At 65.6% G+C, this 55,671-nt stretch carries 54 protein-coding genes and 3 pseudogenes (2 of these 57 running past the window's edge); 17 read left to right on the plus strand and 40 right to left on the minus strand.

Annotated features, from left to right (window positions below; translation table 11 throughout):
- Window positions 1-674: the 5' portion of an FAD-binding domain-containing protein gene (locus ACK8CO_RS03285; RefSeq protein ID WP_414898157.1), read on the minus strand. Its footprint begins 556 nt before the window's first position; only the first 674 of its 1,230 coding nucleotides appear in the window; the start codon lies at window positions 672-674; the stop codon falls past the left edge of the window.
- Window positions 675-771: 97 nt separating this feature from the next.
- Here ACK8CO_RS03285 and pepN point away from each other — a divergent pair, with 97 nt between their 5' ends.
- Both pepN and ACK8CO_RS03295 read left to right on the plus strand, forming a co-directional pair.
- Window positions 772-3,339, plus strand: a complete 2,568-nt coding sequence (gene pepN / locus ACK8CO_RS03290) for an aminopeptidase N (protein ID WP_414898158.1) — start codon at window positions 772-774, stop codon at window positions 3,337-3,339.
- Window positions 3,340-3,432: 93 nt separating this feature from the next.
- Window positions 3,433-4,308 (plus strand): lysophospholipid acyltransferase family protein, encoded by an 876-nt coding sequence (locus ACK8CO_RS03295; RefSeq protein ID WP_080615803.1) that lies wholly within the window; start codon window positions 3,433-3,435, stop codon window positions 4,306-4,308.
- 500 nt (window positions 4,309-4,808) lie between these two features.
- On the opposite strand, the gene ACK8CO_RS03300 is transcribed toward ACK8CO_RS03295, so the two are convergent.
- Window positions 4,809-5,588 (minus strand): SDR family oxidoreductase, encoded by a 780-nt coding sequence (locus ACK8CO_RS03300; protein ID WP_414898159.1) that lies wholly within the window; start codon window positions 5,586-5,588, stop codon window positions 4,809-4,811.
- Window positions 5,589-5,667: 79 nt separating this feature from the next.
- Window positions 5,668-6,303 (minus strand): AAA family ATPase, encoded by a 636-nt coding sequence (locus ACK8CO_RS03305; RefSeq protein ID WP_414898160.1) that lies wholly within the window; start codon window positions 6,301-6,303, stop codon window positions 5,668-5,670.
- Between the two features lie 137 nt (window positions 6,304-6,440).
- On the opposite strand from ACK8CO_RS03305, the gene ACK8CO_RS03310 reads away from it, so the two are divergent.
- The gene (locus ACK8CO_RS03310; RefSeq protein WP_414898161.1) at window positions 6,441-7,271 is read left to right on the plus strand and encodes a universal stress protein; all 831 of its coding nucleotides are present in this window, start codon (window positions 6,441-6,443) and stop codon (window positions 7,269-7,271) included.
- On the opposite strand, the gene ACK8CO_RS03315 is transcribed toward ACK8CO_RS03310, so the two are convergent.
- On the minus strand, window positions 7,268-7,792 hold the full coding sequence (locus ACK8CO_RS03315) for a hypothetical protein (protein WP_414898162.1): 525 nt from the start codon (window positions 7,790-7,792) through the stop codon (window positions 7,268-7,270). The genes ACK8CO_RS03310 and ACK8CO_RS03315 overlap by 4 nt on opposite strands.
- A 415-nt stretch (window positions 7,793-8,207) precedes the next feature.
- Between ACK8CO_RS03315 and ACK8CO_RS03320 the strand changes: the two are divergent.
- The 3 genes and pseudogenes from ACK8CO_RS03320 to ACK8CO_RS03330 form a co-directional block, all read left to right on the plus strand.
- Window positions 8,208-8,663, plus strand: a pseudogene (locus tag ACK8CO_RS03320) (pentapeptide repeat-containing protein); the annotation flags it as partial.
- A gap of 259 nt (window positions 8,664-8,922) precedes the next feature.
- On the plus strand, window positions 8,923-9,885 hold the full coding sequence (locus ACK8CO_RS03325) for a hypothetical protein (RefSeq protein WP_414898163.1): 963 nt from the start codon (window positions 8,923-8,925) through the stop codon (window positions 9,883-9,885).
- A 50-nt stretch (window positions 9,886-9,935) separates the two neighbouring features.
- Window positions 9,936-11,546 (plus strand): peptide chain release factor 3, encoded by a 1,611-nt coding sequence (locus ACK8CO_RS03330; RefSeq protein ID WP_414898164.1) that lies wholly within the window; start codon window positions 9,936-9,938, stop codon window positions 11,544-11,546.
- A gap of 42 nt (window positions 11,547-11,588) precedes the next feature.
- On the opposite strand, the gene ACK8CO_RS03335 is transcribed toward ACK8CO_RS03330, so the two are convergent.
- Both ACK8CO_RS03335 and ACK8CO_RS03340 read right to left on the minus strand, forming a co-directional pair.
- Window positions 11,589-12,581: a lactate/malate family dehydrogenase gene (locus tag ACK8CO_RS03335; protein ID WP_414898165.1), complete on the minus strand. Its 993-nt coding sequence runs from the start codon at window positions 12,579-12,581 to the stop codon at window positions 11,589-11,591.
- Between the two features lie 322 nt (window positions 12,582-12,903).
- Window positions 12,904-14,259, minus strand: coding sequence for an esterase-like activity of phytase family protein (locus ACK8CO_RS03340; RefSeq protein WP_414898166.1), 1,356 nt, complete (start codon window positions 14,257-14,259; stop codon window positions 12,904-12,906).
- 233 nt (window positions 14,260-14,492) lie between these two features.
- On the opposite strand from ACK8CO_RS03340, the gene ACK8CO_RS03345 reads away from it, so the two are divergent.
- A complete protein-coding gene (locus ACK8CO_RS03345) occupies window positions 14,493-15,083 on the plus strand; it encodes an exopolysaccharide biosynthesis protein (RefSeq protein ID WP_414898167.1) in 591 nt (196 codons plus the stop codon).
- A gap of 157 nt (window positions 15,084-15,240) precedes the next feature.
- Entirely contained in the window at window positions 15,241-16,761 is a 1,521-nt protein-coding gene (locus ACK8CO_RS03350) for a DEAD/DEAH box helicase (protein WP_414898168.1), read from the plus strand.
- 126 nt (window positions 16,762-16,887) lie between these two features.
- Here ACK8CO_RS03350 and ACK8CO_RS03355 read toward each other — a convergent pair whose 3' ends face one another.
- The 22 genes and pseudogenes from ACK8CO_RS03355 to ACK8CO_RS03460 all read right to left on the minus strand — a co-directional run bounded on the left by ACK8CO_RS03355 (window position 16,888) and on the right by ACK8CO_RS03460 (window position 37,972).
- On the minus strand, window positions 16,888-18,558 hold the full coding sequence (locus ACK8CO_RS03355; protein ID WP_414898169.1) for a ribonuclease J: 1,671 nt from the start codon (window positions 18,556-18,558) through the stop codon (window positions 16,888-16,890).
- Window positions 18,555-19,334 (minus strand): type III pantothenate kinase, encoded by a 780-nt coding sequence (locus ACK8CO_RS03360; protein WP_414898170.1) that lies wholly within the window; start codon window positions 19,332-19,334, stop codon window positions 18,555-18,557. Before ACK8CO_RS03360 ends, ACK8CO_RS03355 begins: the two co-directional genes overlap by 4 nt.
- Window positions 19,335-19,348: 14 nt before the next feature.
- A complete protein-coding gene (locus ACK8CO_RS03365; RefSeq protein WP_414898171.1) occupies window positions 19,349-20,113 on the minus strand; it encodes a biotin--[acetyl-CoA-carboxylase] ligase in 765 nt (254 codons plus the stop codon).
- A complete protein-coding gene (gene nuoN, locus ACK8CO_RS03370) occupies window positions 20,103-21,545 on the minus strand; it encodes an NADH-quinone oxidoreductase subunit NuoN (RefSeq protein ID WP_414898172.1) in 1,443 nt (480 codons plus the stop codon). The genes ACK8CO_RS03365 and nuoN overlap by 11 nt, the downstream gene beginning before the upstream one ends.
- A gap of 10 nt (window positions 21,546-21,555) precedes the next feature.
- Window positions 21,556-23,097, minus strand: a complete 1,542-nt coding sequence (locus tag ACK8CO_RS03375; protein WP_414898173.1) for an NADH-quinone oxidoreductase subunit M — start codon at window positions 23,095-23,097, stop codon at window positions 21,556-21,558.
- Entirely contained in the window at window positions 23,097-25,142 is a 2,046-nt protein-coding gene (gene nuoL / locus ACK8CO_RS03380; RefSeq protein ID WP_414898174.1) for an NADH-quinone oxidoreductase subunit L, read from the minus strand. Before nuoL ends, ACK8CO_RS03375 begins: the two co-directional genes overlap by 1 nt.
- A 6-nt stretch (window positions 25,143-25,148) precedes the next feature.
- Window positions 25,149-25,454: an NADH-quinone oxidoreductase subunit NuoK gene (gene nuoK / locus ACK8CO_RS03385; protein ID WP_080615787.1), complete on the minus strand. Its 306-nt coding sequence runs from the start codon at window positions 25,452-25,454 to the stop codon at window positions 25,149-25,151.
- Window positions 25,455-25,512: 58 nt separating this feature from the next.
- Window positions 25,513-26,127, minus strand: coding sequence for an NADH-quinone oxidoreductase subunit J (locus tag ACK8CO_RS03390; protein WP_080615786.1), 615 nt, complete (start codon window positions 26,125-26,127; stop codon window positions 25,513-25,515).
- Window positions 26,124-26,534: a carboxymuconolactone decarboxylase family protein gene (locus ACK8CO_RS03395; protein WP_080615785.1), complete on the minus strand. Its 411-nt coding sequence runs from the start codon at window positions 26,532-26,534 to the stop codon at window positions 26,124-26,126. Before ACK8CO_RS03395 ends, ACK8CO_RS03390 begins: the two co-directional genes overlap by 4 nt.
- The gene (nuoI, locus tag ACK8CO_RS03400) at window positions 26,531-27,025 is read right to left on the minus strand and encodes an NADH-quinone oxidoreductase subunit NuoI (protein ID WP_075786502.1); all 495 of its coding nucleotides are present in this window, start codon (window positions 27,023-27,025) and stop codon (window positions 26,531-26,533) included. Before nuoI ends, ACK8CO_RS03395 begins: the two co-directional genes overlap by 4 nt.
- Before the next feature lies 1 nt (window position 27,026).
- The gene (nuoH, locus tag ACK8CO_RS03405; RefSeq protein ID WP_080615784.1) at window positions 27,027-28,064 is read right to left on the minus strand and encodes an NADH-quinone oxidoreductase subunit NuoH; all 1,038 of its coding nucleotides are present in this window, start codon (window positions 28,062-28,064) and stop codon (window positions 27,027-27,029) included.
- Window positions 28,065-28,080: 16 nt separating this feature from the next.
- Window positions 28,081-28,473 (minus strand): hypothetical protein, encoded by a 393-nt coding sequence (locus ACK8CO_RS03410; protein ID WP_231119254.1) that lies wholly within the window; start codon window positions 28,471-28,473, stop codon window positions 28,081-28,083.
- A 23-nt stretch (window positions 28,474-28,496) separates the two neighbouring features.
- Window positions 28,497-30,506 (minus strand): NADH-quinone oxidoreductase subunit NuoG, encoded by a 2,010-nt coding sequence (gene nuoG / locus ACK8CO_RS03415; RefSeq protein ID WP_414898175.1) that lies wholly within the window; start codon window positions 30,504-30,506, stop codon window positions 28,497-28,499.
- Between the two features lie 153 nt (window positions 30,507-30,659).
- A complete protein-coding gene (locus ACK8CO_RS03420) occupies window positions 30,660-31,109 on the minus strand; it encodes a DUF5333 domain-containing protein (RefSeq protein ID WP_414898176.1) in 450 nt (149 codons plus the stop codon).
- The gene (nuoF, locus tag ACK8CO_RS03425; protein ID WP_414898177.1) at window positions 31,106-32,401 is read right to left on the minus strand and encodes an NADH-quinone oxidoreductase subunit NuoF; all 1,296 of its coding nucleotides are present in this window, start codon (window positions 32,399-32,401) and stop codon (window positions 31,106-31,108) included. The genes ACK8CO_RS03420 and nuoF overlap by 4 nt, the downstream gene beginning before the upstream one ends.
- 158 nt (window positions 32,402-32,559) lie before the next feature.
- On the minus strand, window positions 32,560-33,252 hold the full coding sequence (locus ACK8CO_RS03430; protein WP_414898178.1) for a hypothetical protein: 693 nt from the start codon (window positions 33,250-33,252) through the stop codon (window positions 32,560-32,562).
- 66 nt (window positions 33,253-33,318) lie between these two features.
- Window positions 33,319-34,044 (minus strand): annotated as a pseudogene (nuoE, locus tag ACK8CO_RS03435) (NADH-quinone oxidoreductase subunit NuoE); the annotation flags it as partial.
- A 43-nt stretch (window positions 34,045-34,087) separates the two neighbouring features.
- On the minus strand, window positions 34,088-35,299 hold the full coding sequence (locus ACK8CO_RS03440; RefSeq protein WP_414898179.1) for an NADH-quinone oxidoreductase subunit D: 1,212 nt from the start codon (window positions 35,297-35,299) through the stop codon (window positions 34,088-34,090).
- Between the two features lie 126 nt (window positions 35,300-35,425).
- The gene (locus ACK8CO_RS03445; RefSeq protein ID WP_414898180.1) at window positions 35,426-36,028 is read right to left on the minus strand and encodes an NADH-quinone oxidoreductase subunit C; all 603 of its coding nucleotides are present in this window, start codon (window positions 36,026-36,028) and stop codon (window positions 35,426-35,428) included.
- A 3-nt stretch (window positions 36,029-36,031) separates the two neighbouring features.
- The gene (locus ACK8CO_RS03450) at window positions 36,032-36,565 is read right to left on the minus strand and encodes a NuoB/complex I 20 kDa subunit family protein (RefSeq protein ID WP_178390569.1); all 534 of its coding nucleotides are present in this window, start codon (window positions 36,563-36,565) and stop codon (window positions 36,032-36,034) included.
- Window positions 36,556-36,873 carry an NADH-quinone oxidoreductase subunit A gene (locus tag ACK8CO_RS03455; protein ID WP_202923896.1) on the minus strand — a complete coding sequence of 106 codons (318 nt, stop codon included), beginning with the start codon at window positions 36,871-36,873 and terminating at the stop codon, window positions 36,556-36,558. Before ACK8CO_RS03455 ends, ACK8CO_RS03450 begins: the two co-directional genes overlap by 10 nt.
- 304 nt (window positions 36,874-37,177) lie before the next feature.
- Window positions 37,178-37,972 carry a crotonase/enoyl-CoA hydratase family protein gene (locus ACK8CO_RS03460; protein ID WP_414898181.1) on the minus strand — a complete coding sequence of 265 codons (795 nt, stop codon included), beginning with the start codon at window positions 37,970-37,972 and terminating at the stop codon, window positions 37,178-37,180.
- 115 nt (window positions 37,973-38,087) lie between these two features.
- Between ACK8CO_RS03460 and radA the strand changes: the two genes are divergently transcribed.
- The 7 genes from radA to ACK8CO_RS03495 all read left to right on the plus strand — a co-directional run bounded on the left by radA (window position 38,088) and on the right by ACK8CO_RS03495 (window position 45,312).
- A complete protein-coding gene (radA, locus tag ACK8CO_RS03465) occupies window positions 38,088-39,455 on the plus strand; it encodes a DNA repair protein RadA (protein WP_080615776.1) in 1,368 nt (455 codons plus the stop codon).
- Window positions 39,456-39,474: 19 nt separating this feature from the next.
- The gene (locus ACK8CO_RS03470; RefSeq protein WP_080615775.1) at window positions 39,475-40,035 is read left to right on the plus strand and encodes a CvpA family protein; all 561 of its coding nucleotides are present in this window, start codon (window positions 39,475-39,477) and stop codon (window positions 40,033-40,035) included.
- Between the two features lie 179 nt (window positions 40,036-40,214).
- Window positions 40,215-41,672, plus strand: a complete 1,458-nt coding sequence (purF, locus tag ACK8CO_RS03475) for an amidophosphoribosyltransferase (RefSeq protein WP_080617971.1) — start codon at window positions 40,215-40,217, stop codon at window positions 41,670-41,672.
- Window positions 41,673-41,756: 84 nt separating this feature from the next.
- A complete protein-coding gene (locus ACK8CO_RS03480) occupies window positions 41,757-42,419 on the plus strand; it encodes an SDR family NAD(P)-dependent oxidoreductase (RefSeq protein WP_080615774.1) in 663 nt (220 codons plus the stop codon).
- Between the two features lie 197 nt (window positions 42,420-42,616).
- Window positions 42,617-43,402 (plus strand): 5'/3'-nucleotidase SurE, encoded by a 786-nt coding sequence (surE, locus tag ACK8CO_RS03485; protein ID WP_414898182.1) that lies wholly within the window; start codon window positions 42,617-42,619, stop codon window positions 43,400-43,402.
- Window positions 43,399-44,046: a protein-L-isoaspartate(D-aspartate) O-methyltransferase gene (locus tag ACK8CO_RS03490; protein WP_080615772.1), complete on the plus strand. Its 648-nt coding sequence runs from the start codon at window positions 43,399-43,401 to the stop codon at window positions 44,044-44,046. The genes surE and ACK8CO_RS03490 overlap by 4 nt, the downstream gene beginning before the upstream one ends.
- 69 nt (window positions 44,047-44,115) lie before the next feature.
- A complete protein-coding gene (locus ACK8CO_RS03495) occupies window positions 44,116-45,312 on the plus strand; it encodes a peptidoglycan DD-metalloendopeptidase family protein (protein WP_080615771.1) in 1,197 nt (398 codons plus the stop codon).
- Window positions 45,313-45,429: 117 nt separating this feature from the next.
- Here the strand turns inward: ACK8CO_RS03495 and ACK8CO_RS03500 are convergent, their stop codons facing one another.
- Genes ACK8CO_RS03500 through tatA form a run of 4 tightly spaced genes read right to left on the minus strand, consistent with a single transcriptional unit; the run spans window position 45,430 to window position 47,905 of the window.
- A complete protein-coding gene (locus tag ACK8CO_RS03500) occupies window positions 45,430-46,305 on the minus strand; it encodes an ATP-binding protein (protein ID WP_414898183.1) in 876 nt (291 codons plus the stop codon).
- Window positions 46,302-47,195 carry a twin-arginine translocase subunit TatC gene (gene tatC / locus ACK8CO_RS03505; RefSeq protein ID WP_414898184.1) on the minus strand — a complete coding sequence of 298 codons (894 nt, stop codon included), beginning with the start codon at window positions 47,193-47,195 and terminating at the stop codon, window positions 46,302-46,304. The genes ACK8CO_RS03500 and tatC overlap by 4 nt, the downstream gene beginning before the upstream one ends.
- The gene (gene tatB / locus ACK8CO_RS03510; RefSeq protein WP_080615768.1) at window positions 47,192-47,668 is read right to left on the minus strand and encodes a Sec-independent protein translocase protein TatB; all 477 of its coding nucleotides are present in this window, start codon (window positions 47,666-47,668) and stop codon (window positions 47,192-47,194) included. Before tatB ends, tatC begins: the two co-directional genes overlap by 4 nt.
- 24 nt (window positions 47,669-47,692) lie before the next feature.
- A complete protein-coding gene (gene tatA, locus ACK8CO_RS03515; protein WP_080615767.1) occupies window positions 47,693-47,905 on the minus strand; it encodes a twin-arginine translocase TatA/TatE family subunit in 213 nt (70 codons plus the stop codon).
- 229 nt (window positions 47,906-48,134) lie between these two features.
- Between tatA and ACK8CO_RS03520 the strand changes: the two genes are divergently transcribed.
- Together ACK8CO_RS03520 and ACK8CO_RS03525 are read left to right on the plus strand one after the other, a co-directional pair.
- Complete coding sequence (locus ACK8CO_RS03520; RefSeq protein ID WP_080615766.1) at window positions 48,135-48,521, plus strand: rhodanese-like domain-containing protein; 387 nt, start codon at window positions 48,135-48,137, stop codon at window positions 48,519-48,521.
- Window positions 48,522-48,855: 334 nt separating this feature from the next.
- Window positions 48,856-49,650: a transposase gene (locus ACK8CO_RS03525; RefSeq protein WP_414898185.1), complete on the plus strand. Its 795-nt coding sequence runs from the start codon at window positions 48,856-48,858 to the stop codon at window positions 49,648-49,650.
- On the opposite strand, the pseudogene ACK8CO_RS03530 reads toward ACK8CO_RS03525, so the two are convergent.
- The 8 genes and pseudogenes from ACK8CO_RS03530 to ACK8CO_RS03565 all read right to left on the minus strand — a co-directional run.
- Window positions 49,634-50,794 (minus strand): annotated as a pseudogene (locus ACK8CO_RS03530) (integrase core domain-containing protein). The gene ACK8CO_RS03525 and the pseudogene ACK8CO_RS03530 overlap by 17 nt on opposite strands.
- Before the next feature lie 167 nt (window positions 50,795-50,961).
- A complete protein-coding gene (locus tag ACK8CO_RS03535; protein WP_080615764.1) occupies window positions 50,962-51,525 on the minus strand; it encodes a chemotaxis protein CheD in 564 nt (187 codons plus the stop codon).
- Window positions 51,522-52,514, minus strand: coding sequence for a CheB methylesterase domain-containing protein (locus tag ACK8CO_RS03540; RefSeq protein WP_080615763.1), 993 nt, complete (start codon window positions 52,512-52,514; stop codon window positions 51,522-51,524). Before ACK8CO_RS03540 ends, ACK8CO_RS03535 begins: the two co-directional genes overlap by 4 nt.
- A 448-nt stretch (window positions 52,515-52,962) precedes the next feature.
- Window positions 52,963-53,289 carry a hypothetical protein gene (locus ACK8CO_RS03545; RefSeq protein WP_414898186.1) on the minus strand — a complete coding sequence of 109 codons (327 nt, stop codon included), beginning with the start codon at window positions 53,287-53,289 and terminating at the stop codon, window positions 52,963-52,965.
- Between the two features lie 38 nt (window positions 53,290-53,327).
- On the minus strand, window positions 53,328-53,714 hold the full coding sequence (locus ACK8CO_RS03550) for a response regulator (RefSeq protein ID WP_075787112.1): 387 nt from the start codon (window positions 53,712-53,714) through the stop codon (window positions 53,328-53,330).
- A 32-nt stretch (window positions 53,715-53,746) separates the two neighbouring features.
- Window positions 53,747-54,616, minus strand: coding sequence for a CheR family methyltransferase (locus ACK8CO_RS03555; RefSeq protein ID WP_414898187.1), 870 nt, complete (start codon window positions 54,614-54,616; stop codon window positions 53,747-53,749).
- A complete protein-coding gene (locus ACK8CO_RS03560) occupies window positions 54,613-55,080 on the minus strand; it encodes a chemotaxis protein CheW (protein WP_080615760.1) in 468 nt (155 codons plus the stop codon). Before ACK8CO_RS03560 ends, ACK8CO_RS03555 begins: the two co-directional genes overlap by 4 nt.
- Window positions 55,055-55,671, minus strand: partial view of a chemotaxis protein CheA gene (locus tag ACK8CO_RS03565; protein ID WP_414898188.1) — the 3' portion only. 1,558 nt of this gene lie beyond the right edge of the window; 617 of the gene's 2,175 nt are visible here — the last part of the coding sequence; its start codon lies beyond the right edge, outside the window; its stop codon occupies window positions 55,055-55,057. The genes ACK8CO_RS03560 and ACK8CO_RS03565 overlap by 26 nt, the downstream gene beginning before the upstream one ends.

Consider the following 55,671-nt stretch of genomic DNA (forward strand, 5'->3'; position numbering starts at 1 on the left):
GCGCGCCGGGCCAGCCAGGAAGCGAGGCGGCGCGCGCCCGGCTCTTCGGGCGCAAGGCGGGCTGCCCGCGCCGCCTCGCCCGCCGACAGCGCGCTCCAGGCCAGATGCGCCGACAACGCGGCATCGGGATCACTGCCAGCCAAAGCCGCGGCCAGGGCCCGCTCGGCCTCGGACCGGCCACCGCGCGGCCGCCCCGGACAGGGATCGAAGCCGAGCCCCAGATCGCGCGCCTCGGGGATCGGCCCCGGCACCAGCCCGGGCGGCGCGGTCAGCTCGCCGAGCGGCGGAGCCGGGCGCCGGGGCGCGGCCACGGGCCTCCAGGGCAGGCCGCGCCGCCGCGCCCAGACCTCGGCTGGCGGCTGGGCGCCCAGCGCCAGCCCACGCACGACCGGCCAGCGCGCGGCGAGCCGGTCCAGCACCTCGGCCGGTGGCCCGATCTCGACCTGCAGCGCCGCGCCCCGCGCCGCGAGCGCGGCCGAAAGCGAGGCCAGCCCCTCGGCCACCACCCGCCATTGCCGCGCAGAGGCCTCGGGCGCCGACCAGACCGCCGGATCGACGATGAAAACCGGCAGGACCGCACCGCCTTCCGCGCCCGCCTCCTGGCCCGCGCGGGCCAGCGCCGGATGGTCTTGCACCCGCAGATCGCGCCCGAAGCTGAGAATCGTCACGCCCATGGCAGGAACATAAATCGAACATCGCTACTCCCGCCAAGGGCATCTTGCGCTTGGGCCTCAGGGGTATAGGTCAGGGAGGTGCCCAGTGGAGAGACAGATGACAGACGCCACGCCGCAACCCGTTTTCCTGAAAGACTACACCCCCTTCGGTTTCCTGGTGGACCGGGTCGAACTGACCTTCCGCCTGGCCCCGACAGAGACCCGGGTGCGCGCGAGGATCGCCTTCCGCCCCAATCCGGCCGCGACCGACCGCCGGTTCTTCCTGCATGGCGAGGAGCTGACGCTGATCTCGGCGGCGATCGACGGCCGCCCCGTCACCCCCGAGATCACCGCCGCCGGGCTGAGCTGCGAGGTGCCCGACGCGCCGTTCCTCTGGGACTGCGAAGTCGAGATCGCACCGAAAGAAAATACTGCGCTTGAAGGGCTTTACATGTCGAACGGCATGTATTGCACGCAATGCGAGGCGGAAGGTTTCAGGAAGATCACGTTCTACCCGGACCGCCCCGATGTGATGGCGCCGTTCCGGGTCCGCATCGAAAGCGACCTGCCGGTCCTCTTGTCGAACGGCAATCCGGTGGCCCGGGGCACGGGCTTTGCCGAATGGGACGATCCCTGGCCGAAACCGAGCTATCTTTTCGCGCTGGTCGCGGGCGAGCTGGTCGCGACCTCGGAACGCTACACCACCTCGGAAGGTCGCGAGGTCGATCTCAACATCTGGGTCCGCCCCGCCGATCAGGGCAAGGCCGATTACGCCCTCGACAGCCTGATCCGCTCGATGCGCTGGGACGAAGAGGTCTATGGACGGGCCTATGACCTCGACGTGTTCAACATCGTCGCGGTCGACGATTTCAACATGGGCGCGATGGAGAACAAGGGGCTGAACATCTTCAACTCGCGCTATGTTCTGGCCAGCCCCGAGACCGCGACCGACCGCGATTACGAGAATATCGAGCGGATCATCGCGCATGAATATTTCCACAACTGGACCGGCGACCGGATCACCTGCCGCGACTGGTTCCAGCTGTCGCTGAAAGAGGGGCTGACGGTCTTCCGCGACTCGCAATTCTCGGCCGACATGCGGTCCGCCGCGGTCAAGCGGATCGAGGATGTGATGACGCTGCGCGCGCGCCAGTTCCGCGAGGATAACGGCCCGCTGGCGCATCCGGTGCGCCCCGAAAGCTATACCGAGATCAACAATTTCTACACCGCGACCGTCTATGAGAAGGGCGCCGAGCTGATCGGCATGCTGCGCCGGCTGGTCGGTCCCGAGGGGTACAGGACGGCGCTCGATCTCTATTTCAGCCGCCATGACGGGCAGGCCTGCACCATCGAGGACTGGCTGCAGGTCTTCGAGGATGCCACGGGCCGCGACCTGACCGGTTTCAAACGCTGGTATTCGCAGGCCGGCACGCCCCGGGTGAAGGTCACGGAAGACTTCAAGAACGGCACCTACACCCTTCATCTGGAACAGGAAACGCCCGCCACACCGGGGCAGGACGAGAAGGCGCCGCAGGTCATTCCGCTGGCGCTGGGGCTGTTGTCGCCCAATGGCGACGAGGTGCTGCCGACGACGGTGATCGAGTTGACCGAGGCGCGGCAGGAGGCCGTGTTCGAGGGGCTCGGGGCGAAACCCGTGCCCTCGCTCTTGCGCGGCTTCTCGGCGCCGGTGATCCTCGAGCGCGACAGCTCGTCCGAGGAACGGGCCTTCCTGCTGGCCCATGACACCGATCCGTTCAACAAATGGGAAGCCGGGCGGTCGCTGGCCCGCGAGATCCTGATCGAGATGGTGACAGAGGGCGCGGCCCCCGCGCCGGCCTGGCTCGAGGCGCTGGCGTCGGTCGCGCGCGACGAGGCGCTGGACCCGGCCTTCCGGGCGCTGGCGCTCAGGCTGCCGGGCGAGGACGAACTGGCCGAGGCGCTGGCCGGGCGCGGCACCGTGCCCGACCCGCTGGCGATCCATGCCGCGCGCGAAGCCGCCAGAACCGCCATTGCCCGCCATCTCGACCCGCTCTGGACCGGGCTTTACGACGCCATGACCTGCCCCGGCCCCTACAGCCCGCAAGCAGCCGATGCCGGGCGGCGGGCGATCCGGCTGGCCGCGCTTGGCTACATGGCGCGACTCGATGGCGGCGCGCAGGCCCGGGCGCATGTCGCGGCGGCCGACAACATGACCGACGAGATCGGCGCGCTGAGCGTGCTTGTGGAAACCGGCGACGCGGAAGAGGCGCTCGACCGATTCGCCCGGCGCTGGGGTCATGACCGGCTGGTGATGGACAAGTGGTTCGGGCTGCAGGCGAGCCTTGCCGCGCCCGAGCGTGCGGTCGCCGTCACCCGCGCCCTGACCGAGCATCCCGATTTCACCTGGAAGAACCCCAACCGCTTCCGGGCGGTGATCGGCGGGCTGACCGCCAATGCGGCGGGCTTCCACGATCCTTCGGGCGCGGGCTACGATCTGGTGGCCGACTGGCTGATCCGGCTCGATGCCGTGAACCCGCAGACCGCGGCGCGGATGTCGACCGCCTTCGAGACCTGGACGCGCTATGACGAGGGCCGCCGGGCAAAATCGACAGCGGCGATGGAACGGATTGCCGCCCGCGAGGGTTTGAGCCGGGACATGGGCGAAATGCTCGGGCGTCTGCTGGCGGCCGGGCGCGGCGCCGCCTGAGCCGGTGCGCGGGATCGCGATAGGCTTTGACCGGGGCCGGTCGAATCGGCTCTGGTGTCACGGAAATGTTGTTGGGGTGTGGTGACAAGGCGCATGAAAGAACGAATCGATCCGCTCATCGAGGAACGGGCGCCCTGGCTTTTCGAGGACCATCCCTGGAGCGCACCGTCCCGGCGCCTGCTCAACGGCCTGCTGGGATATGACCGGACCGTGGCGCTGGGGGCGCTGCTGAAGGACCACCCCTCCCCCGTGATCATGGACGAGCTGGCGCGGCTTCTGGCCCGCGACGTGCGCGGGACCGGGATCGAGAACATCCCGGCCTCGGGCCCCGCGATGATCGTCGCCAACCACCCGACCGGCATCGCCGACGGCGTGATGCTCTGGAGCCTGCTGCGCCAGCGCCGCCCCGATCTCTTCTTCTATGCCAATCGCGACATCCTGAAGGTGCTGCCGCAGATGGAAGAGATCATCGCGCCCGTCGAATGGCGCGAGGAGAAGCGCAGCCATGCCAAGACCCGCGAGACCATGGCCTATACCCGCGCCGCCATCGAGAAGGGGCGGCTGGCGGTCATCTTCCCCTCGGGGCGGCTGGCCAAGCGGCGCGGACTGTCGCTGCATGAACGGCCCTGGATGGCCTCGGCGGCGATGATCGCGCGCAAGTTCGAGCTGCCGGTGATCCCGGTCAACATCCGGGCGCGGAATTCGGCGCTGTTCTACCTGTTCGACCTGATCCACCCGACGCTGCGCGACATCACCTTGTTCCACGAGACCCTCAACAAGGAGCGTCAGCCCTACCGGATGACGGTCGGCGATCCGATCGCGCCGGGCGCGCTGCCGGTGCGCTCGGAGGAGGGCATCGAGATGCTGCGTGCCGCGACCCTGGCCCTCGGCGGGCGCTATGCGCCGCGGGTCAGCCTGCTGCAGAATTCGCGCCGGCCGAGCTGGATCAAGTCGACGGCGCTGGGCTGAGGCTGAAGCGCTTTCTCCGGGTCCTGCGCAGCGGGATCCGGGCGAAAGCGGCCGCACCAGAGCAGGCGACCCTGACGGCCGACGCACGGCAAGCCCCCCCCTTTAGGCGAGGATCCCGGCCGCCCGCTGGTCGCGTTCCCGAAAACTGCCTGCTCCGTCCAGGGCGCAACCGCAATTCTGCGGGCGCATCGCGATACGATACCGGTCACGGGCTGTTTCTCGCCCCCGCGGCGGGCACGTGACGGGGCGGTTCTGCCTCTACTGCTCCTTCGACGGCTGGCCCCGCGCGCCGGAACAGCTGTCCTTCGCGGATGGCGCCGGGGCCCTGCGCCGGCTGGCCGCCCGGAACGATGCCAGCCTTTCGGGACCGGTGCCGTCCGAGATCCCGGGATGCGCGCGGGATCCCGGCGCTCCGCACATCAGCGGCCACCTCATCGCGGACGATCCGGGGCGGCACGGAAGCAGCGCGGACCGGTTCGCAACGCGCCCCGGGCGCCGCCTCAGAGCGTGGCGTTGGTCGCCCCGCCATCCAGCAGGATGTTCTGGCCGACGATGAAGCCCGCATGCTGCGAGCAGAGAAAGGCGCAGGCCGCGCCGAATTCCCGGGGCGTGCCGTAACGGCGCGCGGGGATCGTGGCCTCGCGCCGGGACCGGGCCTCTTCGACCGAGATGCCCCCGGCCTCGGCCACGCCGCGGTCGAGCGACATCGCGCGGTCGGTGGCATGGATGCCGGGCAGCAGGTTGTTGATGGTCACGCCATGCGGCGCCAACTGCCGCGCCGTCCCCGCGACATAGCCGGTCAGCCCGGCGCGGGCCGAGTTCGACAGCCCCAGGACCGGGATCGGCGCCTTGACCGACTGGCTGGTGATGTTGACGACCCGGCCCCAGCCGCGCTCGATCATCCCCGGCAACAGCACCTTCATCAGCGCGATGGGCGTCAGCATGTTGGCATCGAGCGCCGCGATGAAGTCATCGCGCTCCCAGTCCGACCAGAGCCCGGGCGGCGGGCCGCCCGCATTGGTGACCAGGATATCGACCTGCCCTGCGGCCTCCAGCACCGTCGCACGCCCCTCTTCCGAGACGATATCGGCCGCGACCGGCGTCACCGAGACGCCATGAACACGGCGGAGCTCTTTGGCGGTGGCCAGAAGCGCCTCGGTGCCGCGGGCATTGATGACGAGATCGACACCGGCTTCGGCCAGCGCCTCGGCGCAGCCCCGCCCCAACCCTTTCGACGCGGCGCAGACCAGCGCCCGTTTGCCCGCAAGACCCAGATCCATGAAAGCCTCCCTGTCGCGTTTCCCCTCCGGCTTACCAGCCCGCCGGAAAGGACGGAAGTCATGGCATCGGGGCCGCGCCTCATCCCCGGGCGGTCAGCGCCGCAAGCAGCGGGGTCCATTGCGCCCGGAGCGGCGCATAGGCGCGCTGCGGACGGTCGAATACCGTCAGCCCCTGCTCGGCCAGATCGCCATAGGCCACCCGATCCGAGATTTCGGCAACCGGCCCCTGCCCGACCCGCTCGGCCAGTCCCCGGATCCAGGCCGCATCGCGCCCGCGCGGCCGGACCCGGTTCGCCACCAGATCGACCCCGACCTTGCCTTTCCTGATGCGCTTGAACTCGGCGATCTCCTCCAGAAAGCGCCGGGTCGCCTCGGCATCGAGGACCGAGGGCAGCACAGGCACCACCACCGCGCGCGCGCCGTCCACCAGACCGGCCGCGACAGCCTCCGGCAGCGCCCCCGGCGCATCGACGATCAGCCAGCCGATCCCCTTGCCAGGTTTGCTGCTCCCCCGACCGGCCGACCAGTCGAGGCCACGGATCGCCGAGGCATCCGCGGGCCGCCGCCGGAGCCAGCGCAGCGCCGATCCCTGCGGATCGGCATCGGCCAGGGCCACCTTCCAGCCGCCATCGGCCAGGGCCGCGGCCAGCGTGACCGCAATCGTCGTCTTGCCGCAGCCACCCTTGCGATTGGCGATCAGGACCGTCTTCATCATTCCCCCACCCTCTGCCCGGGACCGGTTCCCCCCATGGCTTACTGCTATGCAATGTATATACATACAACCAAGATGTCGCCCTTGAAAGGCCCCCTCCGCGCCCCGACCTTGACCAAAGACATCCGAGGGAGACCGACATGACCGCCACATTCCTGGTAGCAACCGATCTCAGCCCGCGTGCCGACCGTGCCGTGAACCGGGCCTTTCGCCTGGCAAGCTGGACGGGAGCCGACATCCTCTTGGTCACGGTGATCGACAGCGACCTGCCCGAGGAGGTGGCCCATGCGCTGGCCGAGGCCGCCGAGACCCGGCTTGCCCGCTTCGCGGCCTCGATCCCGCATTCGGCAGAGGTCCGGCACGACACCCGCATCCTGACCGGCGACCCGAGCACCGCGATCCCGCTTCTGGCCGAGGAAATCGACGCCGCGCTGATCGTGCTGGGCCTGCATCGCGAGCGGCCCTTCCTCGACCTGATCCGCGAAACCACGATGGAGCGGATCGTCCGTCATGCCGCGCGCCCGGTCCTGCTGGTGCGCGATCCGGTCGATCACGACTATGCCATGCTGCTCGCGGCGCTCGACTTCGCCCCGGCCTCGACCTCTGCCGTCAAGATCGCGGCCGGGCTTGCGCCCGAGGCCGCGATGCATGGCGTGCATGCCCTGCATATCCCCTATCGCGGCTTCGTCGCGCCGCATGGCAGCTCGATCGCCATCGCCCCGTTCCGGCGCAGCGCCGAGATGCGCCTGGCCGAATGGCGCCGTGATGCCGGGCTGCCCGGGCGGCTGGCCGAGATCGACATCGTCGAGGGCGCGGCCCATGTCGTGCTGAACCGCGAGATCGAGGAGCATTCGCCCGATCTTCTGGTCCTCGGCGCCCATGGCCGCGCGGGCGATGCGCCCTCGATCCTGGGCTCGCTGGCCAACGACCTGATCCGCAACCCGCCCTGCGATCTGCTGATCGCGCGCTAGTCCGCAGAACCGGCGGCCGGCCTCTCGACCGCAGCGGCCTGGCGCGCCGGACCGGTCGAGACCCGCTCTATCTCTTCAACCATGCGCAATGCGGTCTCGCGCTGCGCGTCCCCGGCGTGAAGGTAATACCCGTGCCCGACGCCCCGGAGCACCGTGCAGCGCTCGGGCACTGTCGTCAGCCAGTCGGATGGCGGCATGTTCGGATCGTCTTCTCCGAAAAAGACATGGGTCGGCACCATGATCGCGCGCTCGTTTCTCAGCCGCGTCGAGGACAGACAGCAGAGCCCCGCCAGAGGCAGCCCCCCGGCCGCCGCACGCCACAAAGCCGTGCCCCCGGCGCTGTAGCCGAGGCCATAGCAGGCGCCCTTGCCCCCGGCCTGAACTTGCTCAGCAAGCGCCGCGACCGCCCGCTCCAGCCCACCGGCCCCGAAAAGATGGGCGTGCAGCGCCTCGCCCGTCAGATCCGGCCGGCCGCAAAGCGCGTTCAACGCGAAGCGGCGGATTTCCGAAACAAGGGGCAAATGCCTCGAGATGCAATCCCCGGGCAAAGGCTGCCCGAATATGTCGGTGACCACACAGAGTTCCATTCCACGCCCGCCAGATCAAGGCCTCCGCCGGACCAAAGCCTGCCTTGCCATCGAGGGCAATGCCCGCGGCCACGTTTTCTCTGTCTTCCGGATGTCGGACGGGCGGGAGCCGTCCACCTGCCTTCCGGCATCACGCCCCTCAAGCACGGGCGAGATCCCTCCCCGCCCTGCGACCTGCCGGTCGCGCGCCAGCCACCCGCTTTACGCTTGGGCGGGGCCGATCTAGGCTTCGCCCGGGCGGAGGAGACGGGCGATGGGCAATCCCGAGCATCTGGAATGGCTTCTGGAAGGCGTCGCGGCGTGGAACGCGCGGCGGGAGCGGGACGATTTCGTGCCGGATCTGTCCGGGATGGATATCCGGGGGGCATTTGAGAAGGCGGGGAAGCTTGAAAACGGCCGTATTCCATTGGATGGAGTGAACCTCGGGGGAGGGAACCTCAGAGAAGCGAACCTCAGCGAAGCTGACCTTCGGAAGGCGAACCTCGGGGGGGCATTACTTAGGGGGGCGAATCTCCAGTTGTCGGACCTACAGGAAGCGGACCTCAGGGGCGCGCAACTTAGAGATGCGGTCCTCATTAAGGCGGACCTGGTGGACGCAGACTGTGGGGCAGCAGACTTCGTAGAGGCACGCCTTTGGGACGCGAATCTCAAGAGGGTGAACTTCGAGGAGGCGGACCTCAGCCGGGTGGATCTCATGGAGGCAGACCTCAGCGGAGTGAACTTCAAGGGGGCAAACCTCTGGGCGGCGAATCTCAGAGAGGGGAACCTCCAGTTGGCGGATCTAGACAAAGCGGACCTCCGGTGGGCGAACCTCGGGGGGGGCGGACCTCAGGCGGACGAAACTCGGGGGGGCGAAACTCGGGGGGGCGAAACTCAGGGAGGCGAAACTCAGGGAGGCGGACCTCAGGGGGGCGGACCTCAGGGGGGCGAACCTCAAGGGGGCAGACCTCGGGAGGGCTGATGTTCGAACCGTATCCTCGGGCGTGGGTATAAACGATGTCGGCACGCCCGAGCAGACGAATCTGTCACAGCCCCGGGGGCTGACGCAGTCCCAGCTCGACACCATGCGCGGCGATACCGGCACGATCCTGCCCGAGGGGCTGCACCATCCGGCGCATTGGCCCGCCCCGGATCCGCCAGAGCGGCCTCAGGAACAAAACTCCAAAGAGTTCTTTAAACCGAACGGTTCGACCAAAGGCGGCGCGGACCCGACCGCCTTTCCGGCGACCCGCTACACACCGCCCGCCGAGTTCACGACTGTCGGCGGGAAGCTTGATGTCAGATTCACGCCGACCCGCCCCGAACCGCGGCAAGCCTCTTCAACCCCGATCGACGCGCGCAACCGGGAAAGGGCCCGGGCCGGGTTGCTGGAACTTGTGAAGTCCCTCTGCCGTTGCCTGCGCCCCTATAAACGCGAAGACCGCGAAACTTCGAACCGGGTCAGACCCGCAGAGCAGCTTCTGGCGACCGCCCAGGCGTTGGCCGATGCGTTGAAGGCGGAGGAAGAGACCTTCCTGCCGACCCTGCTGGAGGACTATATCGAAACCCTCGCACTTGGCGGCTGCGACGATATCGAGGCGCTGGAAGCCAACGACGCCGCGCTTTATCGGCGTGTCATCAAGCGCGGCCGACAGCTTTACGGTTTCTATCCCGAGCTGGCCGAGTTGAGCGACCCGGCCAACACCCGCTTCATTCCCGACGATTTTCCTTACACGGTTGCAGAACTGTCGGCCGAGTTGCACGGGCTCGCATTCTCCTACGATGGCCGGATCGTATTCACCGAGCAAACCCGGACGCTGATCGAGGCCGAGGAAAAAGCCCTCGTGCCCAAAGGTGCAAACGAGGAAAAGACGAAGCTTGCGCGGCTGGGTGCCATCGCGGGAGAGATGCGGCGGGAGATGTCGAAATATGCCGACAAGGCCCAGAAGGCCATCGACCGGACGGCGTCCTTTCTGAAGTCCTACGAGAAGCTGCAGAAGATCTGGGAGAAGATCGAGCCCTTCATCGGCTTCGGCGACGGATCCTGACCCGCTTTGACCGATTGCGCGGGCGCCGCGCCTGACCTATATCCGCGGCCATGCTGGATGCCCCGTCGAACCGCCCCGCCCTGCCGCCGGAAATCGCCCGGAGGCGCACCTTTGCCATCATCTCGCACCCCGATGCGGGCAAGACCACGCTGACCGAGAAGTTCCTGCTGTATGGTGGCGCGATCCAGATGGCGGGACAGGTGCGCGCCAAGGGCGAGGCGCGGCGGACGCGGTCGGACTTCATGAAGATGGAGCAGGACCGCGGCATCTCCGTCTCGGCCTCGGCGATGTCCTTCGATTATGACCGCTTCCGCTTCAATCTGGTCGACACCCCCGGCCACAGCGACTTTTCCGAGGATACCTATCGCACCCTGACTGCGGTCGATGCGGCGGTGATGGTGATCGACGGCGCCAAGGGGGTGGAAAGCCAGACCCGGAAGCTGTTCGAGGTCTGCCGGTTGCGCGACCTGCCGATCCTGACCTTCTGCAACAAGATGGACCGCGAAAGCCGCGACACCTTCGAGATCATCGACGAGATCCAGGAGATGCTGGCGATCCATGTCACGCCCGCCTCCTGGCCGATCGGGGTCGGGCGCGATTTCCTCGGCTGCTACGACATGCTGAGAAACCGGCTCGAGCTGATGGACCGGGCCGACCGCAACAAGGTGGCCGAGTCGATCAGGATCGAGGGGCTCGACGATCCCAAGCTGGCCGAGCATGTGCCCCAGGATCTACGCGAGAAGCTGATCGAGGAGGTCGAGATGGCCAAGGAGCTTCTGCCCGCGCTCGACCCGCAGGCAGTCCTGGAAGGCCAGATGACGCCGATCTGGTTCGGCTCGGCGATCAACTCGTTCGGCGTGAAGGAGCTGATGGACGGCATCGCCAATTATGGCCCCGAGCCGCAGATCCAGGCGGCCGAGCCGCGCGAGATCGCGCCCGAGGAACCGAAGGTCGCGGGCTTCGTCTTCAAGGTGCAGGCCAACATGGACCCCAAGCACCGCGACCGGGTGGCCTTCCTGCGCCTCGCCTCGGGGCATTTCCAGCGCGGCATGAAGCTGACCCATGTGCGGTCCAAGAAACCGATCACGGTGTCGAGCCCGGTGCTGTTCCTCGCGGCCGACCGGGAACTGGCCGAAGAGGCCTGGGCGGGCGACATCATCGGCATCCCGAACCACGGCCAGTTGCGCATCGGCGACACGCTGACCGAGGGCGAGGCGCTGAAGGTCACGGGCATCCCCTCCTTCGCGCCCGAGCTTCTGAAGAACTGCCGCGCGGGTGACCCGATGAAGGCCAAGCATCTCGACAAGGCGCTGATGCAGTTCGCCGAGGAGGGGGCCGCCAAGGTCTTCAAGCCGATGGTGGGCTCGGGCTTCATCGTCGGCGTCGTCGGCGCGCTGCAATTCGAGGTCCTGGCCAGCCGGATCGAGCTGGAATACGGCCTGCCGGTGCGCTTCGAGCCCTCGCAATTCACCTCGGCCCGCTGGGTCCATGGCGAGAAGACGGCGGTCGAGAGCTTCGTTCAGAAGAACAAGCAGCACATGGCCACCGACAACGACGGCGACGTGGTCTACATGACGCGGCTGCAATGGGACATCGACCGCGTGGTCCGCGACCATCCCGAGCTGACCCTGTCGGCGACCAAGGAAATGCAGACCGACTGATCGCGAGGCGGCGGGCCCGGAAGGCCCGCCGTTTTCGGTTCGTCAGGCGACGGCGGCGTCGGGCCCGGTGCCGGCATCGCGCATCGTGGCCTGGATGAAGGCGATGCTCTCGGCAAGCTTCGCCCCTTCCCACGCGTTCAGGCTGACCGGAAGCTGTTTCACGATACCCTCGCGGCCGAGCACACAGGGCATGCTCAGCGCCACGTCGCCGTCATGGCCATACTGGCCGCGCAGGGTGGTGCAGGCGGGAAAGACGCTGCGTTCATCGAGCAGCACGGCGCGAGCCATCGTCACGGCGGATTGCGCGACGCCCGCATTGGTCCAGCCCTTTCCGTTGAACACGTCATAGGCGGCGCTGATCACCCGGGCCTTCACCGTCCCGGGGTCGCGGATGTCGTCCAGGGCCTCGAAATGGCGGCCGAGATCCGCGAAGGGGATGCCCGCGACATTGACATGGCTCAGGACCGGGAAGGCGGTGCTGCCATGTTCGCCCATCATGAAGCCCGTGACCGATTTCGGGTCGATCCCGCAGGCATCGGCCACCACCTTCCGGAGCCGCGCCGAGTCGAGCATCGTCCCCGTCCCGAAGACCCGCCCGCGCGGATAGCCGAATTCGTTCTCGGCGATGTAGACCATGGTATCGAGCGGGTTGGTGATCAGGATGACGATGGCCTCGGTCGTGTGCCTGACGATCCCCGCCATCACCTCGCGGATCACCTTGCAATTGGTGGTGGTCAACAGGGTACGGTCGGGCTCGGCCTTGGGATCGTCCGGGTCGGGAATGACGCTCGGCCCCGCCGCCACGACGATCACGTCGGCGTCGGCGCATTGCTCGTAGCCGCCCGAGGTGACCCTGATATTGCTCATATAGGGCAAGGCCGTCGCCTGGGCCTGATCGAGCGCCTCGCCGAAGGCGACATTGCCCAGAATGTCGATGACCCCGATCTCGGCAAAGAGGCCGATCTTCATGGCATCGGCCAGGACATAGGACCCGACATGCCCCGCCCCGACGACAACGAGCTTGTTGGTGTGCATTCTCTTCTCCTTGCATCTTCCAGACGGCCGCCGGGCGGACCCGCTGGCACCACAGAGGCGGCGGTGCCGTCCGAGGGCCGCTCCCGCGCCGGGCTGGGGCGGACGGTCGGTGCGCTGGCATCGGTCAGGCCGCGGGCCGCAAGGGGCCGCGGCGCCGGGCGCCAGAGCCCCGCGCGAAAGCTGTCCGGAGCTAAATCAGGTTTGGGCACCGGCCGAAACGGAAAAGACCGCGGGCGGATGGCCGCCCGGTCCCCTGCCGGGCATGAAAACGGCGCGAGGTGCCCCCCCCCGCGCCGCAAGTCCGTCTTCGTGAGGCGGGCCGTCACTTCGCCGAGAGAAGCTCCGGCACCTCAAGCAGGATCACCTCGTTATCGGCCGCGGCATCGAGCTTGCGGCCCGAGGAAAACGGCAGGTTGTTGTCATTGGCGACCAGGATATGGGTGTCATCCACCCGCATCACGTCCTCGATGGTGAAGAACGGGAAGGTGAACCGGCCCGACAGATCGCGCGCCGCGTCGGTCTCGAGCCGCGCCACCCCGTCGGGATCGGCGATATCCATCAGGTCGATATGACCGATGCGGCGGACATAGCCCTGGGCATCGACATCCGAGGTGTCGATCAGCACGATCCACTTGTGCAGCGCCGGTTCCGGAAAGCAGTCCGGCGCCGCCGCGCCGTCGCATTTCAGGCTGGGATCGCCCTCGCCATTGTCGCGCTCGATCACCAGCGCGTGGGTGTCATCGATGAAGTTGAAATCGCCGATCGCGGTCGCGCCCTCGTCCAGCGCGAACTTGAACATCTCGCCGGTCCATTCCTTCGCGGCGGTGTCGAAGGCCATCACCCGCAGGAAGTCGCCCTCGGTCTTGCCATCCTCCCCGAGGATCGGCTTTTCCAGCATCGCCCAGAGCATGCCCGTGCCGGGTTGCAGCGCCATGCCCTCATAGCCGCCCGAGCGCTGCGACTTCCAGTCGCGGCCGGGCACGGAGGTCGCCGAGACCCCCGGGTTGTCGGGGCCGCGCAGCTCCTTGCCATCGGCCATCGTCGGGTAGACGCCCAGCACCACGCCGTCGAGCGAGACGTTCAGCAGATAGGGTCCGAATTCCTCGCCGATCCACAGCGAGCCGTCGACGAGCTGGAGGCTCTCGAGATCGAAATCGGACCCCGTCAGATAGCGGCCCTCGCTGCCCTCATAGGCGATGCGGAAGGGCACCTTGAAACCGGGGTCGCGCAGAAAGACGGTTTCCTTCACGTCGACCTTGCCGGTCCCGAAATCGGGCGCGATGCGGTGGAAGAACAGCATCGCGTCGGGACTGTTGGCCTTCGAGCCGAACCCGTTATCGGTCAGCACATAGACCGAACCGTCCTCGGCACGCTCCATCGCGAAGCCGGAAAAGCCCTGCAGCGGCTGGCCGAGAAAGGGCAGCGCGATGCCGGTCTCGCGATGTCCGTGCAGCCCGCCGGTATCGCCCATCGCCGACATCGGGGCCATGTTCCGCGCAGCTCCGGTGAACTTGCCCGAAATCCAGGCGTCGCGCGGCGCATCGGCGGGCGGCGCAACCATGGTCATCGCGGGCAGGACGGCATGCCCCGCAAGCGTCGCCGGAAAGACGTCTTCGGCAAAGGCCGGTGCCGCCAGGGCGCACGCGGCTGCGGAAAGCAGGAACAGGCTGTTTTTCATGGGAGAGTCCAGATTGGATGTTGCAGTCGCCGCTGCCCTACCCGCGCCTTGTGACAGTCATGAAACCAAGCTGTGTAACTTGCATGAAACCACGTCCGAATGTCGCGGCCCCTTGATTTCCGGCGCCACGCCGCGACATCCTGAGAACATCGCGACCCTTCCGGCAACCAACAGGGACGGCCAGGACAGACCGGAATGACACGCGCGCCCTGCCTCCTCCTGCCGACCTGCCGATGACTTCCCAAGACGACTGGATCATTTCGAGCCTGCTGGAGGATCTGGCGGCACTGGCTTTGGCCAATGACCGGATCAGCATCGCCGATCTGGTCGAGACCCTGGGCGCGCGCGGCTTCGGCCCGCTTCTGGTGATGCTGTCGGCCTTCCTGATCCTGCCGGTCGGAATGCTGCCCGGCCTGCCCGGGGTGGTGGCGATCTTCATGATCCTGATCGGCGGGCGGATGATAACCGGCCAGACCACGCTCTGGCTGCCCGCAAGGCTGCGGCGCGTGCATATCTCGGGCCATGTGCTGGCGGTCTCGGTCGCCCGTGCCCAGCCCGCCGCGCTCTGGCTGCGACCGCTTCTGACGCCGCGGCTGGTCGCACTGATCGAGGGCCGCATCGCGACCCGGCTGATCGCGCTGATCCTGATGGTCACCGGCGTGCTGATCTTCCTTCTGGGGTTCATCCCGGGCCTGCCCTTCGTGCTGTCTCTGCATGTGCTGATGCTGGGACTTGCGCTTTCGACCCGGGACGGGCTGGTCGCAGGTCTGGCCTATGTGCTTATGGGCCCCGAGATCGTCTTCATATGGCGCGTCTTCACCTGAGCCGCCGCGCCCTTGCCGGGACGACCGGCCCTTCACCTTGACGAAAGGGCCGGTTTGCTCTATCGAGCCGCGGAATAGGATCTGACCGGCAATACGGCCGGTCTAGGCCGCGTGCGACAGGTGCGGCCATGATGCCGCAACTGAGCCAAGGACTTACATGACAACTTTTGCCGATCTGGGGCTTGACCCCAAGGTACTCTCCGCCGTTTCCGACGCGGGCTACACCGCGCCCACGCCGATCCAGGCCGGCGCCATTCCGCCCGCGCTCGAGGGCCGCGACGTTCTGGGCATCGCCCAGACCGGCACCGGCAAGACCGCGAGCTTCGTGCTGCCGATGATCACCCTGCTCGGCCGCGGCCGTGCCCGGGCCCGGATGCCGCGCAGCCTGGTGCTGGCGCCGACCCGCGAGCTTGCCGCGCAATGCGCCGAGAATTTCGACATCTACGCCAAGAAGACCAAGCTGACCAAGGCGCTCCTGATCGGCGGCGTCAGCTTCAAGGAACAGGATGCGCTGATCGACAAGGGCGTCGACGTGCTGATCGCGACCCCCGGCCGCCTGCTTGACCATTTCGAGCGCGGCAAGCTGCTTCTGACCGGCGTGCAGATCATGGTGGTGGACGAGGCCGACCGGATGCTCGACATGGGGTTCATCCCCGATATCGAGCGGATCTTCCAGCTGACCCCCTTCACCCGGCAGACGCTGTTCTTCTCGGCCACCATGGCGCCCGAGATCGAGCGGGTGACCAACACCTTCCTCTCGGCCCCGGCCAAGATCGAGGTCGCCCGCCGCGCCAGCGCCGCCGAAAGCATCGAGCAGGGCGTGATCTGCTACACCGCCTCGCGCAAGGACCGTCAGGCCAAGGAAAAGCGCGAGCTGCTGCGGGCCCTGATCGACCGCGAGGGCGAGGCCTGCACCAACGCCATCATCTTCTGCAACCGCAAGACCGAGGTCGACATCGTCGCCAAGTCGCTCAAGGCACATGGCTATGACGCGGCGCCGATCCATGGCGATCTCGACCAGTCGCAACGCACACGGACGCTGGATTCCTTCCGCGAAGGCAAGCTGCGCTTCCTGATCGCCTCGGATGTGGCGGCGCGCGGCCTCGACGTGCCGGCCGTCAGCCATGTCTTCAACTATGACGTTCCCTCTCATGCCGAGGATTACGTCCACCGGATCGGCCGGACGGGCCGCGCGGGCCGCGAGGGCAAGGCGCTGACGATCTGCGTGCCCTATGACGAGAAATGGCTGACCGCGATCGAGGATCTGGTCGAGAAGAAGATCCCGCGCGTCGAAAGCCCGCTGAAAAGCGGGGACGAGGACCGGGGCAACCGCACGCGTCGCAACAAGCCTCATGACAGCGATACCGAGGCCGCAGCGGCTCCGGCGACTCCGGCAAGTCCGGAACGCAGCGAGGAACCGCGCGAAAGCAGCCGGCCCGCCCGGAACGAGCGCCGCCCCGAGCGGGCCGAGCGCAGCCATGACAACCAGGACCATGGCAGGCAACAGGGCCGTCACCAGAGCCAGAACCAGCGCCGCAGCGGCGGTCGCGGCCATCGCGACGAGCCGGTGGTGGGGATGGGCGATCACATGCCGGCCTTCCTGCTGCGCTCGTTCAAGCCCCGGACCGAGACCGAGCCGGAAGCGGTGGACGAGCCGGTGGAACAGAACGCCGAATGACGCTCTGACAGAGATCGCCGCGCCCCGACGGGGCGCGTGCAGAGACATGAAAAAGGCGCCCCGCGGGGCGCCTTTTTCATGTGGGAAAAGCGGAAGGGCCCCTGATGGCGCCCTTCCCTGCCCGGCTCAGGCGCTGAGCCGGCTGATCACCACGATCACCTCGGGCTTCTTGCCGATCTCGGCCTGGGCGGTCTGGCGCACGATACGGCGCATCGCCTCCTCGAGCTTGTCGTCATCGGCCAGGGTCTTGTCATCGGCGCGGCGCAGGAACTGGTCGAGATCCTCTTCGAGCACCTCCGACAGCGCCGCGCGCGACCGCCCGGTCTCGGGCAGGCCGTTCAGCTCGACCCAGGGCTCGCCCAGCGGCTCGTCCTCCTCGTCGAGGATCGCGGTCACCACCACGAGCCCCCTCAGCGCCATCCGGATCCGGTCGCGCACGATGCCGTCGAGCGCCCCGATCTGCACCGAGCCGTCCAGATAGGTCCGCCCGGTCTCGACGAACTCGGCCGGCTGCGGCCGCGTGCCGGTGAGATCCAGCATCGTGCCGTTGACCGCCACCACCGCCGGCAGGCCGTTTTCGGCGGCAAGCTTGACATGCTCGCGCAGGTGACGGTGTTCGCCATGCATCGGCACCACCATATCGGGCTTCATCAGCGTATGGATACGCGACAGGTCCGGCCGGTTGGCATGGCCCGAGACGTGATAAAGATCGGCATCGTCCGACACCACATCCACCCCCATCTCGGAGAGCGCGTTGATGATGCGGATCACCTCGCGCTCGTTTCCGGGAATGGTCTTCGACGAGAACAGGAACATGTCGCCCTCGGCGAGGCTGAGCCCCATATACTTGCCACGGGAGAGCTGGGCCGAGGCCGCGCGCCGTTCGCCCTGGCTGCCCGTCACGATCAGCATCACCTTGTCACGGGGCAGATCGGCCGCCTCTTCGGGGCTGACGACCTTGGGAAAATCGGTCAGCACGCCGCTTTCGATCCCGGCCTCGACCATCCGGCGCATCGCCCGGCCCAGCAGGCAGATCGAACGTCCGGCATCGCGCCCGGCCTCGGCCAGGGTCTTCAGCCGCGCGATATTCGAGGCGAAGGTGGTGGCCACGACCATGCCCTCGGCGCGCTCGACCAGCTGGCGGATCGCCGGCCCCAGCGTGGTTTCCGACCGGCCCGGATTGGGCGAGAAGACATTGGTCGAGTCGCAGGTCAGCACCTTGACCCCCTCGGCCGCGACCTGGCCCCAGAGATCCGGGTCGAACGGGTCGCCGACGATGGGCGTGCGGTCGAGCTTGAAATCGCCGGTATGAACGATCCGCCCCACGGGCGTGTCGATCACCAGCCCCGAGCTTTCGGGGATCGAATGCGACACCGGCAGGTAAGAGACCTGGAACGGCCCCGCATCGATCCGGGCTGGCCAGGGCTCGACCACGGTGATCTTCCCGGGATCCTGGCCCTGATCCTCCATCTTGTGGCAGGCGATATTGGCGGTGAAGGGCCGGGCATAGACCCGCGCGCCGAGGCGCGGCCAGAGATGGCCGAGCGCGCCGACATGGTCCTCATGGGCATGGGTGATGAAGATCGCCTCGAGCCGGTCGCGGCGTTCCTCGAGCCAGCTCATGTCGGCGAAGATCAGATCGACGCCGGGGCTCGTCTCCATGTTGGGGAAGGTGACGCCCAGGTCGACGAGGATCAGACGCTCCTTCCCCGGAGCGCCATAGCCGTAGACATAGGCGTTCATGCCGATTTCCCCGGCGCCGCCGAGGGGAAGGTAGATCAGTCTGTTCTTGCTCATGTCGCCCCGTTTTCCTTGTTATAGGCGTGGATCACGGTCAGGCCGTGCATGGTCAGATCGTCTTCGATGCAGTCGAACAGGACATCGCCCTGTGCGAAGAGCGGCGCAAGCCCCCCGGTGCCGATAATCCGCATCGGCCGGTCGTATTCCGCCCGGATCCGGTCGCAGATCTCGCGCACGAGCCCGACATAGCCCCAGAAGACCCCCGATTGCATGCAGGCGACGGTGTTGGTGCCGATCACCTGCGGCGGCTGGGTCACGTCCACATGCGGCAGCGCAGCCGCCGCCATGTGCAGCGCCTCGAGGCTGAGATTGACCCCGGGCGCGATCACGCCGCCGACATAGGCGCCGTCATGGGCGACCACGTCGAAGGTGGTGGCGGTGCCGAAATCGACCACGATCAGATCGCCGCCATGCCGGTCGAAGGCCCCGGCCGAGTTGACCAGCCGGTCGGGCCCGACATTGGTGCCCTGATCGACCCGCGCCATATGCGGCAGCAGGCATTCGGGCTTGCCAACGACCAGCGGTCGCAGCCCGAAGAAGCGGTCGGTGAAGACACGCAGGTTGAACACCACCCGCGGCACCGTCGACGAGATGATCACATCCGCGATATCGGGTTCGATCCCGTAGCGCTCGAGCAGGGTCGAGAACCAGACGTAATACTGATCGGCCGTGCGGGTATGTTCGGTCGCGGTGCGCAGCGTGCAGAGAAACCGCGTGCCGTCCCAGAGCGAGAAGACCGTATTGGTATTGCCGCAATCGATGCAGAGAAGCATGGGGATCCCCCCGGTCAGAAGAACACGTCCGCAGCGGCAATCGCACGTCGGCCGCCGGGCGTCTCTATGACAAGCTGCCCGTCTTCGTCCACCGTCAGGAACCGGCCCGAGATTTCCTCGGCGCCCATGCGCGCGGTGATGGTATCGCCGAGCCGTGCCGCGCGTTCGAGCCAGGCCGAGCGCAGCGGTCCGAAGCCGTTCTGCCGGAAGAACCGGTCCTGATGGTCGAAATGCTCGGCAAAGAAGGCCAGGAATTCGAGCGGATCGACGGGCTCTCCGATCTCTTCGGCCAGGGTGGCGGGCATCAGCGCGCGGGGCTCGACGGTGGCGGCGTCGGGAAGGGCGTTCAGATTGACCCCCAGCCCGATCGACAGCCGCCCGACCCCGGACACCGTGCCTTCGGATTCAAGCAGGATGCCCGCCATCTTGCCGCCATTCAGCAGCACGTCATTGGGCCATTTCAGCGTGATGGCGTCGCGATTTTCGAGATAGGCCAGACAGGTGGCGTAAAGCGCAAAGGAGGTGACGAAGGAATAGAGCGCTGCCGTCGCCGGAGGACATCCGGGCGAAAAGACGAGGGTCGCTGCCAGATTGCCCGACGGCGCCCCCCAGGCCCTGCCCCGGCGGCCGACGCCCGCCGTCTGGCGGCGGGCGACGATCCAGGTGGGGCGGACGAGGTCGCGCCGCCGGCGCGCCTCTGCCATGGTGCTGTCGACCTCATCGAGCAGGATCAGGTCATGTCCGGCCGGCCAGTGCCAGCCCTCGACCTCAGTTGACAAGGGTCTGGGCCGCAGCGAGTGCAAGCCCCTCGACGCCGAACAGGTTCACGACGCCGAGGATCATGGCGAAGGAGGCGGCCATCATGATGCCCCACATCACCGGCGGCATCGAGCCGTCCAGCCTGCGGTCGCCCTCGTCCCCGAAATACATGTAGAAGACGATGCGCAGGTAGTAGAAGGCCGAGATCACCGAGGCGATCACGCCCGCCACCGCCAGCCAGACATAGCCTGCATCGACGGCCGCCCGGATGACGTAGAACTTGCCGAAGAAGCCGACGAAGGGCGGCACGCCCGCCAGGCTGAACATCAGCATCATCAGCGCCAGCGCCTTCAGCGGCTCGACCGAGGCATACATGTGCAGGCTGCGGATGTCGGTGACCGGCTGGCCGTCCTTCTCCATGCCCATGATGAAGGCGAAGGTGCCGATGCTCATGGTGACATAGATCGCCATGTAGACCAGCATCGCCTGCACGCCGAGCGCGGTGCCCGCAACCAGCCCCATCAGCGCAAAGCCCATATGCGCGATCGAGGAATAGGCCATCAGCCGCTTGAAGTTGCGCTGGCCGATCCCGGCGAAGGCGCCAAGGAACATCGACAGCAGCGCCAGCACCGCCAGCACCTGCCCCCAGTCGTCCGGCACCGAGCCGAAGGCATCGAACAGCACCCGCGCGAAAAGCGCGATGGCCGCCATCTTGGGCGCCGTCGCGAAGAAGGCGGTCACCGGCGTCGGCGCGCCCTCATAGACGTCGGGCGTCCACATGTGGAAGGGCACGGCCGAGATCTTGAAGGCCAGCCCGGTGATCATGAAGACCAGCCCGAAGAGAAGCCCGACGCCGATCGGACCGTCGCCGATCGAGGCGAGGATGCCCGAGAACAGCGTGGTGCCGGCATAGCCATAGGTGAGCGAGGCGCCGTAAAGCAGAAGCCCCGAGGACAGCGCGCCCAGCACGAAATATTTCAGCCCGGCCTCGGTCGAGCGGATATTGTCGCGCCGGATCGCGGCGACGACGTAAAGCGCCAGCGATTGCAGCTCGAGCCCCATGTAGAGCATCATCAGATCGCCCGCCGAGACCATCAGCATCATGCCGACGACGCCGAGCGTTATCAGCACCGGGAATTCGAACAGGAGCGTCTTCTGACGCCGCATGTAGTCATGGCTCATCAGCATGACAAGCGCGGCCGAGGCCAGCACCACCACCTTGGCAAAGCGCGCGAAGCCGTCATCGATCAGCGCGCCGCCGAAGGCGGTTCTGGTCGGCCCGGCGGTCACGCCGATCCAGACCGCCAGCGCCAGCATCAGCGCCGAGGTGGTCCAGACCAGCACCGGTGCCGCCCTGTCCTTGCCGGTATAGACGGCCCCGACCAGTGCCAGCATCGCGTAGACCGAAAGGATGATTTCCGGCAGGACGACGGAAAGATCGTCAGAGATCATCTCGTTCCCCTCAGTTTCCGGCCAGCTGGGTCGAGACCGCGGTCTCGGCCAGTGCCGTCTGGTAGTTCGAAATAAGCGCCTCGACCGAGGGCCCGATGATGTCGGTCACCAATGCCGGATAGACGCCCAGAAGCAGGGTCATCGCCACCAGCGGCGCGAAGATCGCCCGCTCGCGCAGGTTCATGTCGCTGATGGTCCGGAGCGATTCCTTGATCAGGTCGCCGAACACCACCCGGCGATAGAGCCAGAGCGCATAGGCGGCCGACAGGATCACCCCGGTCGCCGCGACAGCCGCCACCCAGGTATTGACCTGGAAGATGCCCGCCAGCGTCAGGAACTCGCCGATGAAGCCGCTGGTGCCCGGCAGGCCGACATTGGCCATGGTGAACAGCATGAAGATCAGCGCATAGGCCGGCATCCGGTTCACGAGCCCGCCATAGGCCTCGATCTCGCGGGTGTGCATGCGGTCATAGATGACGCCGACGCAAAGAAAGAGCGCGCCCGAGACGAAGCCGTGGCTCAGCATCTGGAAGATCGCGCCGTCGACGCCCTGCTGGTTCGCCGCGAAGATCCCCATGGTCACGTAGCCCATATGGGCGACCGAGGAATAGGCGATCAGCTTCTTCATGTCCTTCTGCGCAAGCGCCACCAGCGAGGTGTAGACGATGGCGATGGCCGAGAGCCAGAAGATCAGCGGCGCCCAGATATCCGAGGCCACCGGGAACATCGGCAGGCTGAAGCGCAGGAAGCCGTAGCCCCCCATCTTCAGCATGATCGCCGCCAGCACCACCGAGCCCGCCGTCGGCGCCTGCACGTGGGCATCGGGCAGCCAGGTATGGACCGGCCACATCGGCATCTTGACCGCGAAAGAGGCGAGGAAGGCCAGCCACAGGAAGGTCTGCATGCCGCCGACCACGGTCTTGCCGCCGATCACGATGTCGCCCGCGCTGAACTGATGCGTCAGCAGGGTCGGGATGTCGGTGGTGCCGGCATCGATATACATCGCCAGCATCGCCACCAGCATCAGCACCGAGCCGAGGAAGGTGTAGAGGAAGAACTTGAAGGTGGCGTAGATCCGCTCCTTGCCGCCCCAGATGCCGATGATCAGGAACATCGGGATCAGGCCGCCTTCGAAGAACAGGTAGAAGAGCACCAGATCGAGCGCGCAGAACACGCCCAGCATCAGCGTCTCTAGCACCAGGAAGGCGATCATGTATTCCTTGACCCGGTGCGTCACCGTCCAGCAGGCGCCAATGGTGATCGGCATCAGGAAGGTGGTGAGCATCACGAACAGGACCGAGATCCCGTCGACGCCCATCTTGTAGCGCAGGCCCAGAAGCCAGGAGCGGTCCTCGACGAACTGGAAGCCGGTATCGGAGGGATCGAACTCGAACAGCACGAAAAGCGAGATCAGGAAGGTCGCCGTCGTCGCGATCAGCGCCACCCATTTCGCATTGGTCTGGTCCGACGGGCTGTCGCCCTTGAGGAAGACGCCCAGGATCAGCGCCGCGATCAGCGGCGTGAAGGTGATGATGGAAAGCAGGTTGTCCATTACTGGGCTCCCCCGGTCAGCGCCATCCAGGTGACGAGTACGGCAATGCCGATGACCATGGCGAAGGCATAGTGATAGAGATAGCCCGACTGCAGCCGGCCCGCGAGGCGGGTGAAGAAGGGCACGATGCCCATCGCCACCCCGTTGATGCCGCCATCGATGATGCCGCCATCGCCTCCCTTCCAGAGCGCCCGGCCGATATTGCGCGCGGGCTGGACGATGATCGCGTCATAAAGCTCGTCGAAATACCACTTGTTCAGCAGGAACAAATAGAGCGGACGGGCCGCACGCGCGGTCCGGACCGGAAGCTCGGGCGACTTGATGTAGAACATCCAGGCCACGGCGAAGCCCGCCAGCATCGCCAGGAAGGGCGAGGCCTTGACCCATTTGGGCGCATGATGCGCGTTCTCCATCGCGTGGTTGTCTGGTGCGGTATAGATCGCCCCCTGCCCCGGCAGCGCGGCCGCGCTCTCGGTGGGGGTGTCGCCATGATCGCCGATCCCGGCCACGACCTCATGCGAGGGCACGCCGTAGAACCGGTTCACCTGGTCATGGCTGCCGAAGAAGTTGCCGTACCACAGCATGCCCGCAAGCACCGCGCCGACGCTCAGCACGCCAAGCGGCACCAGCATGGTCGAGGGGCTTTCATGGGCATGCTCATGAGTGTGCCGGTCGCCCCGCGCCTCGCCGAAGAAGGTCATGAAGATCAGCCGCCAGGAATAGAAGCTGGTGAAGGCCGCGGCGATCACGAGCATCCAGAAGGCGAAATAGGCATGCCCGCCCCAGGCGCTCTCGATGATGGCGTCCTTAGACAGGAAGCCCGCGAAGCCGATATGGGTCAGCGGAATGCCGACGCCGGTGATGGCCAGCGTGCCGATCACCATCGTCCAGAAGGTGAAGGGGATCTTCTTCCTGAGCCCGCCATAGTTCCGCATGTCCTGTTCGTGATGCATGGCATGGATGACCGAGCCCGCGCAGAGGAACAGCAGTGCCTTGAAGAAGGCATGCGTCAGCAGGTGGAACATCGCCGCCGAATAGACCCCGACGCCCGCCGCCACGAACATGTAGCCCAGCTGCGAACAGGTCGAATAGGCGATCACGCGCTTGATGTCGTTCTGCACCAGCCCCACCGTCGCCGCGAAGAAGGCGGTGACCGCGCCGATGAAGACGATCATATTCTTGGCATCGGGGGCGAATTCCAGCACCGGCGACATCCGGCAGACGAGGAACACCCCGGCCGTGACCATGGTCGCGGCGTGGATCAGCGCCGAGACCGGCGTCGGCCCCTCCATCGCGTCGGGCAGCCAGGTATGCAGGAAAAGCTGTGCCGATTTCCCCATCGCGCCGATGAAGAGCAGAACGCCCACCACATTGGCCGCGTTCCAGCTGCCGCTCAGGAAGCTGAGCTGGGTTGCCGCGAGCTCTGGCGCCTTGTCGAAGATGTCGTCGAAGCGGACGCTGTCGAGCAGGAAGAACAGCGCGAACATCGCCAGCAGGAAACCGAAATCGCCGACCCGGTTGACCACGAAGGCCTTGATCGCGGCGGCATTGGCCGAGGGTTTGCGGTAATAGAATCCGATCAGCAGATAGGAGGCGACGCCCACGCCCTCCCAGCCGAAGAACAGCTGGACAAGGTTGTCGGCCGTCACCAGCGCCAGCATGGTGAAGGTGAAGAAGGACAGATAGGCGAAGAAGCGCGGCTTGTAGCTTTCGCCCTCGCGCCATTCCGGGTCATGCGCCATGTAGCCGAAGCTGTAGAGATGGACGAAGGCCGAGACCGTCGTCACCACGATCAGCATGATCGCGGTCAGCCGGTCGACGCGGATCGCCCAGTCGGCCACGAAGCTGCCGCTGTCGATCCAGCGGAAGATCTCGACCTGGCGCATCTCGCCGTCGAAGCCCATGAAGACGACCCAGGAGAACAGCATCGACAGGAACACCATCGCCGTGGTGATCCACATCGCGGCCTTCTCGCCGAACATCCGGTAGCCGAAGCCGCACAGAAGCGCGCCGATCAGCGGGGCGAAGAGGATGATCTTTTCCATGAGCCCCTAGCCTTTCATCACGTTGACATCGTCGACCGCAATCGAGCCGCGGTTGCGGAAGAAGCAGACCAGGATGGCAAGCCCGATGGCGGCTTCGGCAGCGGCGACGGTCAGCACGAACATGGTGAAGATCTGGCCGACCAGATCGCCCAGATAGGCCGAGAAGGCGACCAGGTTGATATTGACCGACAAGAGCATCAGCTCGATCGACATCAGGATGACGATCACGTTCTTGCGGTTCACGAAGATCCCGAAGATGGCGATGACGAACAACGCCGCGGCCACCGTCAGGTAATGTTCCAGTCCGATCATTCCGTTCCTCCGGGCCGTCCGCCCGCTAGTCCCTTCCGTTCCGGGATCGTGGGGCCGTTCACAGCCCCTGCCCCGGTTTGACATCCTTCAGCTCCATCGCCTTCGCCGGATCGCGGTACATCTGCGCCAGCACGTTCTGACGCTTGACGTTCGGCCGGTGGCGCAGGGTCAGCACGATGGCGCCGACCATCGCGACCAGAAGCACCAGCCCCGCAGCCTGGAAGAGATGGATGTAGTCGACATAGATGAGCTGCCCCAGGGCCAGAGTGTTGTGGATCTCGGCCGGGTCCGGCGTCGGCGCGCCCCGCAGCGCAGCGGCGCCGTCCGAGCTTTTCCAGACCCCGAAGACCAGCACCAGCTGGGCCAGGAACACCGCGCCGATCAGCCCCGCAATCGGGAAATAGGCCGCCATCTTCGCCTTGAGCTCGGAGAAATCGACATCGAGCATCATCACCACGAAGAGGAACAAGACGGCGACGGCGCCGACATAGACGATGACCATCAGCATCGCGACGAACTCGGCGCCCAGAAGCACGAAGAGCCCGGCCGAGCTGAGAAAGGCCAGGATCAGCCACAGGACCGAATGCACGGGGTTGCGTGCCAGGACCACGAACAGGCCCGAGACCACGGTCACCACCGAAAACGCATAGAACGCGAATTCACCCAGGGTCATTTGCCCGTCTCCTCGTCCTTGTCGTCGAATACCGCCTGCGCCAGGTCCAGCGCCCGGCTCATGGCGGGAATGCCGCCCAGCATCGCCATCTGGTAGATCACCTCGGCAATCTCGCGTTCCGTAGCCCCCGCCTCGAGCGCATGGCGCACGGCGATCTTGAACTGGGCATCGGCCTGCGCGCCCAGGACCGTCAGCCCCGCGACCACGACCAGAAGCCGGGTCTTGCTGTCCAGCCCCTCGGGGTTGAACGTGTTGCCCCACATCATGTCCATGAAATCCTTGGGCATGGTCGGGATCAGCTTGTCGAACCCGTGCACCTGGAAGCTCTCCAGCGCCGGGTTGAAGGTGCGGGCCATCTTGTGGCTCTGCTCCAGCATCTGTTCGAAGAGTTTCGCGTATCCGCTCATCTGTAGGGCGCATCCAGTTCGAGGTTGCGGGCGATCTCGGCCTCCCAGCGGTCGCCGTTCTCCAGCAGCTTGGCCTTATCGTAGAACAGCTCTTCGCGGGTTTCGGTCGCGAATTCGAAATTCGGGCCCTCGACGATGGCATCAACCGGGCAGGCCTCCTGGCAGAAGCCGCAATAGATGCACTTGGTCATGTCGATGTCGTAGCGCGTGGTCCGGCGCGAGCCGTCCTCGCGGGGTTCGGCATCGATGGTGATGGCCTGGGCCGGGCAGATCGCCTCGCAGAGCTTGCAGGCGATGCAGCGCTCCTCACCCGAGGGATAGCGCCTGAGCGCATGCTCGCCCCGGAAGCGCGGGCTGAGCGGCCCCTTCTCATGCGGATAGTTCAGCGTGGCCTTGGGGGCGAAGAAATACTTCATCCCGAGCTTGAAGCCTTCGAAGAAGTCCAGAAGCAGGAAGTACTTGCCCGCCCTTTGCCAGTCGATTGCAGCCATGTCAGCCTCCCACCGCCCAGCGGGCATAGGCGCCGCCGAACAGTTCGAATTGAGCGAAGAAGGCCACCGCGACAACCCAGATCAGCGACATCGGCAGGAACACCTTCCAGCCCAGCCGCATCAGCTGGTCGTAGCGGTAGCGCGGGACGATGGCCTTGACCATCGAGAAGAGGAAGAAGAACACCGCCATCTTGCCGACCATCCAGATCGCGCCGTCGGGCAGGCCCGGGATGGGCGACAGCCAGCCGCCGAAGAACAGGATGCTCATCAGCGCGCACATCAGGAATATCGCGATATATTCGCAGGCCATGAACAGCAGGAAGGGCGTCGAGCCGTATTCCACCTGATAGCCCGCGACCAGTTCCGACTCGGCCTCGGGAAGGTCGAAGGGCGGGCGGTTGGTCTCGGCCAGGGCCGAGATGAAGAACAGGAACACCATCGGGAAATGCGGCAGCCAGTACCAGGACAGGAAGCCGAAGCGGCCATCCTGGGCGGCGACGATATCCCCGAAATTCAGCGAGCCGGTCGAGAGGATCACGCCGATGATGATCAGCCCGATCGACACCTCGTACGAGATCATCTGCGCCGCCGAGCGCAGCGAGCCGAGGAAGGCGTATTTCGAGTTCGAGGCCCAGCCGCCCATGATCACGCCGTAGACCTCGAGCGAGGAGATCGCGAGGATGTACAACACGGCAACGTTGATGTCGGCCATCACCAGCCGGTCCGAGAACGGGATCACCGCCCAGCAGAGCAGCGGCATCACGAAGGCGATCAGCGGCGCGATCAGGAAGACCGGCCGGTCCGCCCCCGCCGGGATGATCACCTCCTTGACCACGTATTTCAGCGCGTCGGCGACGGTCTGCAGCAGCCCGAACACCCCCACCACGTTGGGCCCGCGCCGCATCTGCACCGCCGCCCAGATCTTGCGGTCGCCATAGACCAGGAACAGCAGCGAGATCATCACGAAGGCAATGACCAGAAGGCCATGTCCCATGATCGTCAGCGCCAGCCCAATGCCGGTATCCATGAAGTCAGCCATCTCGCCTCGTCATTCCTCAGACCGTCGGTATGCCCCGCGCGGCGCAGTCCCGTATTTCCTGCCGGGCATCGACCCGGCTGACGCCTCGCGGAAACGTCCTTGTCATCATGTAGACCGCGTCCGCCGTCCAGACGCCGCCCCCTTCCCGGCCAAGCGTCGTGCGCAGATGGCGCGCGAAGCCGTAGCCGTTGTCGAGCGCATGGCGCGCAACCGCGCAACGCCCGTAATCGTCAAGCCCCCCGACCCCGTCAGGCGCGCGCATCCGCAGCGCGACCGAGACCAGACCGTCCTTAAGCGCCACCGTCTCGGCGCCGAGATAGGCGGGCGCGCGGCCCGGGGCGCTGGCACCGGGCAGGGGCGAACAGCCCGCCGTGCTGCCGGTCGCAACCGCGAGGGCCAGCCCCGCCATATGCCGCGCCCCGCAGGTCACCCCTATTCGGCCGCCATCGGCGCCGCGCGCCGGGCGCTGGCACTGGCCGACAGCTCGGCCATCAGCGCCGAGGCCCGCGCGATCGGGTTGGTCAGGTAGAAATCCCTGACCGCATAGCGGAACTCGGCCTTGCCCGGTTCGGACAGTTCAAGCGGGCGCCAGTGGTTCTCGATCACCTCGTCGACCAGTCCCAGATCGGGATGCACCGCGGTCAGCTTGCGCCGCAGCTGGGTCAGGGTGTCGAAGGGCAGCTTCGCCTGGAGCTCGGCCGACAGCGCCCGCAGGATCGCCCAGTTTTCCTTGGCCTCGCCCGGCGGGAAGCCCGCGCGAACCGCCAGCTGCGGCCGGCCCTCGGTATTGACGAACAGACCGGCCTCTTCGGTATAGGCCGCGCCGGGCAGGATCACGTCGGCACGATGCGCCCCGCGATCGCCATGGCTGCCCTGATAGATCACGAAGGGACCGGCACCGATCTCGACTTCGTCGGCACCGAGATTGTAGATCACCTCGGCCCCGCCGGTCGCGGCCTCGATGCCGCCTTCGGTCACGGCGCCCAGATCCATCGCGCCGACCCGCGACGCCGCGGTATGCAGCACCAGGAGGCCCGCGCCCAGCCGACCGGCCAGCGCCATCGCCTGGCTGAGGACGGCTTCGCCATCGGCCTCGGTCAGCGCCCCCTGCCCGACGATCACCAGCGCGTTCTCGGTCTTCTCGGCCGCGCCCGCCAGCCGGAGCAGCGCGGCGCGGTCGGTGCCTTCCTCGATCACGTCATAGGTCAGATCGACGACAGGACCGACCCGGTGCACCGCCGCGCCATGCAGCCAGGCCTTGCGGATCCGTGCGTTCAGCACCGGCGCTTCGGCACGCGGATTGCTGCCGATCAGATAGATCTGCCGCGCGCTGTCGATATCCTCGATGGCGGCGGTGCCGACATAGGCCGAGCGGTTGCCCGCCGGCAGCCTGGCGCCGTCTGTCCGGCATTCGACGGTACCGCCCAGCCCCTCGACCAGCGATTTCAGCGCGAAAATCGCCTCGGCCGGGGCCAGATCGCCGATCAGACCGGTCACCTTGCGCCCGGTCATGGCGGCGGCGGCGGCGCGCAGCGCCTCGGCCCAGCTTGCCGGACGCAGCCTGCCGTTCTCGCGGATATAGGGCCGGTCGAGCCGCTGGCGTCTCAGGCCGTCCCAGACGAAGCGGGTCTTGTCCGAGATCCATTCCTCGTTCACGCCGTCATGGTTGCGCGGCAGGATCCGCATCACTTCGCGGCCCTTGGTATCGACACGGATATTCGAGCCGAGCGCGTCCATCACGTCGATGGTCTCGGTCTTGGTCAGCTCCCAGGGCCGGGCGGTGAAGGCGTAGGGCTTCGAGGTCAGCGCACCGACCGGGCAAAGGTCGATGATGTTGCCCTGCAGCTCGCTGTCGAGCGTCTGGCCCAGATAGGAGGTGATCTCGGCATCCTCGCCGCGCCCGGTCTGGCCCATCTGGGTGATGCCCGCCACCTCGGTGGTGAAGCGCACGCAGCGGGTACAGGAGATGCAGCGGGTCATGCAGGTGCCGACGAGCGGGCCCAGATCGGGGTCGATAGAGGCGCGCTTGGGCTCGCGGTAGCGGCTGAAATCGACGCCATAGGCCATGGCCTGGTCCTGCAGGTCGCATTCGCCGCCCTGGTCGCAGATCGGGCAGTCGAGCGGGTGGTTGATGAGCAGGAACTCCATCACCCCCTCGCGGGCCTTCTTGACCATGGGCGAATTGGTCTTCACGACCGGCGGCGCGCCGTCGGGGCCGGGCCGCAGATCCTTGACCTGCATCGCGCAGGAGGCGGCGGGCTTCGGCGGGCCGCCGACGATCTCGACCAGACACATCCGGCAGTTGCCGGCGATCGAGAGGCGTTCATGATAGCAGAAGCGCGGGATCTCGATCCCGGCAACCTCGCAGGCCTGAAGCACCGTCATGGCCGGGTCGACCTCGATCTCGGTGCCGTCGATGATGATCTTGCGTAGCTCTGCCATGCTCTTGCCTTGTCGCTTGCTGCGTCGTCCCGCCCCGGTCCGGCGGGGCGCGCGTATCCTAGATCACGAAGCGGGCGCGCCCTGCGCCCGTTCCTGTCGCGGGCGCGGTCCGCCCGGCCGCCATCCCGTCAGTTCCTGCCCGCACCGCCATGACTAGCGCGTCCTCAGAAGACGGCCGATCTCGGTCCGGGACCGGATCTCGGCCAGGCCGACGGGGCAATAGCTCTGGGGCTCGTCGAAGCGCACGCCCCGGGCCGCCAGCCAGTCGCGGGCGGCGCCCTCGACCCGCGCCTTCTCGGCCTTGTCATCGACAAAGGCCCGGATCTCGGCATCGGGATAGCCCAGCCGCGAGGCCTTCGTCTTCAGCCTCTGCATGTAGCCATAGGCGGTCAGCATCCGGGCCTCGATCGAGGGGCATTTCTTGCGGATCATGTTCGCCGTGGCGATCACCTGCAGCCCCCCGACGATCTCGGCCTGCTCGCCAAGCGCCGGACGCGCATCGGCGCCCGCGGCCGACACCGTGGCGGCAGCAAGCCCCGCGCCAAGCCCAGCGGCAAGCGCCGCGGCCCGGGCCAGGGGCGATATGACCGCAATCGCGTTCACTCGGCCGCCACCGCGCTGGTACGGCCGGTCTTGCGGGCGCGGATCCGGTCCTCGATCTCGTCGCGGAAATGCCGGATCAGGCCCTGGATCGGCCAGGCTGCGGCATCGCCGAGCGCACAGATGGTGTGGCCCTCGACCTGCTTCGTCACGTCGAAGAGCATGTCGATCTCTTCGATCTCTGCCTCGCCGCGCACCAGACGGTCCATCACCCGCATCATCCAGCCGGTGCCTTCGCGACAGGGCGTGCACTGGCCGCAGCTTTCATGCTTGTAGAACGAGGCCAGACGCCAGATCGCCTTGATGACATCGGTCGACTGATCCATCACGATCACCGCCGCCGTGCCCAGGCCCGATTTCTGCTCGCGCAGCCAGTCGAAATCCATGATCGCGTCTTCGCAGATCTGGGCCGGCAGAAGCGGCACCGACGAGCCGCCCGGGATCACCGCCTTGAGGTTTTCCCAGCCGCCGCGCACGCCGCCGCAATGGCGGTCGAGAAGCTCGCGCAGGCCGATCGACATGCTTTCCTCGACCACGCAGGGCCGGTTCACATGCCCCGAGACCGCAAAGAGCTTGGTGCCGGCATTGTTCGGACGCCCGAACGAGGCGAACCAGTCGCCGCCGCGACGCAGGATGGTCGGCACCACCGCGATCGATTCAACATTGTTGACCGTGGTCGGGCAGCCGTAAAGCCCGGCCCCCGCCGGGAACGGCGGCTTCATCCGCGGCATGCCCTTCTTGCCCTCGAGGCTTTCCAGAAGCGCGGTTTCCTCGCCGCAGATATAGGCGCCCGCGCCATGGGCAAGGTAAAGATCGAAATCCCAGCCGGTCTTCGCGGCGTTCCGCCCCAGAAGCCCGGCATCATAGGCCTCGTCGATGGCCGCCTGCAGCGCCTCGCGCTCGCGGATATATTCGCCGCGGATGTAGATGTAGCAGGCATGGGCCTGCATCGCGAACGAGGCGATCAGCGCGCCCTCGATCAGCGTATGCGGGTCATGCCGCATGATCTCGCGGTCCTTGCAGGTGCCGGGCTCGGACTCGTCGGCATTGATGACAAGGTAGTGCGGCCTTCCGTCACTTTCCTTCGGCATGAAGGACCATTTAAGCCCGGTAGGGAAACCCGCCCCGCCACGGCCGCGCAAACCGGATTTCTTCATCTCGTCGATGATCCAGTCGCGGCCCTTGGCGATGATCTGAGCCGTGCCGTCCCAATGTCCGCGGGCGCGCGCGCCGGAAAGTGTGCGGTCGGACATCCCGTAAAGATTGGTAAAGATCCGATCCTGATCCGTCAGCATGGTTCGTCCCCGCTGTGTTGTCCTGACGCGGCCTCACGGCCTGCTGGGTCTTGGCGCGTCCGGCAGGCAGGCATCGCCGCCCGCCGGGCACAATCGTATCGTCTGTGCAGAAGGACGCCCCCTGCCGACAAGCGGCGCCGGGTCATCCCCTGCCGGGCTCAGCCTTCGCTGGCCAGAGCCCTGGCCTGTGCCACCCAGTCATCCCGGCTGACACGGCCCTTGAAGCCTTCCAGGTTCTCATCCATCCAGGCCACATCTTCGGCCGTCCAGGATGCGATCTGGTCGTAGTGGTAGATCCCCAGATCGTTCACCTGCTTCTCGAGTTTCGGACCGACGCCCTTGATCCTCTTCAGGTCGTCGGCACCACCGGCCCTGGGAGCCGACAGCGCGGCAGGACCGTTCCCCACCTTTTCTTGGGCGGCAGTGGGCGCCGCCTCAGGCTTTGGGGACGCGGTCTCCGCAACGGCGGCCTTCGGCGCGACCCGGGCCGCGGGAGCGGCGGCGGGCGCCTTCGGCGCGGATCTCGGAACGGTCGGCGCCACTTTCGGACCGCCGGGTTTCGGACGGTTCGGGATCACGATCGCCGCATTGGCGTCGCGATAGGGCTTCATGGCGGCCATGGCCTCGCGCTTCTTGGCCACCATCGCCGAGAATTCGGCATCGGTATGGCAGAAGGCCCAGGTCAGGACGACGCCGGCAACGATGAAGGTGCCGAAGCCGCCGACGAAGGCGCCCAGGGCCCAGAGGCCGACACCATAGCCGATGGTGGCCACGGTCAGCCCGCAAAGCGCGGCGACCAGCCACCAGAAGATGGCAAACTTGAATCTTGCTTCTGTGCGAGAAATGTTCATGCGTTCTCTCCGCTACGACGGTTGTTCTCCGACGCCATTTGTAACGCTTTAGCTTCCGTCTGTCTTGACGTCTTCCGCCGCAGCCCCCGCGCCCCGCCAGGGCGTCAGAAGCGGCACTTCCGTTCCGTCGATCCGCTTGATGCCGTCACCGACCGCCAGAGCGCGGGCGGCAGAAGCATTATGTTCATTGACCTTCTCGCCATCGGTCAGGCTCGTGAGCCCGCCCTTGGGCTCCGAGGCGAAGCGGCCGTTCTGCGGCCCCGGCACCGGGACCTCGCCCCGCGCCAGCTTGTCGAGGATCGCAGCGAGGCTCTCGGCGGTGAGGTCCTCGTAATAATCCTTGCCGACCTGGATCATCGGCGCGTTCGAGCAGGCGCCGAGGCATTCGACCTCTTCCCAGCTGAACCGGCCATCGGCCGAGAGCATATGCGGCTCGGGCGCGATCTTTTCCTTGCACACCGAGATCAGGTCCTCGGCGCCGCAGATCAGGCAGGAGGTGGTGCCGCAAACCTGCACATGGGCGACCGAGCCCACCGGCGCGAGCTGGAACATGAAGTAGAAGGTCGCGACCTCGAGCACGCGGATATAGGCCATGCCCAGCATGTCGGCGACATGCTCGATCGCCGGACGCGTCAGCCAGCCTTCCTGCTCCTGCGCCCGCCACAGAAGCGGGATCACGGCCGAGGCCTGACGGCCTTCCGGATATTTCGTCAGCTGCGCCTCGGCCCATTTGCGGTTCTCGGGCGTGAAGGCGAAACTGTCGGGCTGCTCGGGGTGAAGGCGTCTCAGCATCGGTCGCAAAACTCTTCGAAAACTTGGGGTTGGGCGGCGCAGGTCATCTGTCGACCTCGCCGAAGACGATGTCGAGCGTGCCGATGATCGCCGCCACGTCGGCCAGCATGTGGCCCTTCGAGATGAAATCCATCGCCTGCATATGCAGGAAGCCCGGGGCACGCAGCTTGGCGCGGTAGGGCTTGTTGGTGCCATCGGCCACCATATAGACGCCGAATTCGCCCTTCGGCGCCTCGACCGCGGCATAGACCTCGCCGGCGGGGACGTGGAAGCCTTCGGTGTAAAGCTTGAAGTGATGGATCAGCGCTTCCATCGAGGTCTTCATGTCGGACCGTTTCGGCGGCGTGATCTTGCCCCGGGCCAGAATCTCGCCCGGTTCCTTGCGCAGCTTGGCACAGGCCTGGCGAATGATCCGGGTCGACTGCCGCATTTCTTCCATGCGCACCAGATAGCGGTCGTAGCAATCGCCGTTCTTGCCCACCGGAATGTCGAACTCGAACTCGTCGTAGCATTCATAGGGCTGCGCCCGGCGCAGGTCCCAGGCCAGCCCCGAGCCGCGCACCATCACGCCCGAGAATCCCCAGTCGAGAATGTCCTGCTCGGAAACGACGCCGATATCGACGTTGCGCTGCTTGAAGATCCGGTTCTCGGTCAGCAGGCCGTTGATATCATCGAGCACGCGGGGGAAGTCCTCCGCCCAGGCGTCGATATCCTCGATCAGTTGCGGCGTCAGGTCCTGGTGCACCCCACCGGGCCGGAAATAGGCGGCGTGGAGCCGCGCCCCGCAGGCCCGCTCATAGAACACCATCAGCTTCTCGCGTTCCTCGAAGCCCCAGAGCGGCGGCGTCAGCGCGCCGACATCCATCGCCTGCGTGGTGACGTTCAGCAGGTGGTTCAGCACCCGGCCGATTTCCGAGAACAGCACACGGATCAGCTGCGCGCGGCGCGGCACCTCGGTGCCGGTCAGCTTCTCGATGGCCAGACACCAGGCATGTTCCTGGTTCATCGGGGCCACATAGTCGAGCCGGTCGAGATAGGGCAGGTTCTGCAGATAGGTGCGGCTTTCCATCAGCTTCTCGGTGCCGCGGTGAAGCAGCCCGATATGCGGGTCGGCACGCTCGACGATCTCGCCGTCAAGTTCCAGCACAAGCCGGAGAACCCCGTGCGCCGCAGGGTGTTGCGGGCCGAAGTTGATGTTGAAGTTGCGGATCTTCTGTTCGCCGGTCCGCACGTCCTGAAAGGCGTTGTCCTTCATCTCACACCTCGATCCGGGTGGCCGCGCCGGCCCCGAAACCATGTTGCCGCCCCGGCCGGAGAGCGGCCGCGCGATCGTCTTTGCCGCCGGAGCGGGCGATGACGGGACTGTCGCAGAACCGTTCCATCAGGCCTTCGCCTTCTCGTCGCCGGGCAGGATATAATCGGCGCCTTCCCAGGGCGACATGAAGTCGAACTGGCGGAATTCCTGCACCAGCTTCACCGGTTCGTAGACCACGCGCTTCTGCGCCTCGTCATAGCGGACCTCGGTATAGCCGGTGGTCGGGAAATCCTTGCGCAGCGGATGGCCGCGGAAGCCGTAATCGGTCAGCAGCCGGCGCAGGTCGGGATGGCCCGAGAAGATGATGCCGAACATGTCGAACACCTCGCGCTCGAACCAGTTGGCCGAGGGGTGGACCGACACGATCGAGGGGATCATCTCGTCCTCGCGCAGCGCGCAGCGGACACGGATCCGCTGGTTCTGGTACATCGACAGGAAGTGATAGACCACGACGAAGCGGGCCTCGCGCTCGGGATGATCGACGGCGGTGATGTCGACCAGCGACGAGAACCGGCAGCCCGCATCCGAGCGCAGGAATTCGGTCAGCGCGACGATCGCGGCCGGCGCGGCGTCGATATTGAGCTCGCGATGCGCGACCTCCCAGCCGATCACGCAGTCGGGGCGCTTGGCCGCGATCAGGGCGCCGAGTTCTTTCAGCGACTCATCCATGGCTTACCTCACGATGGTCCCGGTGCGACGGATCTTGCGCTGAAGCTGCAACAATCCGTAAAGCAGGGCTTCGGCCGTGGGCGGGCAGCCCGGCACGTAGATGTCGACCGGCACCACGCGGTCGCAGCCGCGCACCACCGAATAGGAATAGTGGTAATAGCCGCCGCCATTGGCACAGGATCCCATCGAGATCACATAGCGCGGCTCGGGCATCTGGTCATAGACCTTGCGCAGCGCGGGCGCCATCTTGTTGGTCAGCGTGCCCGCGACGATCATCAGGTCGGACTGGCGCGGGCTTGCGCGCGGCGCGGTGCCGAAGCGCTCCAGATCGTAGCGCGGCATCGAGACCTGCATCATCTCGACAGCACAGCAGGCCAGGCCGAAGGTCATCCAGTGCAGGCTGCCGGTGCGCGCCCAGTTGATGATGTCGGCCGTCGAGGTCACGAGGAAACCCCGGTCCTGCAGCTCGGCATTCAGCGCCTGGGTGGCCACCTCGCGGTCGCCCCCGGCAGTATTGGGGCCGGTCATCACGCCCATTCGAGCGCCCCTTTCTTCCATTCATAGGCAAAGCCGATCGTCAGAACGGCAAGGAAAACCATCATCGACCAGAACCCGACAAGACCGATGGTGCCGAAAGCGACGGCCCAAGGGAAGAGAAATGCAATCTCGAGGTCAAAGATGATGAAAAGGATCGCCACGAGGTAGAACCGGACATCGAAGGTCATGCGCGCATCGTCGAAGGCGTTGAAGCCGCATTCATAGGCAGAAAGCTTCTCGGGGTCGGGGTGGCGGACCGCCACGATCACCGCCGACAGCATGAGGATAAGCCCCAGCGCGATGGACATGCCGAAGAAGATCGCAATGGGAAGGTAGTTGCTCAGGAGCTGGTCCACCTTGGTCTCCCTATCTTGCCGCGCGCGGCCCGGTGCCACGCGCACTGGTTTTCCGACCGTGACGTTAGTCGGGGGCGCGGCAGAGGGTCAACAGGCCCGCCCCGCGATCCGCGCCCCTCTGTTACAGCGCCTCAGCGGAAATGTATACAGTCGTGCGCATTGAAAATGCGACACTCCGGCTTTTGCCATCAAAGCGCCGTAAAATCTGGGTTTCTGCCTTGTTTTCGGCCCGTTTACGCCTTGCCGTCGAGAGGCGTCAGGGCTCGGCCGTGCCGCTCCAGGCCGGTTTGCGACGCGCGAAGAAGGCCGCGATTCCCTCGGCAGCCTCCTCCGTTTCCCAGGCTGCGACAAGCTGCGCGATGCTGGCCTCGATCGCCGCCTCGTCGATCCGCGGCCCGAGGCTCAGGACCTGCGCCTTGGCCAGCGCGACCGCGCCCGGAGCACAGGCCAGATAGGGCGCGATCTCGGCCTCGACGGCCGCCTCCAGCGCCGCGTCGGGCACGGCACGCGCCAGAAGCCCCAGCCCGACCGCCTCGGCCGCGTCGAAACGCCGCCCCGACATGAACACCCGCCTGGCCCGAGCCGCCCCGAGCCGCGCCACGACATAGGGACCGATCGTGGCAGGCGTCAGCCCGAGCCGGGTTTCGGTCAGGGCAAACCGAGCGGTCTCGACCCCGATCGCCACGTCGCAGACGGCAATCAGCCCGACGCCGCCGCCATAGGCCTGGCCCTGGACCCGGCCGATCAGCGGCTTCGGCATCTCGTTGAGCGCGCGCAGCATGGCCGCAAGCTTGCGCGCCTCGGTGGCGCGGCTGGCGCCATCGGCCTGCATCTGCGCCTTCATCCATCCCAGGTCGCCCCCCGCGCAGAAGCTTTCGCCCGCGCCCGTCAGCACCACCGCCCGCACCGACGGATCGGCGCCAAGCCGCCCTGCCGCCGCCGTCAGCGCCGCGATCAGATCCGAGGACAGCGCATTGTGCTTTTCCGCCCGCCGCAGCGTCAGCCGCGCCACGCCCCGCCCGTCGATGACGATCTCGAGCCCGTCCTGCATCCTGCCCCTCCCATCGGCTGTCGCGTCGAAGCCTAGCCGCGGCCCCGCCCCCGGGGCAAGCCGGGCCCGCGCGATGCGGCCTTGAAACGGCGCCCCGGCTCGGGCAGCTAGGGGCATGGCCAAACCGACAACCGTCTTCACCTGCACCGCCTGCGGCGCGACCCAGAGCAAATGGGCCGGGCGCTGCGACGCCTGCGGCGCCTGGAACACCATCGTCGAGGATGCGCCCCTGAGCGCGGGCCCGGCCTCGAAATCCCTGGGCCCCGCGCGCGGCCGGCGGCTGGCGCTCAGCGATCTGGCGACCTCGGAACCCGAGCCGCCCCGCGCCGCCTCGGGTCTGGGCGAATTCGACCGGGTGCTGGGCGGCGGGCTGGTGCCGGCCTCGGCGATTCTGGTCGGCGGCGATCCGGGCATCGGCAAGTCGACTTTGCTTTTGCAGGCCGCCGCCGCCTTCGCCAATCAGGGGCTCAAATGCCTTTACATCTCGGGCGAGGAAGCCAGCGCCCAGGTCCGGATGCGGGCGCGACGGCTGGGGCTGGCCGAGGCACCGGTGAAGCTCGCCACCGAGACCGACCTGCGCGCGATCCTGACCACGCTCGAGGCCGAAAAGCCCGATCTGGCGATTCTCGATTCGATCCAGACGCTCTGGGCCGACATGGTCGACAGCGCGCCGGGCTCGGTCGCCCAGGTGCGCGCCTCGGCGCATGAGCTGACCGTCTTCGCCAAGCGTCATGGCACCGCGGTGATGCTGGTCGGCCATGTCACCAAGGAAGGCCAGATCGCGGGCCCGCGCGTGGTCGAGCACATGGTCGACACGGTACTCTATTTCGAGGGCGAACGCGGCCACCAGTTCCGGATCCTGCGCAGCGTCAAGAACCGCTTCGGCCCGGCCGACGAGATCGGGGTGTTCGAGATGACCGGCGGCGGGCTTGCCGAGGTCGCGAATCCTTCGGCGCTGTTCCTGTCCGAACGCGGCACCCCTGCCCCGGGCGCGGCCGTCTTCGCGGGCATCGAGGGCACCCGGCCGGTGCTGACCGAGATCCAGGCACTGGTCGCCCCCTCGCCGCTGGGCACACCGCGACGCAGCGCGGTCGGGCTCGATGCCGGGCGGCTCTCGACCACGCTGGCCGTGCTAGAGGCGCGCTGCGGCATCCCCTTCGCGGGCTTCGATGTCTATCTGAACGTGGCGGGCGGGCTGAAGGTGACCGAGCCCGCCGCCGATCTGGCGGTCGCGGCCGCATTGTTATCGGCACGCGAAGATGTGGCATTGCCGCCCGATTGCGTGCTTTTCGGGGAAATTTCCCTCTCCGGGGCGTTGCGTCCGGTGGCCCAGACCGAAAACCGGTTGAAAGAGGCGCTGAAACTTGGTTTTTCCAGCGCCATCGCGCCCGAACGCAGCAAGCTCGGCGCACCCGGAGGCATGACGGTGCGGCAGATGCCCGACCTGACCGCCTTCGTCGGGGAAATTTTCGGCGCCGGTTAGCCCGAGGAGGGACGAGTCCATGGAATCATTCACCGTCGTTGACGGCATCGTTGCCGCCGTGATCCTGGTTTCGGCCATTCTCGCCTATTCCCGGGGGATGGTGCGCGAGATCATGGCGATCGCGGGCTGGATCATCGCCGCACTCATGGCCTTCACCTTCGCGCCCCAGGCCGAGCCGCTGGTGCGCGAGATCCCTTACCTGGGCGATTTCATCGGCAGTTCCTGCGAGATCTCGATCATGGCCTCCTTCGCGGCGGTCTTCGCGGTGGCCCTGGTGATCGTGTCTCTGTTCACGCCGCTCCTGTCCTCGATGATCCAGGGCTCGGTGCTGGGGGGCGTCGACCAGAGCCTCGGCTTTCTGTTCGGCGCGGCGCGCGGCGCGCTGCTGGTGGCGGTCGCCTTCTTCGTCTACGGCATGGTGATCACCGATCACAGCTTCCCGGCGGTCGAAAATTCGCGCTCGTCGGCGGTCTTCGCCTCGCTGACCGCCAAGATCGCCGAGGCCGACCCCGAACAGGCGCTGGGCTGGCTGACCACCCAATACGAACAGCTCGTCGGCACCTGTGGCGCGCCGCAATAAAGGCCCGCCACAGCACTCGGCGGCCCGTCTTCACTGCCCCGCCTCCGCCTGCGTCGCGGGGCCGTGAAGCTTTATTCATGATCCTTTCGTGACACCGCGCGCCGGACCGACTAGAGAGAGCCCAACCTCACCAGACGGATTCGGAGCCCCCGCCCATGCGCCCGCATTCCACCCGCACCATGCCGCCCGCACATCCCTTCGACGATGACAAGCTCAAGGAGGAATGCGGCGTTTTCGGCGTGATCGGCCTGGCGGATGCCGCCAATTTCGTGGCGCTCGGCCTGCATGCGCTGCAGCATCGCGGCCAGGAGGCCGGCGGCATCGTCGCCTACGCGCCCCAAAGCGGGTTCCAGTCCGCGCACCGCTTCGGCTATGTCCGAGACAACTTCACCAAGGCCAGCCTGATGGAGACCCTGCCCGGGTCGCTGGCCATCGGCCATGTCCGCTATTCGACCGCAGGTTCGAAGGGCCAGACCGCGATCCGCGACGTGCAGCCCTTCTTCGGCGAATTCTCGATGGGCGGCGCCGCCATCGCCCATAACGGCAACATCACCAATGCCGAGGCGCTGCGCCGCGAACTGATCCAGCACGGCTCGATCTTCCAGAGTTCCTCCGACAGCGAATGCATCATCCACCTGATGGCGCGCTCGCTTCAGAAGACCATCCCCGAGCGGATGAAGGACGCGCTGCGCCGGGTCGAGGGCGCCTTCTCGGTGGTCGCCATGACCCGCACCAAGCTCATCGGCGTGCGCGACCCGCTGGGGGTGCGGCCGCTGGTGCTGGGCCGGATCGGCGAGGGCTGGGTTCTGAGCTCGGAAACCTGTGCGCTCGACATCATCGGCGCCGAATTCGTGCGCGAGGTCGCCCCGGGCGAAATGGTGCTGATCTCGCCCGAGAAGGGCGTCGAGAGCTTCCACCCGTTCGAACACCGCTCCTCGCGCTTCTGCATCTTCGAGCATGTCTATTTCTCGCGCCCCGACTCGATCCTGGGCGGCCGCTCGGTCTACGAGACCCGCCGCCAGATCGGGATCGAGCTGGCCCGCGAGGCGCCGGTCGAGGCCGATCTGGTCTGCCCGGTGCCCGACAGCGGCACCCCCGCCGCCATCGGTTTCAGCCATGAAAGCGGCATTCCCTACGGCATGGGGATCATCCGCAACCAGTATATGGGCCGCACCTTCATCGAACCGACCGAGCAGATCCGCAACATGGGGGTCCGGCTCAAGCTGAACGTCAATCGCGCCCTGATCGCTGGCAAGCGGATCGTCCTCGTCGATGACAGCGTGGTGCGCGGCACGACCAGCCGCAAGATCCGCGAGATGATCCTCGATGCGGGCGCGGCCGAGGTCCATTTCCGGATCGCGAGCCCGCCGACCGCCTGGCCCTGCTTCTACGGCGTCGACACGCCCCACCGCGACAAGCTTCTGGCCAGCCGCATGTCCGAGGACGAGATGTGCGACTATCTGGGCGTCGACAGCCTCCGGTTCATCTCGCTCGACGGGCTGTACCGGGCCGCGGGCGAGGCTGCCGGCCGAAACGACCGCTGCCCGCAATATTGCGATGCCTGCTTCTCGGGCGAATACCCGGTGGCGCCCAGCGACATGATCCAGAAGGGCTTCCAGACCAAGGCGGCCGAATAGCCGCCTGCGCCGGATTGTCGCCCGGCCGGTCCCGTCCGGGACCGGGATCTTGACGCCATCGCTCAGGTATTCCAAGGACCGTCCATGACAGACCAGAAACTTGCCCTTGTGACTGGCGCCTCGCGCGGATTCGGCGCGGCGGTGGCCGAAGAGCTGGCGCGCGCCGGCTATCATGTCGTCGCGGTCGGCCGCACCACCGGTGCGCTCGAGGAACTCGACGACCGGATCAAGGCCCTGGGCGGCAGCGCGACGCTGGCGCCCATGGACATCACCGAAACCGACGCGATGCGCACGCTGTGCCGGGGGATCTATGACCGCTGGGGTCATGTCGATCTCTGGGTCCATGCCGCGATCCAGTCGCCGCCCTTCAGCCCGGCCGAGCAGATCGACCTGCCGTTCTGGACCAAGGCGGTGAAGGCCGATGTCGAGGCGCTGGGCGTGCTTGTATCCTTCGTCGCGCCGCTTCTGCGCGCCGCCACGGGCGGCGGCAGCGCGGTCCTGATCGACGATCCGGCCGAAGGCCCCTTCCTGGGCGCCTATGCCGCCTGCAAGGCCGCACAGCGCGCGCTGTTCCAGGCTTGGGAGGCCGAGCAGGCCCGGCTTCAGGACGTGCATGTCCGTCGCTTCGTGCCCGCGCCGATGCCCACGAACCACCGCAACCGGCTTTATCCGGGTGAGAAGACCGACACGCTGGCACGCCCGGCCGACGAGGCGCGCCGTCTGGCCGCCGAGCTGGGGCTGGCCTGAGCCCCCGTCCCGGTTCCCGCGCCCCGCACCGCAAAGACCTTCCTGCCCCATGCCTGCCCCACCCCGGGGCGGGCACTCTTCGGGGCGGGGCGACGACATCCCCGTCCGGAAAGGTTTCCGGCCGCAGCCCCCGGCATCGCCTTTACGCCTCGGGCCCGCTCCACTATGGAAGGGAAATAAGGCAAGGTTGAGCAGATATGCGCATTCTCATCACGAATGACGACGGGATCAACGCGCCCGGGCTGGCGGTGCTCGAGGCCATTGCGGCCGAAGTGGCCGGTCCCACCGGCGAGGTCTGGGTCGTCGCCCCCGCTTTCGAGCAATCGGGCGTGGGTCACATGATTTCCTATACCCGCCCGATGATGATCGCCGAGCTGGGTCCGCGCCGGTTCGCCGCCGAGGGCTCGCCCGCCGATTGCGTGCTGGCCGGGCTTTACGACGTGATGACCGATGCCCGGCCCGATCTGGTGCTCTCGGGCGTCAACCGCGGCAACAACGCCGCCGAGAACGTGCTGTATTCCGGCACCATCGGCGGCGCGATGGAAGCCGCGCTGCAGGGCCTGCCCGCCATCGCGCTGTCGCAATATCTCGGCCCGCTGAATTTCGACGAAGACCTGCAATTCGAGGCCGCAGCCGCCCATGGCGCCGCCACGGTCAACGCTCTGCTTGACACCGCCCCCTGGGACAGCGCCGATTACCGGCTGTTCTACAACGTGAATTTCCCGCCCGTCCCGGCCGATCAGGTCAAGGGGCTGCGGGTGGGGCCGCAGGGCTACCGCCGCGATGCCTCCTTCGGGGTCGAGCCGCACCTGTCGCCCTCGGGCCGCAAGTTCCTCTGGATCCGGGGCGGCGCCCAGAACCTGCCCACCGCGGCCGGCTCGGATGCGGCGCTGAACCTCGATGGCTATATCGCGGTGACGCCGCTTCGGGCCGATCTGACCGCACATGACTGCATTGCCGATGTGAAGGCCCGACTGGGATGAACGACCACTCGACCGCAGAGCGCAAGATGCAGTTCCTGTTCGCGCTCAGGTCCGGCGGCGTGACCGACAGGCGTGTGCTGACCGCGATGGAGGAGATCGACCGCGGCCAGTTCGTTACCGGCCATTTCGCGCAGCACGCCTATGAGGACACGCCCCTGCCCATCGCCTGCGGCCAGACCATCAGCCAGCCCTCGGTGGTCGCGATCATGACCCAGGCGCTGGACCTGCAACCGCGCAACAAGGTGCTCGAGATCGGCACCGGCTCGGGCTATCAGGCGGCGGTGCTGTCGCGGCTCTCGCGCCGGGTCTATACGCTGGAACGCCATCGCAGGCTTGCCGCCGCGGCGCAGAAACGGTTCGAGGCGCTGGGGCTGACCAATGTCACCGCGATGGCCGCCGACGGCTCGCGCGGGCTGCCCGATCAGGCGCCCTTCGACCGCATTCTCGTGACCGCCGCCGCCGAGGACCCGCCGGGGCCCCTATTGGCGCAGTTGCGGGTTGGCGGTATCATGATCGTGCCGGTCGGTCAGTCCGACACGGTGCAGCGGCTGATCAAGGTCACCCGCGGCGAGAACGGCTTTGACTATGACGAGCTGAGGCAGGTCCGGTTCGTGCCCCTCCTCGAGGGGCTTGGCCAGGACTGAGGCCGAGGCAGGAAAAGAGAGAGGCGAGGGTCCGGCGAAACGGGCCCCGTACGCAGCGAGGATCGAGCGATGGACCCTATTTTCCCCGCCCGCCGGTTGCCGGCCCGGCTTCTGGCCCTTGGCCTGGGGATGACCCTGGTCGCCGGCTGCGAAAGCGGCTGGGACTATGATTTCCGCAATCTCGGCAACAACCCCTCACCGCCGCGGGTCGAGGCCGCCCCCCGGCCCGAGCCCGATCAGCGCGGCGTGATCTCCTACCCGAATTATCAGGTGGCAGTGGCGCGCAGTGGCGACCGGCTGACGGATGTGGCCGCCCGGGTCGGCCTGCCCGTCTCGGAACTCGCCGCCTATAACGGCATGAACGAGGATGTTCGGCTGAACAATGGCGAGATCATCGCCCTGCCCCGCCGGGTCGCCGAGCCCGGAGGCGCCATCGCCGCAGCCCCGCCCGGCAATGGCACCATCACCCCTGCAGGCCAGGTCGATATCGCGACGCTGGCGGGCAATGCGCTCGACCGGGCCGGAGGCACCGCCCCGGCGGCAAGCCAGCCCGCAGGGCAGGAACCGGTCCGGCACAAGGTGGCGCGGGGCGAGACCGCCTATTCGATTGCCCGGCTTTACAATGTCACGCCGCGCGCGCTGGCCGACTGGAACGGGCTCGGCCCCGACCTGACCGTGCGCGAGGGACAGTATCTGCTGATCCCGGTGGCGAGCGCACAGAGCCGCCAGAGCGGCCCGGCGACGGCAGCCGCCTCTGCCGCAGCGGCGACCAGCCAGACCACCGAAAGGCCCGGTCAGGGCTCGGCCGTCCCGACCCCGCCCTCGGCGGCCACGCCCCTGCCCAGGCCCGAGACCACGGCCAAGCCCGCCGTTCCGGCCTCGCCACAGATGGCCAAGGAACAGAGCGCCCCAGCAGCCCGCTTCGCGATGCCTGTCTCGGGCAGCATCATCCGCGGCTATCAGAAGGGCAAGAATGACGGGGTCGACATCTCGGCCAAGGCCGGCACGTCGGTCAAGGCGGCTGCCGACGGCACCGTCGCCGCGATCACCCGCGACACCGACCAGGTTCCGATCCTCGTCGTGCGCCATGCCGACAACATGCTGTCGGTCTATGCCAATATCGACGGAATCGCGGTGCAGAAGGGGGCCAAGGTCACCCGCGGCCAGACCTTGGCACAGGTCCGCTCCGGCAACCCCGCCTTCCTGCATTTCGAGCTTCGCAAGGGCTTCGAAAGCGTCGATCCGATGCCCTATCTGACACCGTAAGGCACCCCCGCTTGCGGGGGCGCCTTGCGGGCAAAAATCTTCGCCGAAGATTTTTCAACCGGCGCCTGCGGCGCCGGTATGGGTATTTAAGCCAAGAAGAAGCGGGGAATCGGGCGGTCAGATCCGGACACCGCGACGCGCCGCGAGATCGGTGAAGAACTGCCAGGCGACCCGGCCCGAACGCGCCCCGCGCGTGGCTTGCCATTCGATCGCCTCGGCGCGGAGGATTTCCGGATCGGTCGCGATCCCATAGGCCGCGCAATAGGCGCCGATCATCGCCAGATACTCGTCCTGGCTGCAGGGATGGAACCCGAGCCAGAGCCCGAACCGGTCCGAAAGCGACACCTTCTCTTCGGTCGCCTCGGAAGGGCTGATCGCGGTCGAACGTTCGTTCTCGATCATGTCGCGGGGCATCAGGTGGCGTCGGTTCGAGGTGGCGTAGAAGACCACATTCCTGGGCCGCCCCTCTACGCCGCCGTCCAGAACCGCCTTGAGCGACTTGTAATGCTGGTCGTCATGGCTGAAGGAAAGATCGTCGCAGAAGAGCACGAAGCGCTCGGTGGCTCCCCGCAGCAGCCCCAGCAGCCGCCCGACCGAGGGCAGATCCTCGCGTTGCACCTCGACCAGCTTGAGCGGATGCCCCTCGGCCGCCACCGCGGCATGGACCGCCTTGACAAGGCTCGACTTGCCCATGCCGCGCGCGCCCCAGAGAAGCGCGTTATTGGCGGGAAGGCCCCGGGCGAAATGGCGGGTATTCTCGAGCAGAGTGTCGCGCGAACGGTCGATCCCCTGCAGAAGCGTCAGATCGACCCGGTTGACCTCGGGAACCGGGCTCAGCCGGTCCGGCGCGACATGCCAGAGAAACGCCTCGGCTGCCGCGAAATCGGGGGCCGCAGCCGGCGCAGGATAACGCCGTTCCAGCGCCTCGGCGATGCGCCGCAGGCTGTCGGCCGCCTCAGGGCCGAAGGCGAGCTCTGTCGCTTGCGCCGTCATGGCCGGGGCTCTCCTTCGGGCCCGGCCGGCATCCCGTCCTCTGCCCCGTCCTCTGCCACGTCCTCATCCTCGTCGAACCACAGGCCTTGGGCGCGCAGCTCCTTTTCGCGCTTCTTCTCGCCGCGCCGAACCAGAAGGATCGAGATCTCGTAAAGCCCGTAGACCACCGTGAACAGGATCACCTGGGTGATCACGTCGGGGGGCGTGACGACCGCGGCGAGCACGAGGATGCCCACCACTGCATATTTCCGCACCGAGCCCAGGCCCGCCGCCGAGACCAGCTCGGCCTTGCCCATCAAGGTCAGGAGCACCGGCAACTGAAAGCAGAGCCCGAAGGCCAGGATGAACTTGATCGTCAGCGACAGATATTCCTGCACCGAGCCATGGAAGGTGATGCCCGCGGTTTCGGACTGACCGCCGCCCTCGGCGCCAAGCGAACCTGTCTGCTGGAAGCCCAGGAAGAAATCGAAGGCCAGGGGCGTGATGACGAAATAGGCGAAGGCGCCCCCAAGAATGAACATGAAGGGCGAGGCCAGCAGGAAGGGCAGGAAGGCGCGCTTCTCCGAGCGGTAAAGCCCCGGGGCAACGAAGCGCCAGAGCTGGAAGGCAATGAAGGGAAAGGCCAGTGCGAAGCCGCCGACCAGCGAAATCTGGATCGCGACGAAGAAGCCTTCCTGCAGCTTGATCAGATAGAGCCCGCATTCCTGCCCGCGCTCGGCCAGGGCCGAGCAGATCGGATGGGTCAGGAAATTGAAGAGCGGGTTCCAGACCGTGAAACAGGCCACCATCGCCGCGACGAAGGCCGCCAGCGCATAGATCAGGCGCGAGCGCAGTTCGGCCAGATGCTCGATCAGCGGCGCGGAGGTATCGTCAATGTCATCGCTGGTCATGCATCGCTCGTCTTGTCGGGCGTCTGGGCGGGCATCTGGCCGGAGCTGTCTTCCGGCGCCGGAGTCTCACCCTCGGCGGCCTCTGGCGCGGCACGGTTTGCCGCCCCCGTTTCGGCCATGGCCCTGCGGATCTTCTCGGCCTTGGCCGCCCGCGCATCGGTCGTGTGGCTGGCGCCTTCGCCGGGCTTGGGCAGCTTCGGCTCCCATTTCTCGAACCGGTCGGCAGCCTCGTTCAACCGGTCGAGCCCGAGCTTGCGCGGATTGGCGATGTCCTTGAGATCGTCGACGGTCTCGCGAACCCCGGACTGATCGGCGGCATCATCCATCGCGCGCTGAAACTCGCGGGCCATGTTGCGCGCCTTGGCGGTGAACCGCCCCAGAGTGCGAAACATACCGGGCAGGTCCTTCGGACCCACGACGACCAGCGCCACGACGCCGATCAGCAGAAGTTCGGTCCAGCCGATATCGAACATGGGATCAGGCTCGCAACCGGCGGATTACGCCTTGTCCTTGTCGGTCTCGGGGGTCACGTCGCGGGCGGTGTCGAGGCTTTTCTGGGCCTCTTCGGTCTCTTCCTTCACGCCCTTCTTGAAGGCCGTTATGCCCTTTCCGACTTCGCCCATCAGCGACGAGATCTTGCCGCGCCCGAACAGCACGAGCACGACAACGGCGATCAGCAGAAGGCCCGGCAGGCCGATATTGTTCAGCATGGTCTTCTCCCTCGGGGACGCGACCGGCCCCCTTGCGACACAGGTGACACACATCTATTGAGTCTTGCCGCCGGTTCAAAGACCCATTCTCCCCGCGCAGCGCGATTATTTGCCCCTGCCCCGCAGGGCCCGCCCGCGACGCGGCCCCTTGCAGGCGAGGGCGAAATCCTTTCACTTTCCTGTCGCGGGACAGACAGGCCCGCGACAGAGAACAGATGGAGAGAGCCGGATGCATAGCGAGGACGTGAAGGGCAAGGTGCTGGAACACTGGAATTGCGACGACCTCGAGGCGGCGATGGCGGCCGGCGAGGTGGTGACGATCGACGTGAGGACACCGCAGGAATACCTGTTCGAGCATATCCGCGGGACATTACTGCTGCCGCTGGCGGGGTTCGATCCGGCCTTCCTGCCGGAGGGCGGCGACAAGCGTCTGGTGTTTCACTGCGGATCGGGCGTGCGCTCGCGCAAGGTTGCCGAGGCCTGGCTGGCGGCAGGTCATGACCGGGTGGCCCATCTCGAAGGCGGCTTTGCCGCCTGGAAGGCCGCGCTCAAGCCCTATACCGGCACCGATATGGCCTCGGGCGCACCGATCCGGGTCAATGCCGCGACCGACTGAACCGCCCGACCGCGACCGGGCGGCCCAAAGCCGCCCGCAATCCCGTCAGTCGATCCGAGGCCCTTGTCAGTGGCTTGCCCTCGGCAGATTGCCGTTCGGCCCTCGCCATTTGGCTCGCCCCGCCTTGCATAGGCCAGTTTGAAGCCCGGGTGAGCTTGTCCCCCGATCCCGGACTGGGGTGATGTTCACTATGCGGCCATCCTTGCCTGTTCGGGCGTGCGGGAACCGATGCTCGAATGGCGGCGCCGGCGGTTGTAGAGAATCGGATGCCTCGGGAAATCCTGGATGCGCGCGGGCTCTCGTGATTCACTGATCTCGCAGCTGTGAGTTGAGCATGGCCAAGCAGGCAGGGGTCTGGAGTGTCGATGAGCGGTTGGCCGAGATTTCGGCGGGTGGCGATCCGCTCGAGACATTGAATGCCACCGTGGATTTCGAACGCTTCCGCCCGATCCTCGAGCGTGCTGGCGGCAAGCCGCGCAGCGTCAAAGGGGGCAGGCCCGCGCTGGATGTCGTGCTGAAGTTCCGGATGCTGGTTCTGCAGAGCCTTCACGGCCTGAGCATCGAGGCGACGGAGCGCATGGTGCGCGACAGGTTGAGCTGGATGCGGTTCTGTGGCCTCGGGATCGCGGATACGGTGCCGGATGCGAACACGCTTTGGGACTTCAGGGAGGCGCTGATCCGGTCGGAGGCGCTGGAGGCGCTGTTTCAGGAACTGGACCGCACGATCAATCAGGCCGGGTTCATCCCGCGTGCGGGTCAGATCATCGATGCGAGCCTGGTTGCCGCGCCGCGCCAGCGCAATTCGGATGGCGAAAAGGCTGCCATCAAGGCCGGCCGAACCGCGCAGGAGATCTGGCCCGACAAGCCGGCAAAGGCCGCCCAGAAAGACACGACTGCGCGTTGGACGGTCAAATATACAAAGGCGAAAGCCCGCGCGGATGGCAGCAAGCCAGTGGACCTCGCCACCCCGACCTTCGGCTACAAGACCCATATCTCGATCGACCGGCAGCACGGGATCATCCGTCGCCAGATCATCACCGATGCTGCGCAGCATGACGGGGCGCGCCTGCGCGAGGGGTTGGTGCAGAAGGCCAATACCGGGCGCTGTACACTTAACCTTCTTGGCTAACGAATGACATTACGGTTTCGATGGGACGTCGCCCCATGTTTCGGTAACCCAGATGCGGGCGCTCGGTGTTGTAGTGGACGAGCCAGGCGTTGAGATCTGCCTGGAGGGCCTCGACAGTCTCGTAGAAGGTCTCGCGCATCTTCACGCGGAAGAACTCCTCCAGCACCGTGCCATTGAACCGCTCGACGAAGCCGTTGGTCTTCGGCGTGCGGACCTTGGTGCGGCGATGCTCTATTGCGTTGAGGTCGAGATAGAGCTCGTAGGGGTGACGCTCGGTGCCGCAGAATTCGCGGCCGCTCGCCATTGGGCTCGAACCAATGGCGCCTTCAATGGCTCGCTCGGTCAGCACCGCTTTCACCGGCAGGTCCAGGGCGCGGTAGAAGGGCAGGACGTCGTTGTGCAGGACCGCGACCGCCGCCTCGGGCTGCTTGGAAACGTGCAGGAAGCCGAAGGCGTAGCTGCCGAAGGTGTCGACGACCGCGTGCAGATAGACCTTGCCGATCCCCTTCAGCATGCCGACGAAGAACGTGTCGGCCGAGAGCAGCTCGCCGGGAGTGCCTGATTCCACGTGTCGTTCCCGGAAGCACGGGTTCTGCTTCTCGAGGAAGGCGGCCTGTTCGGCAGTGATCTCGATGGTCTGGCCCGCATGGGCGTCCTCGAGCGCCAGCCAGCGGTCGTAGCGCGTGCCCAGGCCGTCGCCAGCGGGCTCGAACCGGTGGCGCCACGCTGGCGATCGTTCAGGATCTTCTGGATGGTGATCGAGGAGACCCGCACGCCCTCGAGCGCCAGCATCGCCTCGAAGCGGTTGCAGCCATAGGCCGGATGTTCGAGCGCCAGCGCCTTGATCCGCTCGACCGTCTCGGGCGGGGTCGTTTGAGGGTGGGTCTTGTGGATCGGCGGCAGGTCCTTGAGCCCCTCGAAGCCCGTTCTCGGGCTTACGCGGCGCCACCGGCGCCACGGTCCCTCAAACCCAAAACCGACGTTTCCACTCGTAGAAGCTGGTGCGGTCCATGCCGCGCTGGCGACAGGCCTCGGCCACGTTGCCGAGTTCTTTCGCCAGTTCCAGAACGCTCATGCGGGTTTGCGCGATCTTGGTCTTCGCGTCACGAGCCTTGGGTTTCGTGGCTTTCGGTGTTCCATCCATGGCGGGGTCCTCCGTTCCCAAAATAGCATGGGAAGAAGGTTAAGTGGACACTTTGAACCCGGCGGTGAGGTGACGGCGGGGGTGTCTGCTCATGTGGGATCCCTTTCTCTGCGAGTACGAGAACTCCCGGTCCGGGATCCGCGGGCAAGCTCAGAACACCTAGGCTTCTAGAACAGAGTAATGTCAGTAGCGGTCTTTACTTTTGGCACCGTAATTCGTTTCTCGGTAGGTGCTTCCGTGGGGGGGAGGAGTACCAATCGGGCAGCTCCGGTCACCGGCCTGAAATGAAGGCGCCGGGCCTGCATGCCACCTAGACTCTCAGACAAGACTTCGAATCCCTCACGTCTAATGTAAGAGCGAGCGAAATCGACATTTCTGGCGCCGATATCCCTGAAAGCAGAACTGACACGCGCTCCGCCGAAGAGCTTCACCTTCATATCGGATCGCCGTGCACCAGCTTTGAGCAACTCATTGATAAGAAGCTCCATGGCCATAGCACCGTATTTTAGTTCAGTCGAACCTGTTTCTGCATCGCCGGGAAGAAGAAAGTGATTCATTCCTCCTAGTCCGACACGCGAATCAAAAATGCACGCTGCGACACAGGACCCAAGAACGGTAGAGAGCACGATATCAGGATCGCGTGAAACATGATATTCACCCTGCACCACTGAATGTACACGCGATGGCCAGGTGTCTTTGTCAGCTGTCCGATTTGGCGGTTGCGGTGTCATGCAGCGCTCCTTCGGCTACAGTTTTCAAGAACCGCCCGACCGATGGAATCCAGCGGCAGCCTGTTTCGAACGCCACCGAGCTCATAAGCCGCCCGAGGCATTCCGTAGACCAGCGATGTCTTTTCGTCCTGTCCGATCGTATGCGCACCTGCGCGGTGGAGCGCCAGCATGCCTTCTGCCCCATCACGCCCCATTCCCGTAAGAATGGCCGCGCAAACCCTCGACGCAACCGGAACCGCCGACATAAACAGAGCGTCGACCGACGGACGGTGACCGGATTGAAGCGGCCCTTCCCTGAGGCGGCAACGAAGAGCACCTGACGCCCCGACTTCGAGATGATGCGCCTTTCCCGGAGCAAGCAGAACGCGCCCCGGGACTAACGGCTCCTGGTCCTGAGCCTCCTCGACAGTCGCGGCGGTGTTGCGGTCAAGAAGGCGCGCAAGACCTGCACTGAAGGACTCGCTCGTATGCTGAACAATCAATGTCGGCGGGCAATTCGAAGGAAAATTCTCAAGAACCTTGACCAATGCATCAACTCCGCCAGTCGACGCGCCCAGAAGAATAAGACGCCCGTGTTGAAACGCCATTTCGGCATCGGACGACCGTATTGAAGCATCATGCGAAGTACGGCCCAAATGGACACGCAGCAAGCACTGCCGCAAATCTTCCACAGATGCGCCGTTATGCGTTACGGCTACTCCCTCGCGGATCAGAGAAGCCGGCAGGCGTGCCATGCCAGCCGCCGTTTCGCTCACGATAACGCAGCGAATTCCAAGCGCCTTAAACAGCATAAGAAGCACCTCGAACTCTGCAAGCCGCGCTAACGCTTCTGCAACAATCACTGCCTGCGGTGGACGACTTTCTGCAACATGATAGGTCTCGCTCAGATTTGAGACGCACGCACCCAACGAAACTGCCCGCATCTGCTCGACAGCGGCCGCGAGCCGGTCTCTTGTCTCTGTCCGTTCGTCTGCGATCATTACACGCATAGCCCCATCCTTGCCTCACTCCCCTAGAGTTTGATCCGGTACCAAATTGAGGCCCGACGGTGGCTTTCAGCCTTACCGTGACAATATCGCACGATATTGTCCCTACGGCATCGCCGATAAGCCGAAGCCCCTCAAAGGAAAAGCTGCATTCCTTGCTCGCATGCAGACCACTGGTATCCGCATAAGAAAACCACGATCTTCTTCATACATGATAAAAGCTCATCACTGCTACCTTTCGCCCTCTTTTCGTCACCTCTCGACTTGAACAACAGAAAAGAAAAAACTGAACGCCAAATAGGCAATGCTGACATTAAAGCCCACCACCCCGCGACTATCTTGAAAAGATACAAAAATCAAATCCAGATCAACGCAAAAAATTCCGATTGTCTCGACATGGGATTTAAAATCTGCACGCCCATCCTTTCTTGAGACGAACGACATACAAGCGCTAGAAGACGTCGATTTCTCCACCGGAATGAGGTGAGTCGCGAGTTTCCGCACCCCCCATAACCGTACGCAGTTGATCAAGACGCAGCCGGTCGATAATACTTTCCGGAACACGCGTTTCCTCAGGCATAAGCTTTGCGAGGTCCTGACTAAAGGGCGCCATATCCTCCAAAATCTGAATGACCAGGTCTACGAGTTGCAATTCGCTTGCTCCTCTCTGGCGAACCGACTGGGCGACCTGTCGTTCCAGGACTGCTTTCTCATAGCGTCGCAGAAGTTCTGCTGCATGCAGAAGTTCATGGCCGAACACGTCCATAATCTCAGGCAAACGAGGACCCTCGGAGACAAGCTGAAGATCGTGACGTGTCACAGCCTTCCCACCACGGCTTCGATTGCCTTTTTCATAGTCGCTGTAGTGAAAGGTTTGCGCACCATATTATTTAACCCAAGTTGCTGCCCCTTTTGAATAAGCTCCGGTGTCGGTGTCCCCGTAACAAGAATATATCCGATACGTTGGGTGGAACGATTACGCCGCAACCCTTCGAGCAACTGCAAACCATCCATTCCGGGCATATTGTAATCGGCCAGCACAAGATGAACTGGATCGGCGGCAAGTCTGGACAACGCAGCGCGGCCACTTGCTTCGGTAGCCACGTGGAAAATGCCAAGCTCCTCCAATGCCTGGGTCACAAGCCCGCGACTGACGGTCATGTCGTCGACGACCATGATCCTAAGACTGTCCTTGAGAGACATGGATAGTGTCCTTTCCTTTTGCCGCTTTCAAGTCACGAAGCGGAACGTTTTCTGTAGGCCGTCACACCGGCGACCTCGACCAACGCGGTGGCTGGTCCGGATACGCGCTCGGAGTGACCGATGAACAGCATCCCGCCTGGAACGAGTTGCTCTGCGAGACGGCGCCAAAGAATCTGTTGGGTTTGACCGTCAAAGTAGATCGCCATATTCCGACACATGATCACATCAAATAGGCCGGACATCGGCCATGGACCATTGATGTTCAATTTCCTGAACGAAACAAGAGAACGAACATCCGAGCGCACTCGAAACTCCCGACTCTTTCCACCAGCTTTCTCGAACACCTGACCAGCCCAGGGACCTGAGGGGATTTTAGCTTCCTCATCGCTATAAACCGCGACCTCGGCTCGGCGCAGGACAAAAGGATCGATGTCTGTCGCAAGGATTCGAATATTCAGCTTTGGCGCCTCAGGACACAGGAGAACAACGCTTCCGGCCAAGGAATAGGGTTCCGGACCGGATGAGCAACCGGCCGACCAGAGACGGACTCTTCCCCCTGATCGCGCACGCTCGACAAGCTTTGGCAAGACATCGGCCTGCAGCTGCTCGAAGTGATGTTTCTCCCGGTAGAAATTCGTTACATTCGTCGTCAGAGCTGAAATGAAGTGTTCGCTTTCGGTTTCGATATTAGCCTTAAGATACTTATCATACTCAGCGAACCCCTTGAGATTAAGAGAGGCGATCCTCTTCCCAAGACGGGAATGTATCATGGCCTTTTTTGACGGTTCCAGATGCAAACCATATTCCGATTTCGCAAATACCGCTATACGCTGAAAGTCGCTCTCCTCGAAAACGATATCGGAGCTTCGTCGCGGGGTCATTGAAGGCGTGGGAGCGTTCATGCAGCATCCGTCAGGCCACGAGGCACCAGAATCTCCGGAGCCAGAATACGAGACATTCCTTCCTCGATCGAGATCAGGCCCAGAATGCTATTCGGAATATCGCCGCCGCCCATGGTCGGCGCTTCGCAGATCTGGCTGCCGTCAACTGTCAGGATCTCGGAAACCGAGTCGACCAGAAGACCGATCGTCTTCGAGCCGATAGCGACAACAATGATTACATGGCGCGGCGACGCCTCACATTCTCCGAGACCGAGGCGTGCGGCAAGGTCTATGATCGGAATAACCGCACCGCGCAAGTTCATCACCCCGAGCACCGCATCTTCAGCATGAGGAAGTGCTGTGACCGGCGTCCACCTCCGGATTTCGCGAATTTGCGTAATCTCGATGCAGAAACTCTGTCCTGCGGCCTTCAGAGTGACGAATTCCAGGAGGTCGTCATCACCCCATTGTTGCGGTCTGGGCATAGTCCATCTCCTCTCTGGAGGCCATGTCCCGGCCAAAGTGACCGGCCAGGGACAGGATGGCGTCAGTATCGATGATTAGGGCGATGCGGCCATCGCCCAGAATGGTGGCGGCCGAAATTCCTTCGATCGCTCCGTAATTGCCTTCGAGACTCTTGATCACGACCTGACGTTGATCGGAGATGTCATCGACGGCGAGCGCGACCAAACCGGATTGCTCGGAGCGGATCAAGATCAGGATATTGTCCGAGGTGATCTCAGCATCGGTCGGGAAACCCAGAAGTTTGGCCAGGTTCACGATCGGAACATAAGTGCCGCGGATCGACAGCAGTCGTCCGTCCCGCCCAAAAGGCAGAATGTCCTTGGGCTTGGGACGGATCGTTTCGACCACGCTCGAAAGCGGCGCCACCAACGTTTCACCGGCCGCATGGATGACCATTCCGTCCATCACAGCGAGGGTCAGCGGCAGGGCGATCGAGAATTTCGTGCCCAACCCCGGACGGCTGCTGATCGAGATGCGACCGCCAAGCGAGGCGATCGCGGTCTTCACCACATCCATTCCGACACCGCGCCCCGACAGGTTGGTGACCTTCT

Origin of the sequence: Rhodovulum sp. HP10 (assembly GCF_047553435.1) — a bacterium.
Lineage (GTDB): Bacteria > Pseudomonadota > Alphaproteobacteria > Rhodobacterales > Rhodobacteraceae > Rhodovulum.

Coding starts and splice junctions, on each gene's coding strand:
- purF (WP_080617971.1), top strand. CDS start 40,215: ATGCCGCCCGCACATCCCTTCGACGATGACAAGCTCAAGGAGGAATGC.
- ACK8CO_RS03390 (WP_080615786.1), bottom strand. CDS start 26,127: ATGACCCTGGGTGAATTCGCGTTCTATGCGTTTTCGGTGGTGACCGTG.
- tatB (WP_080615768.1), bottom strand. CDS start 47,668: ATGTTCGATATCGGCTGGACCGAACTTCTGCTGATCGGCGTCGTGGCG.
- nuoG (WP_414898175.1), bottom strand. CDS start 30,506: ATGGCAGAGCTACGCAAGATCATCATCGACGGCACCGAGATCGAGGTC.
- ACK8CO_RS03355 (WP_414898169.1), bottom strand. CDS start 18,558: ATGAGCAAGAACAGACTGATCTACCTTCCCCTCGGCGGCGCCGGGGAA.
- ACK8CO_RS03445 (WP_414898180.1), bottom strand. CDS start 36,028: ATGGATGAGTCGCTGAAAGAACTCGGCGCCCTGATCGCGGCCAAGCGC.
- ACK8CO_RS03300 (WP_414898159.1), bottom strand. CDS start 5,588: ATGGATCTGGGTCTTGCGGGCAAACGGGCGCTGGTCTGCGCCGCGTCG.
- ACK8CO_RS03495 (WP_080615771.1), top strand. CDS start 44,116: ATGGACCCTATTTTCCCCGCCCGCCGGTTGCCGGCCCGGCTTCTGGCC.
- ACK8CO_RS03375 (WP_414898173.1), bottom strand. CDS start 23,097: ATGGACAACCTGCTTTCCATCATCACCTTCACGCCGCTGATCGCGGCG.
- ACK8CO_RS03540 (WP_080615763.1), bottom strand. CDS start 52,514: ATGCGTGTAATGATCGCAGACGAACGGACAGAGACAAGAGACCGGCTC.
- surE (WP_414898182.1), top strand. CDS start 42,617: ATGCGCATTCTCATCACGAATGACGACGGGATCAACGCGCCCGGGCTG.
- nuoN (WP_414898172.1), bottom strand. CDS start 21,545: ATGATCTCTGACGATCTTTCCGTCGTCCTGCCGGAAATCATCCTTTCG.
- ACK8CO_RS03410 (WP_231119254.1), bottom strand. CDS start 28,473: ATGGCGGGGCTGGCCCTCGCGGTTGCGACCGGCAGCACGGCGGGCTGT.
- nuoI (WP_075786502.1), bottom strand. CDS start 27,025: ATGGCTGCAATCGACTGGCAAAGGGCGGGCAAGTACTTCCTGCTTCTG.
- ACK8CO_RS03345 (WP_414898167.1), top strand. CDS start 14,493: ATGACTTCCCAAGACGACTGGATCATTTCGAGCCTGCTGGAGGATCTG.
- ACK8CO_RS03460 (WP_414898181.1), bottom strand. CDS start 37,972: ATGCAGGACGGGCTCGAGATCGTCATCGACGGGCGGGGCGTGGCGCGG.
- ACK8CO_RS03360 (WP_414898170.1), bottom strand. CDS start 19,334: ATGCTTCTCTGCATCGATTGCGGCAATACCAATACGGTCTTCTCGCTC.
- ACK8CO_RS03395 (WP_080615785.1), bottom strand. CDS start 26,534: ATGAGCGGATACGCGAAACTCTTCGAACAGATGCTGGAGCAGAGCCAC.
- ACK8CO_RS03340 (WP_414898166.1), bottom strand. CDS start 14,259: ATGAAAAACAGCCTGTTCCTGCTTTCCGCAGCCGCGTGCGCCCTGGCG.
- tatA (WP_080615767.1), bottom strand. CDS start 47,905: ATGCTGAACAATATCGGCCTGCCGGGCCTTCTGCTGATCGCCGTTGTC.
- ACK8CO_RS03490 (WP_080615772.1), top strand. CDS start 43,399: ATGAACGACCACTCGACCGCAGAGCGCAAGATGCAGTTCCTGTTCGCG.
- ACK8CO_RS03520 (WP_080615766.1), top strand. CDS start 48,135: ATGCATAGCGAGGACGTGAAGGGCAAGGTGCTGGAACACTGGAATTGC.
- ACK8CO_RS03455 (WP_202923896.1), bottom strand. CDS start 36,873: ATGTCCATCGCGCTGGGGCTTATCCTCATGCTGTCGGCGGTGATCGTG.
- ACK8CO_RS03560 (WP_080615760.1), bottom strand. CDS start 55,080: ATGCCCAGACCGCAACAATGGGGTGATGACGACCTCCTGGAATTCGTC.
- nuoH (WP_080615784.1), bottom strand. CDS start 28,064: ATGGCTGACTTCATGGATACCGGCATTGGGCTGGCGCTGACGATCATG.
- ACK8CO_RS03440 (WP_414898179.1), bottom strand. CDS start 35,299: ATGAAGGACAACGCCTTTCAGGACGTGCGGACCGGCGAACAGAAGATC.
- pepN (WP_414898158.1), top strand. CDS start 772: ATGACAGACGCCACGCCGCAACCCGTTTTCCTGAAAGACTACACCCCC.
- tatC (WP_414898184.1), bottom strand. CDS start 47,195: ATGACCAGCGATGACATTGACGATACCTCCGCGCCGCTGATCGAGCAT.
- ACK8CO_RS03310 (WP_414898161.1), top strand. CDS start 6,441: ATGACCGCCACATTCCTGGTAGCAACCGATCTCAGCCCGCGTGCCGAC.
- ACK8CO_RS03550 (WP_075787112.1), bottom strand. CDS start 53,714: ATGTCTCTCAAGGACAGTCTTAGGATCATGGTCGTCGACGACATGACC.
- ACK8CO_RS03525 (WP_414898185.1), top strand. CDS start 48,856: ATGGCCAAGCAGGCAGGGGTCTGGAGTGTCGATGAGCGGTTGGCCGAG.
- ACK8CO_RS03450 (WP_178390569.1), bottom strand. CDS start 36,565: ATGGGCGTGATGACCGGCCCCAATACTGCCGGGGGCGACCGCGAGGTG.
- ACK8CO_RS03295 (WP_080615803.1), top strand. CDS start 3,433: ATGAAAGAACGAATCGATCCGCTCATCGAGGAACGGGCGCCCTGGCTT.
- ACK8CO_RS03500 (WP_414898183.1), bottom strand. CDS start 46,305: ATGACGGCGCAAGCGACAGAGCTCGCCTTCGGCCCTGAGGCGGCCGAC.
- ACK8CO_RS03330 (WP_414898164.1), top strand. CDS start 9,936: ATGCTGGATGCCCCGTCGAACCGCCCCGCCCTGCCGCCGGAAATCGCC.
- ACK8CO_RS03555 (WP_414898187.1), bottom strand. CDS start 54,616: ATGAACGCTCCCACGCCTTCAATGACCCCGCGACGAAGCTCCGATATC.
- radA (WP_080615776.1), top strand. CDS start 38,088: ATGGCCAAACCGACAACCGTCTTCACCTGCACCGCCTGCGGCGCGACC.
- ACK8CO_RS03430 (WP_414898178.1), bottom strand. CDS start 33,252: ATGAACATTTCTCGCACAGAAGCAAGATTCAAGTTTGCCATCTTCTGG.
- nuoK (WP_080615787.1), bottom strand. CDS start 25,454: ATGATCGGACTGGAACATTACCTGACGGTGGCCGCGGCGTTGTTCGTC.
- ACK8CO_RS03470 (WP_080615775.1), top strand. CDS start 39,475: ATGGAATCATTCACCGTCGTTGACGGCATCGTTGCCGCCGTGATCCTG.
- ACK8CO_RS03335 (WP_414898165.1), bottom strand. CDS start 12,581: ATGCACACCAACAAGCTCGTTGTCGTCGGGGCGGGGCATGTCGGGTCC.
- ACK8CO_RS03350 (WP_414898168.1), top strand. CDS start 15,241: ATGACAACTTTTGCCGATCTGGGGCTTGACCCCAAGGTACTCTCCGCC.
- ACK8CO_RS03305 (WP_414898160.1), bottom strand. CDS start 6,303: ATGATGAAGACGGTCCTGATCGCCAATCGCAAGGGTGGCTGCGGCAAG.
- nuoL (WP_414898174.1), bottom strand. CDS start 25,142: ATGGAAAAGATCATCCTCTTCGCCCCGCTGATCGGCGCGCTTCTGTGC.
- ACK8CO_RS03480 (WP_080615774.1), top strand. CDS start 41,757: ATGACAGACCAGAAACTTGCCCTTGTGACTGGCGCCTCGCGCGGATTC.
- nuoF (WP_414898177.1), bottom strand. CDS start 32,401: ATGCTGACGGATCAGGATCGGATCTTTACCAATCTTTACGGGATGTCC.
- ACK8CO_RS03535 (WP_080615764.1), bottom strand. CDS start 51,525: ATGACACCGCAACCGCCAAATCGGACAGCTGACAAAGACACCTGGCCA.
- ACK8CO_RS03325 (WP_414898163.1), top strand. CDS start 8,923: ATGCGCGGCGATACCGGCACGATCCTGCCCGAGGGGCTGCACCATCCG.